The sequence below is a fragment of the Novosphingobium organovorum genome (assembly GCF_022832435.1).
GTDB classification, from domain to species: domain Bacteria; phylum Pseudomonadota; class Alphaproteobacteria; order Sphingomonadales; family Sphingomonadaceae; genus Novosphingobium; species Novosphingobium organovorum.
Map to the genome: position 1 here is coordinate 1 of NZ_JALHLF010000002.1, position 56,478 is coordinate 56,478.

Consider the following 56,478-nt stretch of genomic DNA (forward strand, 5'->3'; position numbering starts at 1 on the left):
CGCGCGCCAGGGCGCCTGAGCGCCCCGGCAGCCGGCGGCCGACGCCATCACCGTGGCCGGCCGGACACCATTGGCGTTGGCCGCCCGTGCCGTTTCCCGGCCGCGCGGCGATCGAGCCCGGCTTCCGGCCGAAAATCGCCCGATCCGCAGCGAGCCTTTGACAGCCCCCCGTCCCTCGTGGATGGGACGGCTGTCGCCTGCCAGCGGAAGGAATGCTAGGGGTTCGAAGCGCCTTGCGCGCGTTCCTCAGCACGCTGCCCACTGCTCCGCTCCCACCGCTCGAGAAGCCCATGCACCGTATCGACCGCATCGATTATTTCCGCATCGTCGATGCGATTCACCGGACCGGCAACCTGTCCTCGGCCGCGCGCGAACTGGGGCTGTCGCTGACCGCCATTTCCAAACGGCTGACCAGTCTGGAGGAAACGCTGGGCGTGCGCCTGATCCAGCGCACCACGCGCACGCTCCATTTCACCGAGGAAGGCGCGATTTTCCTCGAGCATTGCCGCAACGTGCTCGATGCGGTCGCCGCCGCGCAGGAGATCGGCCCTGGCCATACCCGTAGCGGCACCGTGCGCGTTACGGCCGCCGTCGCCTTCAGCCAGCGCCAGATCGCCCCGCGGCTTGCCGCGTTCCTCCAAGAGCATCCCAATATCGCGGTCCAGATCCTGCCCAACAACCGGCCGATCGATCTTGTCGAACAGCAGATCGACGTCGCCTTTCGCCAGGCCCCGCTCGACAACAGCGCCTACATCACCCGCACGATCGCGCCCGACGACGAATTCCTGTGCGCCGCCCCCGCCTATCTCGCGCGCCACGGCACTCCGCTCACCCCCGACGACCTGCAGCACCACCAGTTCCTCTCGGTCGGCGATCCGGCCCCGCACGCGCTCGTGCTGACTTCGGGACGGCACGAGGTGAACGCGCGGGTCCACAGCACGGTGGGCAGCACCGATGGCGAAATCCCGCATCTGGCCGCGCTTGACGGCTGCGGTATCGCGCTCAAGTCGAGCTGGGACGTGATCGACGATTTGCGCGCGGGACGGCTGGTGCGCGTCCTGCCCGACTGGTGGGGGCGTGCGCGAACCTTGCGCGTGGTCTATCCCGTGCGCGGCTACCAGCCTACCCGCGTGGGCGCCTTCATCGAATTCATGGAACGCGAACTGCGCGCGGCCGCGCACAGGAACCGCGATCTCAACCTGTTTCGCGTCCGCGACTGACACGCTGGCCCAGTTCAGGCGAACACGGTGCCAGCAGGCGCCGTACAAGCGGGCGCGGCGCCTTCGAACGGACAGGCCCGATCCGCGGGTCGGGTAGGAGAGAGCATGCGGATCGGGCCCGTCCTCCCGCCTCGACGTTCGCACGGGCCCGACCTTGCGGCCTTGCCCTGCACACGTCCGGTGCGACCCGACGGGACATCATACCAGGAGGCCGTGATGCTGGCGCATTACGCCTCCTGAAGTGCCCGCGCGATCAGCCCCGGCGCGGGAACCAGCGTTCGGCCACCGCGCCCGGATCGTAGCGCAGCGGCGAACGGAACGTCATGAACTCGACCCAGGTGCCCCAGGGGGTCTGTCCGAACCAGTTCTGATTACCTTCGCCCACTTCGTTGAAACCCAGGTCGAAAGCGCCCTTGCCCAGCATCATGCCGCCCGCCTTTTCGAAGCGCGCACCGGCCTCGGCGATGTCATCGACGATCACGCTGAAGTGGACGAGGCCCATGTCGTTGATCCCCGCGGCCTCGCGCCGGCCGTAGCCTTCCAGCTCGAAGATCTCGATGTTGGGGCCGTTGGCGAACCGGATCTGGCTCGCGGCCAGCATCTTGGTGCCCGGCTTGAGCGCGTTGATGTGGCCGACCTGCGCCGCCGTGGCGGGCGGATCGCTCTTCTTTATGTGGGTGTAGAGCAGCGTCGCATCGAAGGCTTCGGTGAGAAAACGCAGCGCTTCGTCATGATCGGGCACGGTCATCGCGACATGTTCGATCCCGTAGAAATTCGAAAGCCCCGTCTGCGGCGCACGGCCGGTCACCGCCTCCCCCAGCGGGTACCCGTCGAGCGCCTCGGGCAAGTCCATCACGAGCACCAGACAGGGCGCCTTCGCGGCGTCTCCCCCCTCGCCATGGCTCGGCTTGGGCGCGATCGGCGAGGCCACACTGTACAACCGGCGCTTTCCATCGATGAACAACCCGGCAGGCCGGGAGAGACGCGCATCACGCACCAGATCGCGGCGGCTGCCATCGGCGAACAGCACCGCAACGCCGTGGTCCTGGGGATCGCACAGGTAGAGGTTGCCCTGCGTGTCCATCGCCGAACCGCCGATCCCCGGCGCGCTGGCGATCGGCTCGATCAGGCTGACGAGCCTGGCATCGTCGAACCGTGGGTTGGCCAAAGCGGCGGTCGCGATACGGCGCACCGCGCCATCGGGCGCGAGGACGTAAAGCCAAAGTCCATCCGCGCTAAGCTCGATCCGGGCGCCCTTCACGAGCGCATCGCCCTGGCCCGAAAGGCGCCGGATGGTCCGGTTGGCAACAAGATCGTGGACGATGATCGCGCCCAGGCCCGCATCGGTCACGTAGAGCATCTGGTCGTGGATGCGCAGATCGCCCAGGCGTGCGCCCGACGGCAGGATGTCCGCCGCAAAGCGCAGGACGCTCAGAAGGCTTCCGGTGCGCGGATCGAACCGGATGAGCTTCTGCGCGCCGGCTTGGGGCTCCCGACCGTCGGCCGTGCCCTGATCGACCACCCACAAGGTCCCATCGTCGAAGACGTGGAGCGCGTTGACCATGACGAAAGCATCGACACCGCTCGCCCCCGGCGTCCACGCGTTCCACGCGCCACCGGGGAACGGCGCCAGCGTGCCATCCTCTTCCACCCGTACGACCGAAGGCGTCGCGGCATCTTGGGAGAGACGCGGCAGGCCCAGGAACAGCGTCCCTGCCGGATTCACCGCAATTGCATTGACAGGCGATGGCGAACGTGTGGCGATGCGAAAATCGGCCGCCTGCCCTGCCGCCGGCGCGCGGCCGGGACCGGAGGGCGTCTGCGCAGCGAGCGAGGCGTTCATGGGGAGGACCGATGCGGAAAAAGTGAGGCCAGCCAGCGCGGTGCGCCGGGTCAGAGAAGGAAGTTCAACCATGAGCGTATAATCGCAGGTTTCGTCGCCGTGATCCTTGCCCTTTTGGCAACAATGTATGGCGCAAGTTTCGTGAGCCAAGTCAATGCAAGGTGCCTTAGGAGCCCAGCGCATGAATCGTAAGAACGAGAAATCGGCGCTCGGACGCCGAAAATTCCTGGCGCTTGCCCCGACCGGAGCGGTGGCGGCCGCAGCCGGAGCCGCGCTCCTCGACAGCGAAACGCGCCATGACACCCGCCTGTCGCAGGACGCCCTTCCGCCCCTGGTCGCCGACAGCTACCTGACCGATGCGGAAAAGGCGCTCGTGAGCGCGGTGTTCGACCGGCTGATCCCGGCCGACGACGCCGCGCTCGGCGCCAGCGATGCGGGCTGCGTGGCCTTTCTCGACCGCCAGCTCGCGGGCCCCTGGGGCCTGGCGGCGACGCGCTACCGGGCTGGCCCCTTCAAGCCGGGCACGCCCGAACAAGGCGACCAGTCCCCGTTCACCCCGCGCGAACGCTACCGCAGCGGGCTCAAGGCGCTCGAGACGCGCTGCACGAAGAGCGAAGGCAAGGGCTTCGCGCAGATCGCCCCCGAACGGCAGGACGCTTTCCTCCAGGACATGGAAGCGGGCCGCCACGGCCCCGATGGCAAGGCCTTTTTCGAAATGATGCTTCAGAACGTGCGCGAAGGCTATTTCGCCGACCCGCTCTACGGCGGCAACAAGGGCATGACCGGCTGGAAGCTGGTCGGCTTCCCCGGTGCGCGCTACGATTACCGCGCCGAGATCGATCGTCCCGGCGCGGACCTTGGCCTCGCGCCGATCAGCCTCATGGATCGCGGCTGATGAGCGGGACCAAGACACGCGAAAAAGCCGACGTCGTGATCGTCGGCCTGGGCTGGTCGGGCTCGCTGATCGCCGAGGAGCTGACCCGCGCCGGGCTTAACGTGGTGGCGCTCGAACGCGGCAAGTGGCGCGATACCGCAACCGACTTTCCCCCGGCCATCGACATGGACGAACTGCGCTGGGCCACCCGGCGCGGCATGATGCAGCCCCAGGCCGTGGAAACCGTCACCTTCCGCAACAACTCCGAGCAGGAAGCCCTGCCCGTGCGCGAATGGAACTGCTTCCAGTTCGGCTGGAACGTGGGCGGCGCGGGCACGCACTGGGCGGGCATGACCTGGCGTTTCAATCCGTGGGACTTCGAAGTCGGCAGCAAGGTGCGCCAGCGCTACGGCCAGGCCGAGACGACGCCGGGCCTCCAGTTGCAGGACTGGGGCATCACTTACGACGAGCTTGAACCCTATTACGACCGCTTCGAGAAGATTGCGGGCACTTCGGGGACCGCGGGCCATCTCAACGGCTCCATCAAGCCCCACGGCAACCCCTTCGAAGGCAGCCGCTCGTCCGAATACCCCACGCCCGCGCTCAAGGACACGCGCTGGATGGGCATGTTCCGCGAGACGACGACCGCGATGGGCTATCACCCCTTCACGATCCCTGCGGGCAACATCTCGTCCGAATGGACCAATCCGCTGGGCGTGCGCATGGGCCCTTGCACCTACTGCGGGTACTGCGAGATGTTCGGGTGCGGCAACTGGTCGAAGTCGAGCCCGCAAGCCTGCGTGCTCCCGGCACTGACCGGCCGCGACAATTTCACGATCCTTGCCGAAGCCGAAGTGCTCCACGCCACGCTGGCCGAGGACGGCAAGACCGCCAAGGGCGTGGTCTTCATCGACGCCAACGGCCAGCGCTGGGAACAGCCGGCCGACATCGTGATCTTCACCGCCTACCAGATCGACAACATCCGCCTGCTGCTGCTCTCCAAGATCGGCAAGCCCTACGACCACAAGACCGGCACCGGCGTCGTCGGACGCGGCTATGCCTACCAGACGATTTCGGGCGCCAACCTGTTCTTCGACGACGAGCGCTTCAACCCGTTCATCGGCGCAGGCGCGCTGGGCGTGCAGATCGACGATTACAACGCCGACAACTTCGACCATGCGGGCCTGGGCTTTGTCGGCGGGGCGGGCATCATGGCCTTTTCCACCAACGGACGCCCGATCGGCATGGCCGACAGCGTGCCGCAGGGCACCCCGCGCTGGGGCGCGAAGTGGAAACAGGCCTACGCCAAGAGCTACCAGACTTCGGCGACGATCTTCAACCAGGGCACCAGCTTCGCGCATCGCGACGTGTTCGCGGACCTCGATCCGACCTACACCGATCGCCACGGCCAGCCGCTGCTGCGCGTGACGTTCGACTACAACGAGAACGATCGCCGCATGGCCAAGTACACCATGGATAAGGCGGTCGAGATCGGCAAGAAGGCGGGCGCGAGCCGGATCGAGCCGTTCAATTCGGCCGAAGGCGCCAACACTCCTTACGACCAGCGCTCCACCCACACCACCGGCGGCGCGGTAATCGGCGCCGATCCGGCGACCAGCGCGCTCAACCGCTACGGGCAGACCTGGGACGTGCACAACGTCTTCGTGGTGGGCGCCTCGAGCTTCCCCAACAACGGCGGCTACAACCCCACGGCGACGGTGGGTGCGCTCGCCCTCTATTGTGCCCGCGGCATCATCGAGAAGTACCTCGACACGCGCGGCCCGCTGGTGGAGGCCTGACCCATGAAGCGCAGCACCAAGATCGGCGTAGGCGCCGTTGCCCTGGCCGCCATCGCCGTGGTTGGCGCGCTGACCGTGCGCGCCAACGATGCGAGCGCGGACGATGCCGCCGACAACACCGTCAAGACGGCCGACGCCGCGCCGCTTGATCCCGCCGCCGTCGCGCGCGGGCACCAGCTTGCCGTCGCGGGCGACTGCGCGGCGTGCCACACCGCACCGGGCGGCAAGCCCTATGCGGGCGGCCACGAACTGCAGACCCCGTTCGGCACCATCGTCTCCACCAACATAACTCCCGATCGCGACACCGGCATCGGCAACTGGACCGAGCGCGACTTCTTCAAGGCGGTGCGCCACGGCCAGGCGCCCGAGCACATGCTCTATCCGGCGATGCCCTATACCGCCTATGTCCAGATCACCGATCGGGACATGCACGACCTGTGGGCCTATTTCCGCTCGATCGCACCGGCCAAGGCCAGCGGCAAGGAAACCAGCCTGCCCTTCCCGTTCAACATCCGCCTTGCGGTGTCGGGCTGGAACCTGCTGTTCTTCGACAACCGCCCCTTCGTGCAGGACAACACCAAGTCGGCGCAGTGGAACCAGGGCCATTACCTGACCGACGTGCTGGGCCACTGCGGCACCTGCCACACCGGCAAGAACGTCCTCGGCGGTGACAAGAGCGGCACTTATCTTGCGGGCGGCACGCTGCAGAACTGGCACGCGCCCGACCTGACCGCCAGCCCCGCGACCGGCCTTGCCGCGTGGAGCCAGGAGGACATCGTCACGTACCTGCGCACCGGCTCGAACCGCCATGCGGTCGCGGCGGGACCGATGGCCGAAGCGGTCGAGGAATCGACCCAGCGCATGACCGATGCCGAACGCCAGGCCATCGCGGGCTATCTCAAGTCGCTTCCCGCCCACACCACCGCCACGCAGCAGCCGCTTGCCGCAAGCGATCCGGCGATGGTGCGCGGCAAGGTGATCTTCGAAGCCTCGTGCAGCGCCTGCCACACCGCGACCGGTCAGGGCATCGCCGGCATGGCCACCCATCTTGCCGACAATTCGGCCGTGCGCTCCGACGATCCGGCCAGCCTGATCCACGTCGTCCTCGACGGCGCGCGCGCCGCGCGCACGCAGGCCAACCCCACCGGAGCCGGGATGCCCTCCTACGCCTGGAAGCTCGACGATGCGGACGTCGCCGCCGTGCTGACTTACGTGCGCAACTCCTGGGGCAACGCGGCCAGGCCGATCACCTCTGGCGACGTCGCCGACGCGCGCAGGAGCCTTGGAGCGCGCAAGGCGCTGTGACAGGGTTGCGGCCACACCCCCGATCCGCTCCGCCGGGGCGCGCCGCAACGAAGGCTTCCTGATGGTATCCAGTCCCACATCCCCCGCGACCGATCCGAAAGCCAGTGTGGCGCTTTCGCTGCTGGTCGCGGGGACGTTCTTCATGGAAAATCTCGACGCGACGGTCATCACCCCGGCGGTGCCGATGATGGCCCGTAGCTTCGCGCGCGCGCCGGTCGACCTGAACCTGGGCATCAGCGCCTATATGCTGACGCTCGCCATCTTCATTCCCGCCAGCGGCTGGATCGCCGAGCGCTTCGGTGCGCGGCGGATCTTCGCGCTGGCCATAGCCGCGTTCTCGCTCGCCTCGCTGGCCTGCGCGCTGGCCCCCAACCTGCCCGCCTTCGTCGCCGCGCGCATCGCGCAAGGGATCGGCGGGGCGATGATGGTCCCGGTCGGACGCCTTGTCGTGCTGCGCGCCACGCCCAAGGACGATCTGGTCCGCGCCATCGCCACGCTGACCTGGCCCGCGCTGATCGCGCCGGTACTCGGGCCGCCGGTGGGCGGATGGATCGCCGAACACGCCGACTGGCGCTGGATCTTCCTGCTCAATCTGCCGCTCGGACTGGTCGCGCTCCTGCTCTCGCTCCGGCTGGTGCCCGAAAGCCGCGGCAAGGATGGCTGCGAACCGTTCGACTGGACCGGTTTCGCGCTGTGCGGGGCGGGCCTGCTGGCGGTGATGATGGCCGTCGAAGCGCTGGGCCGCGGGACGAGCGACATCTGGCCCCTGGCCGGGGCAACGCTTGTCGGAGGGGGGCTGATCGCGCTCGCCTGGCGGCACATGCAGCGCGTTCGCGCACCGATGCTCGGCCTGGGTGCCCTCGCCCATCCCACCTTTGCGGTGACGATCTGGGGGGGCACGCTGTTTCGTATCGGGGTAAGCGCCGTGCCCTTCCTGGTTCCGCTCATGCTGCAGATCGCACTGGGCTGGAGCGCCTCGCGCGCCGGGCTGATGCTGATGGCGGTGTTCGCCGGAAACCTGACGATGAAGCCGCTGACCACCGGGGTCATGAACCATCTGGGCTTTCGCACGGTGCTGCTTGGCAACGGACTGCTCAACGCGGCGAGTATCGCGGCCCTGGCACTCATCGCGCAGACGAGCCCCACATGGCTGATCGCCGCGATCCTGTTCGTCAGCGGTATGACCCGCTCGATGCAGTTCACCGCGCTCAACACGATCGCCTTTGCCGATGTCGAACAGGAAGGCATGAACGATGCCAACACCCTGTTCTCGACCGTCATGCAACTGGGTATCGGGCTGGGTATCGCGGTGGGCGCGCTCGCCTGGCGGGCGGGACAGGCGCTGTTTGACGCCCCGCCCGTCGCCGCGTTCCATGCCGCCTTCGTGATCGTCGCGCTCGTCTCGCTGGCCGGGCTGCTCGATGCCCTGCGGCTTGCCCCGGCGGCGGGCGAGCGTGTTCTCAAACGCACGTAAGAGCGCTCGATCAGAGGGCATCGGATCGAGCGCGCTGGACGTTCGTTCCTTGCGCCGCCCCCAAGAGTTTAGCCCCGGCCCGCACCCTGGGCGGCGTGGACAAATTCGAACGCCCGGTTTCGCCCGTTTGCGGACGGTGTGGTGAACCCACCCCTTCCGGCCAGGTCCCTTCGGCCCCAAGCCTACCGGCCCTTCCGCCAGATCCATCCACGCGCTATTCGCCGAACTTGAAGCGCAGGCCAAAGCCGAAGTAGCGCCCCTCGTCGCGCACATCGACCGGGTAATAGGCCCCGTAGGCGTACTGGTTGTAGTTGCGGAACGGGTGCGCGAGGATATTGCTCACGTCCGCAGTGACCGTGAACCGGCTGTTCAGATCGTAGCTGACCGAGACGTCCAGCCGGTCGCGCGCGCGGGTGCTTACCCCGGTAAACTGGCCGTTGTCCGCATCCTGGCGATAATAGTTCACCCAGTCCGAGCGCCGATTGTACGAAAGCCGCGAGGTGACACCGTACTTCTCGAAAAAAATCGCCGCGTTGTAGGTCCACTTCGACACGTTCGGAATGGTCACGAAGGGACCGTCGTAGGTGAAGCTTGCGGCATCCGCATCGTAGACCGGCAGGCGGTTCTTGCCGTCGAGGTAGGTCATGTTGCCCTGCACGCCCAGCCCGTCGAAAGGTGCGGGCAGGAAATCGAAGAAGGTCTGCGCGTTGAGCTCGAAACCCTTGATTCGCCCCTGTCCGGCGTTCAGCGGCTGGCTGATCTCGAGCAGGCCGTAGGCCGGGTCCTCGATGCGACGGGTGTAGTTGTTGATGAAGCCGAAGAGCTTGCGATAGAACACCGCCGCACTGACAAAGCCTGTCTTGGAAAAGTAATATTCAAGGCTGACGTCGTAGTTCGTCGAGGTGAGCGGCTTGAGATCGGGATTGCCTCCCGAACCGTAGGCGTTGGGCTCGGCCGGCAGCGAGGGATCGACCGGCGCGGTCGGATCGAGCCGGTTCTGGGTGATGAACAGCGCCGGGTTGAGCGCCGAGAAGTCCGGCCGCGTGCGCGTCTTGGTGTAGCCCAGCCGCAGCTGCAATTCGGGCGTCAGCTTGATGCGCATGCTCGCGTTGGGCAGAAAATCCATGTAGTTCTGCTTGGTCGAACGCGGCGTCTTGACGACGGTGCAGTCATCGTCATCCGCATTGGGAACGCAGATGTTCGACGTCCCGGAATAGCGCCCCGCGGTGTTCACCGCGCGCAGCCCGATCACCCCGTCCACGTCGACCAGCCCCAGGTGGAAGCGGTACTTGCCCTGGAGATAGGCCGCGTAGCTCGCCTCGGTCGCATCGAAGCGATTGGCCGGGTCGAGCGTGACCTGCTCGGTCGAGAACGCCTCCATCGCGTCGAGGTAGCCCTGGTCGTCCGGATTGGCCGCGACGAGCTGTTGCAAGGCCTCATAGGTATATTGCCGCAGGGCCGCGTGGGCGTTGACGATATTGCCCCGCGCGGGCGCGAGATACTGCGTGAAACCTTGCGCGCCCCCTCGAAACGGATCGGCGGTCAGCGACAGCGCGCCGCTCGGCAGGTCGGTCAGCGGTACCTCCAGCGGCACCGTCCAGCCATACCGCGAACCCTGCGTCAGCGCGGCATCGCGATCGGTCAGGCGAAAGCCCGTCTCCAGCTTGGGCAGGAAATCCCAGCCGGTGTCGAGATCGATGTCGGTGCGCCACTGGATACCCGAACCACTCGCCTTGTAGAGACGCTCGTAGTAGCCGCGCCAGTAGTAGTGGCTCGGGTCCTGGATATCGTAATCGACCAGGCTGAACGCGGCCCCGCCGTCCTTGTCGAAGTCGACCTGAACCGTGGGCGCTTCATCGAGGATGGAATCGAGGCTCCAGTTGCGTGCGGTGTAGCGGCTCGTGGTCCAGGCGAAATCGGTCGAGATCGTCGCCCGCCCGGTTTCCCACTTCGCACCGACGGCGAGCTGGTAGGTGTTGGTCGAATCCTTGCCCGTCGAGCGGTAGATCTCGGGCGGATAGCCCCCGCTCTTGGTAAAGCTCTTTACCTGGTTTGTCCCCTCGAGGAGAACCACGTCATCGTACTGCGGTATGGTGTCGCCATAGCCGCGCAGGTCGATGTTGAAATTGTCCGCATAGCCCTGACCGCGGTAGCCCTGGAAGATGCCGTCGACGTACATCTCGAACGTGCTCGTCGGCGCCCATTGCACCGAGAAATTGCCCGAGGGACGGCGCCGGGTGCCGCCCGCGTTGTACAACCCCACGCTGTAGGGGAACACGAATTCGCCCAACCCGTCGGGAGTCACCTGCGATTCCGGGCTGACCGTGGTGATCGACTGGTTGTTGTAGCGCACGCCGTTGTAATAGGTCGATTGCGCGAAGGTCGCGTTGAGCAGGATGCCGATCTCGCCGTCGCCCAGTTGCCAGCGATCGGAAAAGAGGATGTTGCCCGAAGGGTCGAACTTGCGGCTCTGGTCGTTGTAGGTGCCACGAAGCCCGCCGGCCAGCACCATGCGCTTGAAATCGAACGGGCGGCGCGTGCGCACGTTGACGAGCCCGGCAAGCCCCGGCTCGATGATGTCGGCGGTACCCGACTTGTAGACCTCGATCCCGGCGAGCGCCTGCGCCGGGAAATCCTGAAGCTGGACACGGCGCAGTTCGGCGGTGAAGATCTCGCGCCCGTTGTACGAAGTTGCAATGTCGGGCAAGCCACGAATGAGCACCCCGTTGGCCTCGTCGCCGTACCGCGTGACCTGGACCCCGGCGATGCGCGCGATGCTTTCGGCGGCGGTGTCATCGGGCAACTTGCCGATGTCCTGCGCGACGATGGCATCGACGATCGCATCGGAATCGCGCTTGATCGCCTGCGAGGTTTCCAGGCTTTTGCGCAGACCCGAAACGACGATCAGGTTCTCGATTTCCTCCGGGGTCAGGTCTTGCGAGGCGGTGTCCTTCGTCTCCGAAGGCGCGGAGCTTTCATCCGTGGCCCGTGCCTTCGCGTCGCCATCCTGATCCTGTGCGAAGGCCGGGGCCGCCAGCCCTGCCAACGCGATCGGTGCCGCCGCGAGCATCAACGAAAATCGCTGCATGTCGCTCTCCCAATGTTACAGACTTTTGCTTATTTGTCGTACTTAATATGCTTAGAATTTCCCAGCAACAAGCAAATTTTTACATTACATTGAACTTTATTGGCAAATTATAGAGGTATGGTCTATTTTATGTCAGACATTTAATCGAGAATTCCACACACTCCCCGCCTTAGCGTCGCGGGTCCTGCTTGCGCCCGGATGCCCGCCGCTCTCACGCGGGAGGTCCGGCGCGGATCAGGGATGGGTCGGGTGCGTTTCACCGTCGAGCCAGGTCGCCTCACGCAGCACGCGCAGCCGATCCCCCTCGTCGCGCATCTCGTAAAGCTTGCCCCGCGCGTTGTGAAACGGGCGGTGAAGCACCATCATCAGCTGCCCGTCAAAGCGCTCGAACAGCATTCCGTGGCCACTGTCCGCGCGCACCAGCGGTTCAAGTTGCCGCCAGGGCCCTTCGAGCTTGCCCGAGGCCGACTGCGCCAGCGCCTGGACGTAGCCTTGCGCGTCGTAACTCGACCACAGCATCAGCAACGCCCCGGTCCGGGTGCGAAAGAGTTCCGGCCCGTCGGTCACGAAATTGGCAACCTCGTCCGCCCGCGCAGGGCGCTTCACCCACGGCGCATCGGAGGCTCGGAACAGCGTGATCGCGTCCCCCGCACGCCGCAGCGTGTCGTCCAGCGGCACCGCTTCGATCGTCCCGTCGCCCACCTGCACCCATTCGTGCGCGTAGACGAGCCAGGGGCGGCCATCGGGCGCACGATAGAGCGTGCCGTCAAGCGTCATGCGCGCAGGATCGGCGAGCGGTGCGCCATCGTTCTCGAGCGCGAAGGGACCATCGAGCGATTCCGCGCTTGCCAGCAGCGTGGCCCGCCGGACCGGATGGCGCCCATCATGCGCGGGCAGCGGCGCCGCGTCGTTGTAGAAGGTTGCAAAAAGATACCATCGCCCCTTCCAGCGGTGGACTTCGGGCGCCCAGGCACCATCGTTCGCCCAGCTGTCTTCAGGCAGCGTGAAGACCACCCTGGGACGGGCCCAGTGGGCCAGATCCGGGCTGGTGTAGGCCATGATGCCCAGACGCGAATCCCCCGTCATCGCGGGCAAGTTGGTCGTGTAGAGATGGTACAGGCCCGCCGCCCTGTCCGCGACGATCCACGGATCGTGGAGCGGCATTGCGGGCAAGCGCAAGGGATAGCCCGCCAGAGCCCCGGCGCGCTGAACCGAACCTGGCATGCCAGCGCATCCCGCGCTCAGCGCAAGGCCGAACCCGAGAGACAGCGCAGCGACGCCCCTCGCCAGACGGCGCGCCGCGATCACCATGCGCACGCGTCCTTTACGGGCCTGCGCGTCAGGATCAGCGTCACCACCGAACGCGGCGCCGCCTCCAGGCCCGCCACGCACGCAGCCCCATGCGTGGCATCGGTCAGCACGCGTTGCGCGTGCCAGCCGCTGGGCACGACGATCCGGCGCAGCGCCGGCCCGGCGTTGACGTGAACCAGGACCAGCCGCTGCTGATCGGGCGAAAGCGCACCGACCGTATCGGGATCGTCGACCCGCACCAGCGCATACCCCGGCGCGATGTAGCGGCTGACCTGCGCCATGACCCAGTACTTGCGGGTCAGATGGAGGACGTGGGCAGCGTCATCACCGGCGCTCAGGTCGGCCTTGATGAGCCCCCAGTTCGATCCTTTCGCACCGCCGCGCGCGCTCACGGTCTCGACCGCCTGCCAGAACACCCAGGCCGACGGTTCGAGCCGACGCAGGTCGCCCACGACATGCTCGGCAAAGGCCAGCGGCGAGGCCATTCCATCGAAGGATTCCGGATCGCCCGGCACATCCGCGCCGACCCGCAAGTAAGGCGCAATGCCCGGCGCGTTGCCGCCGCCGATATTGTAGCGCGCGATCGAAAAGGCCAGTCCATCGTGCCCGAACAGCCGATCGGCCAGCGCCTCGCGCTCAGCTCGCGGCCAGCCACCCGTAACATGCGCGAACCAGGCCAGCGCCGTCCCCCAGCCTTCGAATACGGGGCCCGGATACACCAGATCGGGGGTCAGCGTATGTGTTAGCGCACCATCGCGAGCAGCCCGCCGTCCACAAGCGCGGGGGCCAAGCCTGTGCCTTACGCCAATTCCGGTCATTCCCGTGACCTCCCTCACCCTCGCAGCCGCGCCGGTTTCCCCGGTCAAAAATGGTCTGCACGATGCCGTTCTGCGCATGTCCGGCGAACGGGCTACCCATCCGCATTCCCGGCTGTGAATCTATTTGTACGACAATAACGGAGAGTTGCCGGACGTCAAGACAACGCACAAAAACACAACAATAGCGAAGCTTGGTGACTGTAAATCAGGCATAATCTTATTCAGAAAAAAATTATTCTTCGTATTTTTTCGCACCCACGATCACCCGCTTCTCGGATGGATCCGGCTGCAAGGTTGCCAGAGCGACCTCGGTGTCACGCCGCGCGTGTTCGATCAGGACCACCGCCGCTTCACGCGCAGCCGGACCATCGGCGTTGGCGATCGCCTCGAACAACGCCCGATGCTCCTCGAGCGAATCGCGCGGATTGCCGAACCGACGCACCTTGAAATGCGTCGTCCAATGCACTGCGGCGCAGATCGAAGCCGAAAGATTGGCGATCAGTTCGTTGCCCGTCGCGTCCAGAATGGCGGCGTGAAACCGCTCGTCGGCCTGCTGCCCCTCAGCCACACGGAGCGTAAATTCTGCCATTTTTTCCAAGGCATAACCCATTTCCGAAAGGTGGCGCGCGGTGCGCATCTGCGCGGCCATCTCAGCCGCTGCAGGCTCGACCACCATGCGCAGGGCAAACAGGTCGCGTACGAATTTCTCGCTCGGCTCGCTCTCGAACATCCACTCCAGAAGGTCGGGGTCGAGCATCGACCAATGGCGTCGCTCGCGCACGCGGGTGCCGATCTTGGGGCGGCTTTCGACAAGCCCCTTGGCCGCCAGCATGCGCACGGCTTCGCGCACGACGCTGCGCGAAACCCCCATTTGCTCGGCAATTTCAAATTCGCCGGGCAACTGCGCGCCAGGAACGTATCCCCCCGTGACAATCGCGACACCAAGCGCCCGAGACACTTTGTAGTTGGCCGGTTCACGGCGTTTTTGCGCGTCCTGCACCTGCGCGGCTCCTGAATTTCATGTCCATGATCTGGGCGTCTATGTAGATGCCAGCAAGAATGGCGCAATAAAAGTTGCAAAATTGCCCGGTTGATTTCCGAGATCGGACAAATATTGTCAGACAAGTAAATCGCAAGAGCGATTCAGATCAGGGAGAGGACCATGGGTTGGCAGACCTTGGGCACAATGGGCATGACCCTTTGCGGTGCATCGCTATTCGGATTGACCGCCCAGGCCTTGGCGCAGCGAGACCCTCGCGTGGAACCGGTGCAAGTCGATGCCGCGCGTCCCGATTGGGAAAACCCGGCGGTGATCGAACGCGGACGGCTGCCCGCGCACGCCACCAGCTTTCCGTTCGAAAGCCGGGACCTTGCGCTCAAGGACGATAAAGCGGCATCGAGCCGCTACCTGAGCCTGGATGGAACATGGAAATTCCAGCTCTCGAGCGACGCCGACAAGCGGCCACGCGATTTTGCAGCGCCCTCTTACGATGTCTCCGGCTGGGCCGACATTCCGGTCCCGGCCGACTGGCAGGCGCACGGTTTCGATCAGGCGCGCTACAACAACATCACCTACCCCTTCCCCGCCGACCGGCCGCTGATCCCGCACGCGACCAACCCGGTCGGCTCGTACCGGCGCGCGGTCACGCTCCCGGCGGGCTGGGCGGGCCAGAAGGTGATCCTGCATATCGGGGCAGCGGGTTCGGCCTATTATGTCTGGGTAAACGGCAAGCCGGTCGGGTATGCGCAGGATTCCAAGCTGCCCAGCGAATTCGACGTGACCGCACAGCTCCACGCCGGCCCGAACACCATTGCCATCCAGGTCCTGCGCTGGTCGGACGGCAGCTACCTCGAAGATCAGGATTTCTGGCGGGTTTCGGGCATCGAGCGGTCGGTCTATCTCTTCGCCGCACCCCCGACGCGGGTGGAAGACATCTTCGTGCACGCCGGGCTCGACAGCGCCTATCGCGACGGACAGCTGGCCACCGACCTCGCGATCAGCGCGGGATCGGCCGTGACCGCGCGCATGACGCTGCTCGACGAGGGCACACCGCTGGTGCACCGCGAGCAGGCGCTGGCGGCGGCCGCGGCCCCGCGCCGCATCACCCTTTCGGCCCAGGTTCCCGGCGTGCGCGCCTGGAGCGCCGAAGCGCCCCATCTCTATACGCTGCTGGTCGAACTGCTCGACCGCCAGGGCCAGGTGATCGAGGCCAGCGCGCGCGCCATCGGCTTTCGCACGGTGGAGATCCGCAACGGCCTCGTCAGCGTCAACGGCAAGCCGGTCACGATCCGCGGCGTCAACCGCCACGAGCATGACCCGCAGACCTTTCACGTCATCTCGCACCAATCGATGGAGCGCGACATCCGGCTGATGAAGCGCAACAACATCAACGCCATCCGCACCTCGCACTACCCCAACGATCCCTACCTCTACACGCTGGCGGACCGCTACGGGCTCTACGTCATGGACGAGGCCAACATCGAAAGCCACGCGTACATGGACTACGCGAACCGCCACCCCGAACAGCGCGCGCGCTACCAGCTCGGTTTCGATCCTGCCTGGGAGAAGGCCCACGTCAGCCGGGTGGTCAACATGGTCGAGCGCGACAAGAACCACCCCTCGATCCTGTTCTGGTCGCTGGGCAACGAGGCCGGGATCGGCCCCAATTTCGAAGCGGCCGCCAAGGCCGCGCGCGCGCGCGATCCCGGTCGCCTCATCAGCTATCTGGGCTGGGGCACCTGGGACGGCATCGCCGATCATCGTCCCAACTGGTACGCGGACATCTACGCGCCGATGTACGATCCGGCGGTCAAGATGGAAGACTATGCCACCAACTGGAATTTCAAACAGCCCATGATCCAGTGCGAATACGCGCACATGATGGGCAATTCGGGCGGCGACCTGGAGGAATACTGGGCCACCATCCACGCCCACCCGGACAAGCTGCAAGGCGGTTTCGTGTGGGACTGGGTCGACCAGTCGATGGTTCGCTATACCAAGGACGGGCGGCGCTATTGGGGCGACGGCAGCGAATATGGCCCCAATCCCGGTGGCGACATCGAATTCGGCGACGGCCTGCTGCAATCCGATCGCACGCCCAATCCCGCGCTCTACGAAGTGCGCAAGGTCTATGCGCCGATCGACTTCACCGCCTTCGATGCCGCAAGCGGCACACTGACGATCACCAACCGGCATGATTTCGTGGATCTTTCGGGCTTCACATTCGAATGGGCGCTCGACGAGGATGGCGTGCGCGTTGCCGGAGGCACGCTGGCTCCGCAGGACATCGCCGCGCGCCATTCCGGCACCGTCACCGTGCCCTACGCCGCGCATCCCCGCCAGGCGGGCCATGAATACATCGTCACCGTGACGGCGCGGGCCAAGGAGGGTGCGGTGCCGCTGGTCGCCGGCGGCACGGCGATCGGATGGCAGCAGTTCATCGTCCAGCCCGCAGCGGGTCTGGTGCCGGGACGCCTCCCCGTTTCAGCCGCCAACGCCCCCGCCGCCGCCGGAGCGGCGCGCGTGACGATCGATCGGGGCAAGCAGCGCATCGTGCTCTCCACGGGCTCAACCAGCCTCGTGGTGGAGCGGGCGAGCGGGCTTGTCGCGCACCTGACGGACAACGGGCGCACGGTCGTCTCGGGCGGCGCGCCCAATTTCTGGCGCGCGGTAACCGACAACGACATCGGCATCGGCACCGACCGGGAACTGGCGGTCTGGAAGACGCTGAGCGAGCAACGTCGCGTGACCCAGATCGCCGTGAGCCGGACCGGAGCGGGCGCCACGATCCGCGTGGTCTACCAGCTTGGCACCGGGCAGGCGCGCTTCACCACCACCTACACGCTCAACGCGGACGGGACGCTCGACGTTGCGGGCACGCTCGATCCGCTCGACAGCCGCCTGCCCGCGCCGTTCCGGGTCGGCTTCGCGTTCGATCTTCCGGCCGACTATGATGCGGTCGAATGGTACGGGCGCGGCCCGCACGAAAGCTATGTCGATCGCAAGAGTTCGGCCGCCATCGCGCTGTGGCGCGGGGCCCTGGCCGATCAGTATCACGACTATATCCGCCCGCAGGAGACCGGCAACAAGGTCGACGTGCGCTGGATGGAAGTGAGCGGGAGCGCCCGTGGCCTGCGCGTCGAGGGCAACCGGCCCCTGATGATGAACGCGCTCGCCTTCCCTTATTCCGACTTGTTTCGCCAGGCCCCCGGCACCCGCAAGTCGACCGATATCGTGCCCCGCGACCACGGCACCCTGCTGGTCGACGGCGCGCAGTGGGGCGTGGGTGGCGACACCCAGTGGAGCCAGTTCGGCAAGCCGCTGGCGCCCTACCAGGACACCAAGGGAGAGCGCCGCGTGGCGTTCCGCCTCAGCCCCTTCGAGGGCGCGGGCACCACGCCGCAACGGGCCCGCAGCGCCCGTGAAACGGAGGAAAATTGATGCGACATCTCAAGCACAGGCTTTTGGCGCTGGCGTTGGCGGCGCCCGTGCTCACCCCGACCGTGACCTGGGCCGAGCCCCGGGCCTTGCCCCAGGGCATGGCCCGGACCCAGGTCACGGTCCACGCGGACACTCCGGCGCCGATCTTCGACAAACGCCTGTTCGGCCAGTTCGCCGAACATCTGGGCACAGGGATCGAGGACGGCATCTGGGTCGGCAAGGACAGCGCGATCCCCAACACCGAGGGCTACCGCACCGATGTGCTCGAGGCGCTCAAGGCGCTCAAGGTGCCCGTCGTGCGCTGGCCGGGCGGCTGCTTTGCCGACGAATACCACTGGCGCGAGGCGATCGGAAATCCGGCCAGCCGCAAGGTCAAGATCAACACCCACTGGGGCTATGTCGCCGAGAACAATGCCTTTGGCACCCACGAGTTTCTGAATTTCGCCGAACGGCTCGGCGCGCAGCCTTATGTCTCGGGCAACATCGGCAGCGCGCCGCCTTACGAGATGGCCGAGTGGGTCGAGTACATGACCAGCCCGATCGGCTCGAGCCTGGCCAAGGAGCGCGCCGCCAATGGGCGCGACAAGCCTTGGAAGCTGGCCATGTTCGGGCTGGGCAACGAACTGTGGGGGTGCGGTGGCAACATGCTGCCCGAATACGCCGCCAACCTGACCCGGCGTTACGCAACCTTCGTCAAGGTTCCTGCGGGCGAGCATGTCATGAAGATCGCCAGCGGCGCCAACGACGCCGACTACAACTGGACCGAAGTCATGATGAAGATGGCCGCGGGCAGTTTCGACGGGATCGGCGTGCACTACTACACCATCCCCTACGACTGGAGCCACAAGGGCGCGGCCATCGGCTTCGACGAGGACCAGTGGGCGCGCACGCTGGCCAAGACGCTGCACATGGACGAGCTGGTGACGCGGCACGCGGCAATCATGGACAAGTACGATCCCAAGAAGCGCGTGGCGCTGCTGGTCGATGAATGGGGCACCTGGTACGATCAGGATCCGGGCACGCACCCCGGCTTCCTGCGCCAGCAGAACAGCCTGCGCGACGCGATGGTCGCCAGTCTCAACTTCGACATCTTCGCCCGCCACACCGACCGCCTGCGCGGCGCCAATATCGCGCAGATGGTCAACGTGCTCCAGGCCATGCTGCTGACCGACGGCCCCAGGATGGTCAAGACGCCGACTTATTACGCCTTCGACCTCTATAAAGGCTTCATGGACGGGGCGGTTCTCCCGGTCGACATCCGCACGCACGACTACACCAAGAACGAATGGTCGCTCAAGGCGATCAGCTCGAGCGCGGTCAAGGGCACCGACGGCGTGATGCGCATCGCCCTGACCAACGTCGATCCCGACACGGCCGAGCCGGTCGTCGTCACGCTCGACGGCGCGCACGCGAAGAGCGTGACGGGGCGGATCCTGACCGCATCGACGATCGATGCGCACAACACCTTCGACGCACCTTCCGCGGTCGTTCCGGCCGCGTTCAAGGGCGCGAAGATCACCGCAGACACGATCACCCTCACGATGCCCGCCAAGTCGATCGTGATGCTCGAACTGCGCTGACCCCATACCCGCACCGCCCCCCTTCCCCAAGCTCGGGAGGGAGCGGGGGCGCGGATGGCGGGTCTGCGAGCGCGAGCACCGGAGCCTCATCGACCCGATGCTGCTTGCCTGGATGGCCGACGCCGCGCCAACGCACGGTTTCGTGCGCAGCCTGTTCCAGCTCCACCTCGTCATCGCGCCCTCGGCGGCGCAGATCGCCGCGCGCAGCCGCACCGAACGCCACGTCTCCGCGCTGGGCCACGCGCTCGAAACGATGGCCGAAAGGACGCTGGAGACACCCGAAGGGCAGCGCGCGGGCGAGGATTTCCACAAGGTGCTGATCGAGGCGACCGGTAACGAGCTGCTGGTCAGCCTCGCGGCCGCGATCGGCGCGGCGGGGGGCTGGCCCCGCTTCCTGCGCCACCGCCCGCCCGGCGACGTCAACGACCCGATCGCACGCCATCGCGCGCTGTTCGAGGCCATCCTGAACCGCGACGGCCTTGCCGCGTTTGCCGCGACCCGCTCGCTCGTGCGCGAGACCGAACGCGCGGCGCTTGCCTTGCTGGGGATCGACAGCACCTGAACCCGCGCGCCCGCGCCCCAGCCCGAGCAATCCCGTGTCCGCTCCTCCTTTCGGGAACGGACACGGCAAGGCCGGGAAAGAGGCGGACCACCGCCCCTCCTCCGGCCCTTACCCTTTCGGAAGCGTCCGGCTCAGGCGGTCGCTTCCACCGGCGCGGGCGCATCGCCCGCGGGTGCGACGCGCTCGTCGAAAGCCGCTTCGAAGATGCCGATGATCCCGGCCAGATCGGTCTGCACCGGGTTGGTGAAGCCGCACACGTCCTTGAGCGCGTTCTGGGCAAGCGTGGTGAAGTCCTCGCGCTTGACCCCCAGTTCGCGCAGCGAGCGCGGAATACCCACGATGTCGGCCAGCTTCATGATCGCCGAGATCACGTCGAGCCCGGCAAGATCCGCGTTGGCGGCGCCCAGCAGCGCGCCCACTTCACCAAGGCGTCCGGCCGCAACCTGCATGTTGAAGGCTTCGACATGCGGCAGCAGCAGCGCGTTGCACACGCCATGCGGCAGATTGTAGAAGCCGCCCAGCTGGTGCGCCATCGCGTGGACATAGCCCAGTGAGGCGTTGTTGAACGCCATCCCGGCAAGGAACTGGGCATAGGCCATCATTTCACGCGCCTGCTTGTTGCCCGGCTCGCGCACGGCAACGGGCAGGTACTCGCCGATAAGCGAGATCGCCTTGACCGCGCTGGCATCGGTGAGCGGGGTCGCCGCGGTCGAGACATAGGCTTCCACCGCGTGGGTCAGCGCGTCCATGCCGGTTGCCGCGGTCAGCGAGGCGGGCATACCTTCCATCAGGTCCGAATCGTTGACCGACAGGAACGGCGTGACGTGCCGGTCGACGATCGCCATCTTCACGTGGCGCTCCTGGTCGGTGATGATCGTGAAGCGCGTCATCTCCGAGGCGGTGCCCGCGGTGGTGTTGATCGCCAGCAGCGGAAGCTGCGGCTTGGGCGACTTGTCGAGCCCTTCGTAGTCGGCGATTTCCCCGCCGTTGACGGCGACCAGGGCGATGCCCTTGGCGCAGTCGTGCGACGAACCACCGCCCAGCGAAATCACCAGATCGGCCTTGCAGGCGTGGAGCTTTTCAAGCCCCGCGTTGACGTCGGCCACGGTGGGGTTGGGGTGCACGCCGTCGAACAGCGCACTTTCGATGCCCTGTTCGGCAAGCTTGGCCGCCACCGTGTCGGCCAGCCCGAGCTTGGCCAGCATGGCATCGGTCACGATCAGCGCCTGCTTGAAGCCGAGCCGGGGCAGCTGGGCCATCGCCTGGTCCAGCGCGCCGGGGCCGAGGATATTGTGCGCGGGCATGAAGAATTCGGATACGGTCATGGTGAGCTATTCCTTGGATTGGGGGGAAAGGAAGGCGCGGGTGTCGGGAGAGAGCGCGCCTTCGGTAACCTTAGAAAAAGCCCAGCTTCTTGGGGCTGTAGCTGACCAGCATGTTCTTTGTCTGCTGGTAGTGATCGAGCATCATCCGGTGCGTCTCGCGCCCGATGCCCGACTGCTTGTAGCCACCGAACGCGGCGTGCGCGGGATAGGCGTGGTAGCAGTTGGTCCACACGCGCCCGGCCTGGATCGCCCGGCCGAAGCGATAGCAGGTGTTGGCGTCACGGCTCCACACGCCCGCGCCCAGCCCGAAGAGCGTATCGTTGGCGATCGAGAGCGCCTCGTCGGCGTCCTTGAAGGTCGTCACGGCAAGCACGGGGCCGAAGACCTCCTCCTGGAACAGGCGCATCTTGTTGTGGCCATGGAACACCGTAGGCTGGACGTAGTAGCCGCCCGAAAGTTCGCCACCCAGATCGGTGGCCGCACCGCCCGTCAGCAGCTCGGCGCCTTCCTGCTTGCCGATGTCGACATAGGAGAGGATCTTGTCGCGCTGTTCGGCCGAAGCCTGCGCACCGATCATCGTGGCCATGTCGAGCGGGTTGCCCTGGACGATCGCTTTGACGCGGGCGATCGCGCGCTCCATGAAGCGCTCGTAGATGCTCTCGTGGATCAGCGCACGGCTCGGGCAGGTGCAGACCTCGCCCTGGTTGAGCGCGAACATCACCATGCCTTCGATCGCCTTGTCGAAAAAGTCGTCATCCTCGCGCGCGACGTCCTCGAAGAAGATGTTGGGCGACTTGCCACCCAGCTCGAGCGTCACCGGGATGAGGTTCTGGCTGGCGTACTGCATGATCAGGCGGCCGGTCGAGGTCTCGCCGGTGAACGCGATCTTGGCGATGCGCGGCGAGGAGGCCAGCGGCTTGCCCGCTTCGAGGCCGAACCCGTTGACGATGTTGAGCACGCCGGGCGGCAGCAGATCGCCGACGATGTCGATCCACACCATGATCGAGGCCGGGGTCTGTTCGGCGGGCTTGAGCACGATGCAGTTACCCGCCGCGAGCGCGGGCGCCATCTTCCAGGCGGCCATCAGCAGCGGGAAGTTCCACGGGATGATCTGGCCCACGACGCCGAGCGGTTCGTGGAAGTGGTAGGCGACCATGTCGGCATCGATCTCGCCGATCGAGCCTTCCTGCGCGCGGATCACACCTGCGAAGTAGCGGAAGTGGTCGATGGCGAGCGGAATGTCGGCGGCCATCGTTTCGCGCAGCGGCTTGCCGTTGTCCCAGGTCTCGGCGATGGCGAGCTTTTCGAGGTTTTCTTCCATCCGGTCCGCGATGCGCAGCAGGATGCGCGAACGTTCGGCCGGGGAAGTGTGGCCCCAGGCGTCCTTGGCGGCGTGCGCGGCATCGAGCGCGGCCTCGACATCCTCGGGCTGCGAGCGCGCGATCTCCCCCACCACACGGCCGTTGATCGGGGACAGGTTCTCGAAGTAGCGGCCTGCCTTGGGGGCGACCCAGCGGCCACCGATGAAGTTGTCGTAGCGTTTGGCGAACGGCGCCTCGAGTTCGGACTTCGGGCGACTTTGAACGATGGCATCCATGGCCAATGATCCTCTTCCTGGGGAGTGCAAAAGCGCCATCGCGAGGTGGCGCTTGCCCTCCTACTGGGAGTGCCATGCGCGCAGGAAAAGGCAGGCCCGGAAGATCGCCCCGCCAAAGTGTCTCGATAACGAGACAGATGTTTCGAAAAATCGGTTAGCTGCTCAGAGCTTTAGCCCGGCGCGGGCCATGCGCCGGTAGAACGTCGCCCGGCCGATCCCAAGCAGGCGCGCGGCCTTGCTGGCGTTGCCCTGCGCGCGGGCGAGCGCCTGGCGCAGGACCGTGCGATCGGCCTCGTCGAAGGAGGGCGCCGAGGTCCGGCCCAGCAGCGGGTCAAGCGCGAGCGGAGTTGCCAGCGCCTCGTGCCCGAGCCCCAGTTGCAGGCGGGCACCCCGGCTTGCCCCCACCACCAGATCGTCGCGATCGACCGCCAGCAGCGCGGTTCCCCCCGCCGCCTCATCGGACAGGAACACGATCCGGCTGTCGCGGTAATGGCGGCAGAACAGATCGCGCTCGATCTTGCGCGCGGCATCGCGCACCAGCGCGCCGATCATCTCGGACATCGCCGCGCCCTGATCCTCGCGGTAGGTCGAGGCATCGAGCGCCGCGACGAGACAACCGTGGGCGTCGTGCACGGGCGCATCCATGCAGCTGATCGCGACGTTGCGGCTGGCAAAATGCTGGTCGCGATGGATGATGATCGGCCGGTCCTCGACGAGACAGGTGCCGATGCCGTTGGTGCCCTCCTCGGCTTCGCTCCACCGCGCGCCTTCGACCAGCCCGGCGCGCTCGAACGCCTCGGCGTCGGCCGCGCTTGCCCGTCGTTCGAGCACCACGCCGCTGGCGTCGGTCAGGATCACCGACGATCCCGAAACGCCCACCGCACGAAACAGGCTGTCGAGCACCGGCATGGCGACGTCGAGCATGACTTCATGCTGCGCGCGCAGCGAGGCGAGCGTTTCGCCATCGACCCGCTCGCGCTGGTCGCGCCGTTCGGGATCGAGCCCGTGGCTCAGCACCGAACGGCACCACGAGGCGACGATCGGCGACACGCCCGCCCCGCGGGGCGAGCGAACCGCCTCCAGCACCGCTTCCGCGTGATGCGCCATTGCCTTGCTCATCCAGTCACTCCCAAGCGCAGACGCTCTGCAGGGCAAGTTGCAGGTGGCCTTCCGGCACACCGCTGGCACAGGCCTCGACCCATCCGGTACGCGCCGTCGCAAGCAACTCCCTTCGGGCAGGCCAATCCGGTCGGGGTTACGCAGGCGCACGCGAACCGTTCTCTCGTCCGTGATCGCGATTTTAGGCGCGCGGCGCAGGGCGACGCAAGCCCCCAACGTCCGAACCGTCCAATGGATCACCGCCCCACGACGCCATGACACGGACGCTGGACCCGAGCGCACAGGTATGACATGAATTCATACCATCATGATCGACCTTCAACCCCTGGCCATCCTGCGCGAAATCGACCGGACGGGCAATCTCACCCAGGCGGCCGAACAGCTGTGCCTGACCCAGTCGGCGGTCAGCCACGCCATCCGCCGCTTCGAAGAACGCCACGGGGTCAAGCTGTGGCAGCGCGAGGGGCACAAGCTGCGCTTCACCCTTGCGGGCGAATATCTGCTGGCGCTCGCGCTGCGGGTCCTGCCTCAGCTCGAACACGGGGCCTCGGTGCTGGAAGACTATGCCCGCGGGCGGCGCGGCGCGATCCGGGTGGGGATGGAGTGCCACCCTTGCCAGGACTGGCTGATGCGCGTGGTCGACCCGTTCCTGGCCCAGTGGCCCGATGTTGAACTGGACGTGACGACCGCGTTCCAGTTCGGCGGTCTGGCCGCGCTTCTGGGGCATGAGATCGACCTTCTGGTGACCCCCGACCCGGTCGAGCGGCCTGGCCTCGAATATCGGCCGGTGTTCGACTACGAACTGGTTCTGGCGGTCGCGCAAACCCATCCCCTGGCGCAGAAATCACGGGTCGCCCCGGCCGATCTGGCAAGCGAGGTCCTGATCACCTACCCCGTCTCGCGCGAGCGGCTGGACATCTACACCCGCTTCCTCGTCCCCGCCCACGCCCTGCCGCGCCGCCATCGCACCGTGGAGACGACCGACCTCATGCTGCGCCTCGTCGCATCGGGTCGGGCCGTCAGCGCGACCCCCAACTGGCTGCTGCGCGGGGCCAAGGGGGTCAAGGGCGTGCGCATCGGCGAGGGCATCTTCAAGTCCATTCACCTGGGCCATCGCACCGGCGACATTCCCGGCTATCTCGAAGGCTTCGTACACCTCGCACAAACCGTCGAGGTCTGAGCACCCCTGCGACGAGGCGCCTGCGCTCCCAATCATGACCAGGCATCATGGTTTCGCCAAATATTGTCATTTGAGTTCATGTTTGTTTTGCGGGATTGGGGGCCTCCAGACGGCACGGCCCCATCGGCGCTGGCCTGACCGCCCCGGCCAGCCGTGCCCGGCACACGCCGCGGCGCCTCCACGAACGCACCATCGGACATCCGCTCATGACGACCAGAGACATCACCTTCGCGATCAAGCGCACCCGGTTCGACGAAAACTACGCGCCGGCCAAGGGCACGCGCCTCACCACCAATTTCGCCAACCTGGCGCGCGGCGAATGGCGCCAGGAGAACCTGCGCAACGCGCTGCGCATGATCGACAACCGCTTCAATGACCTCGCCCACTGGGACAATCCCGAAAGCGACCGCTACACTGTCGCGCTTGACATCGTCTCGGCCGAAATGCGCATCACGGGCGCGGAGCAGACGTTTCCGGCGATCGAACTGCTCCATACGACGATCCACGATCGCCAGACCGGCAGGCGGATCGACGGCCTCGTCGGCAACAGCTTCTCCTCCTATGTGCGCGACTACGATTTCAGCGTCCGCCTGCCCGATCACAACAAGGACCGGACCCAGTTCGAGGTACCCGAAAACTTCGGCGAACTGCACGCCAAAGTGTTCAGGGCGCTCCTCGCCGCGCCCGACTTCGCACGGGCCTTCCCCAAGCCGCCGGTGATCTGCCTCAGCGTTTCGGAGAACAAGGTCTATCACCGCAAGGCCAACCGGCACCCGGTCCTGGGCGTCGAATACGCGCCGAACGAGACCTCGCTGACCGAACACTATTTTTGCAAGATGGGCCTGCAGGTGCGCTACTTCATGCCGCCCAAGAGCGTTGCCCCGCTGGCCTTCTATTTCTTCGGTGACCTGCTCAACGACTACACGGCGCTTGAACTCATCGGCACGATCAGCACGATGGAGGCCTTCCAGAAGATCTACCGTCCCGAGATCTACAACGCCAACTGCGTGGCCGGGCCCTGCTTCAAGCCGAGCCTGAAGCACCAGGATTTCTCGAACACCCGCGTCGTCTACGACCGCGAGGAACGCGCCCGCCTGGCGAGCGAACAGGGCCGCTTCACGGACGAGCACCTCATCACCCCCCACCGCGCCTTCCTCGAGCGCTGGGCCGCCCAGCCTGCCCTCTGATCCAAGACGAGACTTCGCTTTCATGAACACGCTCCTCCCCTCCTCGACCGCGGGCAGCCTGCCCAAGCCCTCCTGGCTGGCCGAACCCGAAAAGCTCTGGTCGCCCTGGACGATGGACGGCGAAGACCTCGCCGAGGCCAAGCGCGATGCCTTGCGCATCGCGCTGCTCGAACAGCAGGCCGCCGGGATCGACATCGTCAGCGACGGTGAGCAGACCCGCCAGCATTTCGTGACGACCTTCATCGAGCATCTCTCCGGGGTCGATTTCGAACGCCGTGAGACGGTCACCATCCGCAACCGCTACGAAGCCAGCGTGCCGAGCGTGGTGGGCACCGTTGCGCGCGAAAGGCCCGTCTTTGTCGAGGACGCGCGCTTCCTACGCCAGCAGACCAGCGCCCCGATCAAGTGGGCCCTGCCCGGCCCGATGACGATGATCGACACCCTCTATGACGCCCACTACAAGAGCCGCGAAAAGCTCGCCTTCGAATTCGCGGCAATCCTCAACCAGGAAGCCAGGGAGCTCGAAGCCGCCGGCGTCGACATCATCCAGTTCGACGAGCCCGCCTTCAACGTGTTCTTCGACGAGGTCAACGACTGGGGCATCGCCGCGCTCGAACGCGCGATCGAAGGGCTGCGCTGCGAAACCGCGGTCCACATCTGCTACGGCTACGGCATCAAGGCGAATACCGACTGGAAGAAGACGCTCGGCCCGCAATGGCGCCAGTACGAGCAGACCTTCCCCCGGCTTCAGGCCTCGAACATCGCGATCATTTCGCTCGAATGCCACAATTCGTACGTGCCGATGGACCTGATCGAACTGATCCGCGGCAAGAAGGTCATGGTCGGCGCGATCGACGTGGCCAGCAACACGATCGAGACCCCCGAGGAGGTCGCGGCGACCTTGCGCAAGGCGCTCGAATTCGTCGATGCCGACAAGCTCTACCCCAGCACGAACTGCGGGATGGCGCCGCTCTCGCGCCGTGTCGCGAGGGGCAAGCTCAACGCGCTTGGCGCAGGGGCCCAAATCGTGCGCCGCGAACTCGCCGGAGCGTAACGCGCCGCGCATCCGCCTTGCGATCCGCCGCCGCCCGGCACGGCGGATCGCTGCGCGAGCCTCCCCTCTTTTGCAAAACGGAGCCCCATGCCCGACACCGCCACGCGTGAGCCCTGCGCGCCCGCGACGATTAGCCCCCGCCGCCTGCGCGATTGTTGCGGCCGCTTCACCACCGGCGTCACCGTCGTCACCACCCGCACGGCGCTGGGCGACCACGGCATGACGGTCAGCGCCTTCATGTCGGTCTCGCTCGATCCGCCGCTGATCGCCGTCGCGCTCGACAGCCGATCGCGGATGCTCGCCAGGGTGGGAGTTTCGGGCCGCTTTGCCGTCAGCGTGCTGGCGCAATCCATGCACGAACACGCGCTGCATTTCGCCGGACGCCCGAACGAGGCCTTGCAGGACCTCTTCGAGGAGCGTCACGGCCTTCCCGTGCTGCGCGCAGCGAGCGCGATCATGCTCGCCGACGTCGCGCAGCGGATCGAGGCTGGCGACCACGTCCTGCTCCTTGGCAAGGTCACCCATCTGGAAAGCGATCCGGCCGCGGCGCCCCTCGTCTACCACGCGGGCCAGTTCCACAGACTGGCCGGCTAGGTCCCTTCGGCCCCAAGCCTCCCCCTCCCGCTTGCGGGAGGGGGAGGCTTGGCAGAGCCTCGCGAACCTGGTCGCAGCGGGGTAGGCGCAGGCCAGCCCGAGGAATACGGGTACGGCTCGCGATCATCGCGTTCTGCCAAAAAACAGTCCACCGAGCGCGCAGGCAAGCATGGCAAGACCGGCCGCAAGGAAGGCATCGCTGTAGGAAAGAAGCAGCGCCTGCTTGTGTATCTGCCCGTCGATGAGCGAAAGTGCCGTCGGCCGCAAGAGTTCGCTCGCCTTGCCGGAAAGTGGCTCGTACCGGTCAAGCGGATGGCCTGCGAGAGTCCCGGCGGTGTCGACGATCCGTTCGCGAAAGGCCTGCGACCAACGAAGTCGATACGCAGGGGAATGCGCTAGCCGATCTTGGTAAAGTTGCCCGTGGCGTTGTCGGGCGGCAGCAGTGCGAAGTCGGGCGGCAGCAGTGCGAACTGCGCGCCCGAGGCAGGGGCAAGACTGTCGAGGCGGCCTTTGAAGGCCGCGCCGTCGAGCGCGTCGACCGTAACCGTGACCGGCTGCCCGCTGTGAAGCCGCCCCGGCGCAGGCTGCGCTGCCCGATGGTGCCCGCAATCGGGGCACGGATCACGGTATGCTCAAGGTCGAGCCGGGCCGCCCCCAGCGCCGCACGGGCCTGAACGAGCGCGCCGCGCGCCTTGTTGAGTTGGGCCAACGCACTGCTCTATCTGGCTTCGGCCGGGTGTGCCTGGCGCCTGCTGCCCAAGCGCTTTCCGCCGGTCTCGACGGTTCGGCGCTATTTCTACGCCTGGCGTAACGCGGGAGTGTTCGAGGTGATGAACACGCTGCTGGTCATGAACCTGCGAGAGATCGAGGGGCGCGAAGCTTCTCCCAGTGCGGGCATCATCGATAGCCAGAGCGTGAAAACGACCGAGAGCGGCGGTCCGAGTGGGTATGACGCGGGCAAGAAAGTCAAAGGTCGAAAGCGTCATATCCCGACCGACACCTCCGGCTTTCTGATCTCCATCCTCGTGCACACCGCCGATATTCAGGATCGTGATGGCGCCGTGCTCAACAGGATTTGCCAGCGCTTCCCCTGGCTGCGCCATATCTTTGCCGATGGCGGCTACGCCGGTGACAATCTCACGAGAGCGCTCGCCGGTGAGGGGCATTGGGTAATCGAGATCATCAAGCGATCCTTCGATCAAGCCAAGGTCTTCGAAGTCCTCCCGCGCCGCTGGGCCGTCGAGCGCACGTTCGCCTGGCTGGGACGGTGTCGCCGCCTCGCAAAGGACTGGGAAGCGACCATCGCCTCTTCAACCGCCTGGGCTATGATCGCTTCTATCCGCATGCTCATCCGCAGAACCACAAGGTATTGCTATGCCTGAGGAACTTTTGAATCGGGCTCTTAGAGCCCTCTCTGATTGGGGCCTCGTGGGTCAAGCTGCTTCCTNTGCAAGATACTGTTATACTTGATGAACTTTTGAACCAGGCTCTAAGAACGCCGTGCAGGCGACGGAGAATGGCGTGCATCAAGGCCGGTGTGACGGGTGTGACGTTCCACGATCTTCGCGGCACCGCCGTCACGCGCCTAGCGATCGCGGGTGCCGCCGTACCGGAAATCGCGACCATCACCGGCCACAAATTGAAGGAGGTCGGGAGCATCCTGGATGCCCACTACATGAGCCGCGATCGAGCCCTAGGCCAGGCCGCCATTCGCAAGCTCGAAGAGAACCATTCTCCTAAATAAGCCCCCAAACGCGCCTCGCGCGTCCAGTTCAACATCGGAAAAATGCAATAAAAAACCCCGGAAAAACCGTGGCTTATAGGTGGTAGCGGAGGAGGGACTCGAACCCCCGACACGCGGATTATGATTCCGCTGCTCTAACCAGCTGAGCTACTCCGCCATACCAGTTCCGAACGCTAGGTCCGGGCCAATGTGGCGCCCCGTTGTCCGGGGCAGGTGCGTGCCTTTAGGGGGGGGAATCGCGTTGGTCAACATCGAAAAAACAAATCAGCCACGAAAAGTGAAAAGCCGGATCGGGTGCCACAGACCTTCCTCCCAGGCGTAGAGGCCGAGCCCGCGAAACCGGAAGCGGCGGGCGGGCAGTTTCGGGCCGATTTCGGCTTGAAGTGCACGTGCTTCATGCCGGCTGACCTTGTTCTGGATCGTCACGTGGAGGCGCAGTGGCTGCATGTCCTGGCGCGTCAAAAGCCCATGCAGCCGTTCGGCAAACGCGGCGTGGAGCCTCTCCAAGGCCGGGGACTTGATTCGGATCGCCGTCCCCTGCTCCAGCGTCATCAAGCCATCGATCGATGCCGGAGGCGGCGGCTGGCGCGAAAAGTCCGCCAAATACTGAACCACTTCATCCTCGACCGAGGGCGGCAGAGCATAGAACAGCGTCACATGGGCGCGCAGGTGATTGCGCTCGGCCGGATAGTGGGCTTGGCGCAGGGCGTTGGCCCAAGCGAGCACATCGCCCGGCAGTTCAGCGGCGACCACGAGCGGCGCTCCGGAGGGCCGAGCAGCCCCCAGGATCTTGCCGGCCCGGTTCACCGCGCCCCGCCGCCCCATCGGCGCAGGACCCGGCGCAGGACAGCGTGCGGCGCGATCAGATCTCGCCTCGCTTGCGGCGGATCGCGAACCACTTCTTCACGTTCTCGTTATGCTCGGCCAGTGTCGACGCAAAGACGTGCCCCCCCGTCCCATCGGCCACCATGTAGAGCGCATCGGTCTTGGCCGGGTGCAGCACCGCCGCGATCGAGGCCTTGCCCGGATTGCAGATCGGATGCTTGGGCAGCCCCAACATGGTGTAGGTGTTGTAGTCGTTGATTGCCTGGATTTCGGACTGACGGATGCGTCGGCCCAGGGGCTTGCCCTTGGTTATCGGGTAGATGATCGTCGGATCGGCCTGGAGCAGCATGCCCTGCTTCAGCCGATTGGAGTAGAGCCCGGCGACGATTCGACGCTCACTGCCCTTACCCGTTTCCTTTTCGACGATCGAAGCAAGCACGAGGGCTTCCTCAGGTGTCTTGACCGCAAGGTCAGGATCACGCTTGGCCCAAAGCTCCTTGAGTTCGCGGCTCATCCCCGCCTGCATCCGGCGCACGACATCCTCGCGCGTTTCGCCCTTTTCGATCGCATAAGTATCGGGAAGGATCGAGCCTTCCTCGGGCACCGCAAGATCACCGGTGAGCGCGGCCTGCGCCTCGAGCCGGTCGTAGACCATGATCGAGGGCATCCCCTCAGGAATGGTCACGACACGGCGGATGACATCGTCGCTGGTTATGATCGACAGCACGCGCGAGGCGCTGGCGTGCGCGGGGATGGCGAATTCCCCCGCCTTGATCGAACGCCCGCCACCGAACAGCCGCGCCCGGAAGGCAAAGCCGTCGCTCGAAGCGACGATGCCCTGCTCTTCCAGGCCGTTAGCCACGGTCGAAAGGCTGTCACCGGTGTGCACGATGAACGAGCCGTCCTTCGCGAGCGGACCGGAGCCATACCAGCCGCCCACGAAACTCCACAGCACGATCCCGCTGGCCAGAACGAGGGCCGCCAGCAGGGCGTACGTGCGTCGCGACATCATGATGCCGAACCTTTCGAAATGCCGGTCAGTCGATCTTCTTCATGATCAGGCTGGCGTTGGTGCCACCAAAACCGAAGGAGTTGTTGAGTACGGCGCGCACTTCGCGCTTGCGCGCGGTGTGCGCAACGAGGTCGACGCCTTCGCAGCCCTCGGACGGGCTGTCGAGGTTGAGCGTGGGGGGCACGATCTGATCGCGCATCGCCAGGATGCAGAAGATCGATTCCACCGCGCCCGCGCCGCCCAGAAGGTGGCCGATCGCCGACTTGGTCGAGCTCATCGAGACCGAGTCCATCGCGTCACCGAACAGACGGCGCACCGCGCCCAGTTCGATCGTGTCGGCCATGGTCGAAGTGCCATGCGCGTTGATGTAGTCGATGTCGGCCGGCGTCATGCCCGCCTTCTTGAGCGCAGCGGCCATCGAACGGTAGGCGCCATCCATTTCCGGATCGGGAGCGGTCACGTGATAGGCATCGCCCGACAGGCCATAACCCACGACTTCGGCGTAAATCTTCGCGCCGCGCGCCTTGGCGTGCTCGTATTCCTCGAGCACGAGGACGCCCGCGCCCTCGCCCATAACGAAGCCGTCGCGGTCCTTGTCGTAAGGACGGCTGGCCTGCTCGGGCCGGTCGTTGAAGCTGCAGTTGAGCGCACGCGCCTGCGCGAAGCCGGCGATGCCGATCGGGCAGATGGTCGATTCGGCGCCGCCTGCGAGCATGATGTCCGCATCATCGTCGCGGATCATGCGCGCGGCGTCACCGATCGAGTGCGCGCCGGTCGAACACGCGGTGACGACCGCGTGATTGGGCCCCTTGAGGCCGTACTTGATCGAGACCTGGCCCGAGATGAGGTTGATCAGGCGTCCGTGCACGAAGTGCGGCGAGACTCGGCCCGGACCACGGTTGGCCAGCACCAGCGATTCGCTCTCGATACCCGGCAGGCCGCCGATGCCCGAACCGATCGAGCAACCCGCGCGCAGCTTGGTGGCTTCGTCCAGATCGGTCAGCCCGGCGTCTTCGAGCGCCTGGCCCGCGGCATCGATGCCGAAGACGATGAAGGGGTCAACCTGGCGCTGGATCTTGGGGTCCACGCGCTTGTTGGCATCGAATCCGTACTCGTGATCGGCGGGCTTGACCTCGCAGGCGATCTTGCACTTCTGATCCGACGCATCGAACTTGGTGATGGGTCCAGCGCCACTCTTGCTGGCGAGGATGTTCTTCCAGGTCGTTTCCACATCAGCCCCGAGCGGGGTGACGAGGCCAAGTCCGGTGACGACGACACGACGCATTCTTATGCTCTCCGAAACGGCAACAGGCCCGCCCCCTTAGAGGTCGAGCCTGTCGATTTCAATCCAGTTGCCCGCATTTCGGCCAAGCGCGCCGCGAAGGCGCGCCTGCCCTGGGCGCGGGCGGGGCCAGATCAGCCCTTGTTCTCGTCGATGTACTTGATCGCATCCGAGACGGTGCTGATCTTCTCAGCGGCATCATCGGGGATCTCGACGCCGAATTCTTCCTCGAAGGCCATGACCAGCTCGACGATGTCGAGCGAGTCTGCGCCCAGATCGTCGATGAAGCTGGCATCTTCGGTGACCTTGTCGGCTTCGACGCCAAGGTGCTCGACGACGATCTTCTTAACCCGATCGGCGGTATCGCTCATGTGTATAGACCCCTTCAAAAAGCGGAGGATTAATTTTCGCCTGAGGCCCTACTCAGAAGGCCCGGCGCTGGCAAGTGTTGCCGAAAAGTTCGCGAAACGCGCTTTGTCGCACGCGGCGGGGCTTTTCAAGGCAAATCGCAAGCCAAAGCCTGAAACCGGGCATTTTTTGCGCCGGAAAAACGCTGTGGAACCATTTGCCGCGAACCCTGCTCCCGGCCTCGCAAGGAGGCCGGGACAGCGGATCAGCCCGCGCTCTTCTGCGCTTCGACCACACGCATGTGCAGTTCGCGCAGCTGGCGCGGTTCGGCAGGCGTGGGCGCGCCCATCAGCAGATCCTCGGCGCGCTGGTTCATCGGGAACAGCGAGATTTCGCGCAGGTTCTGCGCCCCGCACAGCAGCATCACGATGCGATCAACGCCCGCAGCCATACCGCCGTGCGGCGGCGCGCCGTACTGGAACGCACGGTAGAGGCCGCCGAAGCGTTCCTCGACGTCCGCCTTGGTGAGGCCCACCTTCTCGAACGCGGCGACCATCAGTTCCGGGCTCTGGTTACGGATCGAGCCCGAGGCGATCTCGAATCCGTTGCAGACCAGATCGTACTGATAGGCCTTGATCGTGAGCGGGTCCTGGTTTTCGAGCGCGTCCATCCCGCCCTGCGGCATCGAGAACGGGTTGTGCGCGAAATCGACCTTCTTGTTGTCCTCGTCCCACTCGTAGAACGGGAAGTCGACGATCCAGCACAGCTCGTAACGGTCCTTGTCGATGAGGTCGAGCTGCTCGGCCACGCGGGTGCGGGCAAGGCCGGCAAGCTTGGCCGCCTGCTCGGGCTTGCCGGCGGCGAAGAACACGCCGTCGTTGGGACCAAGGCCGAGCGCCTCGATAAGCGCCGCGGTCTTTTCCTCACCGTGGTTCTTGGCGATCGGGCCGCCCGGAGCGCCATCCTTGATGTTGATGTAGCCAAGCCCGGAGAAGCCCTCGCCGCGCGCCCAGTTGTTCATGTCGTCAAAGAACTTGCGGCTGCCTGCGCCCGCGCCCGGAGCCGGGATCGCACGGATCACGCCGCCACCAGCCACGATCCCGGCAAAGATGCCGAAGCCCGATTCGACAAAGTGGTCGGTCACGTCCTTGATGAGGATCGGGTTGCGCAGGTCAGGCTTGTCCGAACCGTAGTCGAGCATCGACTGGGCGTAGGGAATGCGGCGGAATTCACCCGAGGGGGTAACCGGCTTGTCGCCTGCGAAGTCCGCAAAGATGCCCTGCATGACCGGCTCCATCGTCTCCCATATCTCTTCCTGGGTGACGAAGCTCATCTCGAGGTCGAGCTGGTAGAATTCGCCCGGCAGGCGATCGGCGCGCGGGTCCTCGTCGCGAAAGCACGGCGCGATCTGGAAGTAGCGGTCGAACCCGGCGACCATGAGCAGCTGCTTGTACTGCTGCGGAGCCTGGGGCAGCGCGTAGAACTTGCCCGCGTGGATGCGGCTGGGAACCAGGAAATCGCGCGCGCCTTCGGGCGAGGACGCGGTCAGGATAGGCGTCGAATATTCGGTGAAACCAACGCCTTCCATGGCCTTGCGCATGGCCGAGATGATCTTCGTGCGCTTGACGATGTTGGCGTGCAGCGTCTCGCGGCGCAAGTCGAGGAAGCGGTACTTGAGGCGGATGTCCTCGGGGTATTCCTGCTCGCCGGCGACCGGCATGGGCAGTTCCTCGGCCTTGCCCAGCACCGTCACCGAGCGCGCATAGACCTCGATCTCGCCGGTCGCGAGGTTGGCGTTGACGGTCTCGGGCGTGCGCGCCTTGACCGTGCCCTCGATGGTCACGACCGATTCCTGGCGCAGCGAATCGAGCACGGCCAGCGCCGGGCTGTCGCTGTCGGTCACGACCTGGGTCATGCCGTAGTGATCGCGCAGGTCGACGAACAGGACGCCGCCATGGTCGCGCTTGCGGTGGACCCAGCCCGACAGGCGCACCGTCTGGCCGACGTCGGCCGCCGACAGGGCGCCGCAGGTGTGGGAACGATAGGGATGAGTCATGTCGCTGGGCTTCTTCTTCGCGAAAATTCGTGTTCTGCGCGCGTCCCCTAGTCGAGTGGCGCGCCGATTTCCAGACATCGAATGAACCGCCCCCTTCCCCCTCCCCGCAGGCACCCCCGCCAGGACCCCGCGTAACCCCACGTAAACCATTGCCGTTTAATCCCCGTTCACGCGGGTCGGATGGAGGTGAAAATGTTGGCAGAAGTCACGATCGACGGTGTCGAAGCGGAAGGCTTGCGCGCCGCGATCGAGGACATGGTCCGTCGCGAACACGCGGACGAGGCCGCAGGGGCCTTACGCGAAAAGCTGGCCCCGCTGTGCGCCGCGAACGCGCCCCTGCCCGCCGCGTTCCTCCAGGTCGCCGCCCCGGACGTCGATTTCGTCGGCTGGAACCTGCTCGCCGATGCGGTCTGGAAACTCGACCAATGCGGCGAGCCGGTCGCCGCGATCGGCTTCGAGATGAGCCCCGAAGAACGCGACGAGGCGGGCGAACCGCGCCTGGCCACGCGCTTCTTCTTCGACACCGCCTGGCCGTTTTCCGAAAGCAGCCACACCGAACTGCTCGAAGCCTATGACGAATTCGGCACCGCCTGGGACAACGAGCACGCCGACACCGACGAGACGCTGGTCGCGCTCGACGGGCTGGCCGGGATGGCCGGCGCGCTCGACGCGCTGCGCAACCAGGCGCAGCGGCACAGCGACATCGTGGTCGCCCAGGCCGAATTTCTCGGCACGCTCTATCTTGCCGTCCTGTTTCACATCGCGGTGCGCGACAGGGCACTGCGCGAGGGATTGGGGCGCCCGATGGCGTTCCTGGCCGGAACGCGCGGCGTCGTGCTGGCGCTGAACGCGCCCGCCCTGGCCGCAGGCGCCGCGCAAACATCGCGCAAGACCGCGCAGACGGCTTCGGCCCCTGCGATTCCCAGCGCCTTCGAACCGGCCGAGGCGCCCGAACTCCCCTTAAGCCAGTTCGAAAGCGGCCCTGAAGGAGGCTTCACGCCACCGGACAGCCCCGAGGAAGCCGCTCCGAACGCGCCGGGGCTCGCCGCGCTGATCGCAAGCGCGAGCGATCCCGATCCGGGCGATGATCCCGAAGGCTGGCACCTGCCGCCACCGGGCATCCACACCACCGGCACGCAGCTGCGCCGCCGCCTGGTGACCGAGGAAAGCATCGCCGAACTGGAGGAAACGGGTCGCACCAGCCTCCTTTCCAGGCTCTTTCGACGCCGATAGCGCGCGACAATTACCGTTCGAGGCACGGCTGGCGTTGATCCGCCGCCGCGTTCGGCGTAACGCCGGTGACACATGAAGATTCACACACTGATAACCGACAGCGACGAACTCGCCCAACTCTGTGACCGCCTGGCAAAGTCCGACTTTGTCACCGTGGACACCGAGTTCATGCGCGAGAACACCTATTGGCCCGAGCTGTGCCTGGTCCAGATCGCCAACACCGAGGAAGCCGCCGCGATCGATCCGCTGGCGCCCGGTATCGACCTCACCCCGCTTTACGACCTGCTCACGCTCAACCATGACGTGCTCAAGGTCTTCCACGCGGGCGGTCAGGACGTCGAAATCATCTTCAACGCGACCGGGCGCACCCCGGCGCCGATCTTCGACACCCAGATCGCGATGATGGCGGTGAGCCAGTCCGAACAGATCGGCTATTCCAACCTCGTCGAATCCTGGCTTGGTCTCACGATCGACAAGGGCGCGCGTTTCACCGACTGGTCGCGCCGCCCGCTGACCGAGCGCCAGATCGAATACGCCATCGGCGACGTCACCCATCTCTCGAAGATCTTCCCCAAGATCCTCAAGCGCCTGATCAAGACAGAGCGCGGTTCGTGGCTCGACCAGGAAATGGAAAAGCTCGCCAATCCCGAGCATTACCGCAACGACCCGACCCAGGCCTGGCGCCGCATCAAGGCCGCCGGGCGCAACCCGCTGATGCTGGGCCGCCTGCGCGCGATCGCGGAGTGGCGCGAACTCGAGGCGCAGAGCAAGAACATCCCGCGCGGGCGCATCGCGCGCGACGAAACGCTGGCTGACCTCGCCAGCCATCCGCCCAAGCAGCAGGCCGATCTCGCCAAAGTGCGCGGCCTCTCGCAAGGCTGGCGCGACAACGACATCGGCAAGCGCCTGATGGCGACCATCGCCAAGGCCCAGCCGCTGAGCGACGACGAACTGCCCCCGCGCCAGCCGCGTGGCGCGCCGCTGGGCAAGGAAGGCGCGCTGGTCGCCGACCTGCTCAAGCTGCTGCTCAAGATCCGCGCCCGCGAAATCGACGTCGCCGCCCGCCTGCTCACCCGCAGCGATGAGCTTGAGATGCTCGCCGCGGGCGTGCGCAAGAACCTGCCGATCCTGGAAGGCTGGCGCTACGAGGTGTTCGGCAAGGACGCGCTCGAGCTGGTCGAGGGACGCCTCGCCTTCGCAGTCGAGAAGGGACGCCTCAAGATGACCCGCGTGAGCGACGATTCGCAGCTGTTTGCCGGAGAAAACGCCAGCCTGGCGGACGACACCGAGGCATGACCGTCTACCAGCCGACGCTCAAGCAGCTTCAGTATCTGGTCGCCCTGCACGAACACGGGCATTTCGGCCGCGCGGCCGATGCCTGTTTCGTGTCGCAGTCGACGCTTTCAGCGGGCCTGCGCGATCTGGAGACGCTGCTCGACGTGACGCTGGTCGAACGGACCAAGCGCGCGGTACGCTTTACGCCGCTGGGCAATGCGGTGGTCGCCAAGGCGCACCGCATCCTGCGCGAAACCGAAGAACTGTCCGAACTCGTCCAGTCGAGCGGCAAGCCGCTTTCGGGCGAGGTGCGCATGAGCGTGATCCCCACGATCGCGCCGTTCCTGCTGCCCCGGATGCTGCCGCGCCTGCGCCGCGAGCGGCCTAACCTGCGGCTGTTCCTGCGCGAGGAACCCAGCCAGGCGGCGATCGAATCGCTCCACCACGGCCGGGCCGATTGCGTGCTGCTCGCCCTGCCCTACGCGACCGGCGAGGTTGAAAAGGAGACGATCGAACTCGACGCCTTCTTCGTCGCCTTCCCCGCCGACGATCCGCGCGATCCGCCGCAGGAAGTGGGGCCGGACATCATCGATGAGAACCGCCTGCTGCTGCTCGAAGACGGGCACTGCCTCAAGGACCACGCGCTGGCCGCGTGCAACCGTCCCGAACTGCGCGCCTCGGCGACGATGATCGGCACCTCGCTGCACACCCTGGTGCAGATGGTCGATAATGGCCTGGGCCTGACCATGTTGCCCGAAATGGCGCTCGACGCCGGAATTCTCAACGGCACCAACGTGGTCGCCCGGCCGCTCATCTCGGCCAACGCCAACCGCGAGATCACGCTCGTCTGGCGCAAGAATTCACCCCGCTCGGACGAATTTCGCATGCTCGCGGACGAATTGCGCGCGGGCTGACAGCGCACCTGCTCCCGGCCAGCGCACGGCCTGCACCTTTCCTGCGTCGGCCTGTTCCACGCAGAGCCTTCGCCAAGGCTCTCGCCCGCCGTCAATCCATGTGCTTGAGGCCGACGCGCAGGTAATCCCACCCGGTAATCAGCGTCAGCACCGCCGCGCCCCACAGCGTGGTCAGCCCGACCGTGTGCGGCAGGTTGATCGCGATCCCGCCAAAGGGCACGTTCCACCATGGCATGGCCCGCCCCAGGATCAGCGCACCTAGCGAAATCATCTGGAACGTGGTCTTCCACTTGGCCAGCTTGCTGACCGGGATCGACACCTGGAGCGGCCCGAGAAATTCGCGCAGGCCCGACACCGCGATCTCGCGGATGAGGATGATGAGCCCGGCGATGACATGCATGTCGCCAACGTAAGGCCCGCGCAGGATGCCCTGCGCGGTAAGCACCAGGATGACCGCCGCGACCATGATCTTGTCCGCGATGGGGTCCAGAAAAATCCCCAGTTTCGAGACAGTTCCACTCGACCGGGCGAGATAGCCGTCAAAATAGTCGGTGATCCCCATCAGGCAGTAGAGCCCGAAGGCCAGCCCATAGCCCACTTCCCACGACGGCCACCACAACAGGAAGGCCAGCAGGGGGACCGTGACGATGCGCGAAAGGGTCAGGATATTGGGTAAGGTGAGCATGCAGCGCCCCCATAGCGCCTAAACCATGACGGAATAAAGTGCGTATCGGGGGTTGTGCGCTCGGCCCACCGCTTTATGGGTTCGGCCCGAAGCGAGCGGCGAGATACCGGCACCACCATCCCATGACCCCTGCGACACAACTGATCCGTACCCGGCGATTTTTGCCCCTGTTTGTCACGCAGCTGCTCGGCGCCTTCAACGACAACCTGTTCAAGAACGCGATGGTCCTCTTCGTGGTCTACAGCGTCTACCACTCGGAAAAATCCGAGGCGCTGTTCAGCGCTCTCGCCACGATGGTCTTCATCGCGCCGTTCTTCATCTTCTCCGCGCTGGCCGGCCAGCTCGCCGACATGCGCGACAAGGCCGCGATCATCCGCACCATCAAGCTGTGCGAGATCTTCATCATGCTGGTGGGCGGGATCGGCCTCGCGCTCGCGTGGAAGGGCATCGCGATCCACACGCTGGCCATTCCCCTGCTGCTCATCGCGGTGTTCGCAATGGGCGTCCATTCGACGTTCTTCGGCCCGATCAAGTACGCCATCCTGCCCCAACACCTGCACACCGATGAAGTGCTCGGCGGTACGGGTCTGGTCGAGGCCGGCACGTACATCGCGGTGCTGGCGGGCACGATCGTCGCAGGCTGGATCAGCGTCGATGCCGCGGCGGTGGGCGTGATCGCGGTCGCCGTGATCGGCTACCTTGCCGGCCGCAGCGTTCCGCCCGCGCCCCCGATTGGCGCGATCGAGCCGCTCGACTTCCATCTCCTGCGCGCGCCCGCGCAGCTCGTGCGCTCGACCATGAGCGACCGGCGCGTCTACCTCGCGATCTGCTCGATCAGCTTCTTCTGGGCGCTGGGCACCGTGCTGTTCATCCAGTTCCCGCCGCTCGCCAAGAACATCCTGATGGCCGCCAAGGAAGTGGCCAGCCTGTTCCTGGTGATCTTCTCGGTGGGCATCGCCATCGGCTCGATGACGATCAACGCGCTGCTCAAGGGCAAGGTCTCGGCGCGCTGGTCGCCGATATCGGTGATCGCGATGGGCCTGTGCCTGTTCGCCTTCCAGATGGTGTGCGAGGCCTGGCAGCCACACGGCGGCCCGAACGACCTGATGGACGTGGCCACTTTCGTGGTCCAGCCGCTCGCCATTCCGCTCATGCTCTCGCTGCTCGGCGTGGCGATTGCGGGAGGCATGTTCGTGGTGCCGCTTTACGCCTTCCTCACCACCTTCGTCGAAAAATCCCAGACCGCGCGCACGATCGCGGCGAACAACGTGGTCAATTCAGGCGCGATGGTCGTGGGCGGTGCGGTGGCCGTGCTGCTCAACTTCCTGGGTATGCCGATCGTCAAGCAACTGCTGGTCGTCGCGGTGTTCTGCCTCGCTTCGGCGTGGCTGGGCTACCGCCTCTACCGCGCCGAATGCGCCGAAGAACAGGCCTGCGGCTGATCATCGGCCAGCACGGCGCCTTTCTTTCCCGTCACAGGATATAGGCGAAGATCGCCAGGAAACACAGGCAGTAGGCCGAAAGGAACCGCTGCCAGTCGCCCGCGCTCATCTTCCACGCCCGTGCGGCGCGCGCGTTCGCCTGCGCTTCGTCCGCATTCTCGACGCCAAGCACGCCCGGCGCGAAGACATGCACCGGCAACGAGCGTCGAAACGGATGACCGGCCCCTTCGTGTCCCAGGGCAAGCGCACGGCGTCTGATGGTTCTCATGGACCATCTCTTAACTATTTATTTACCATAGTTCCAGAGCACCTTCACCAGCTTCCCATTTCGGGACGAGGGGACGCCGGAGAACCAAGCTTACCCGCTGAAAATACGTACTTTTCCGTAGAACCACACCCAAAGCAAGAAGGGCCGCCCTGGCGGGCAGCCCTTCGTTGACCGGGCGCTTGCGCGCCGCTGGCGTCGTGGTTCAGATCCGGTCGCCGAGAGCGCCCTTCACCTTGCCAAGACCCTGCTGCGCTTCACCCTTGAGCTCCTGCGCCTTGCCTTCGGCCTGCTGCGCGGGGTCCTTGCGCGCCTTGCCGATCGCCTGCTTGGCGTTGCCGGCGATTTCGTTGCCGAGGCCCTTGACGGTATCCTTCAGTTCACCCATCACGTATCTCCTTGTCTACAAAGCGAAATATCGCTCGTTATACAGTTGGATCAACGCACTGGGCGGGCCTCCGGTTCCCCGCCATGCCACTTGCACCGCCCCACTGCGACGAACCGCGCCCGACATGCGATCAGCCGCCGGCAAGCTCCAGCACATGCGCCCATTCCTCTTGCGTCACGACCGAAACCGACAGCCGTGAAAGCTTGACCAGTTCCATCCCGGCCAGGGCCGCATCGGCCTTGATCGTTTTGAGCGTGACGGGACGCCGGAGCTTGCGCAAGGGCGTGACCTTGACCGCGGCCCACTTGCCCTCGGGATCGGTCGGATCGGTGAGACCAGACGCGCTAACTTGCGCGATGCCCACGATCTCGCGCCCTTCGTTCGAGTGGTAGAAGAACGCCTCGTCGCCCACCGCCATCGCGCGCAGGTTGTTGGCCGCGCGGTGGTTGCGCACCCCGTCCCAGGTCCCTTCGCCCTGCTTGATCAGATCGTTCCACCCGTAGGCATCGGGTTCGGATTTCAGGAGCCAGTAGCGCTTTGCCATGCGATGCCTTTCCGTTTCGACTATGGGGCACAAACCCTTTACAGGGGGCGCATAGACGATTCACAACGGAAATACACAGCCATGGACCTCGCCAACATCCCCGTGCTGAGCCTGTCGGCCGACCGCGCCGACCTGCCCGCGCGCCTGGGAGAAACCTTCCGCACTTACGGCTTCGCGATGATCCGCGACCACGGCATCGACCAGGCGCTGATCGATCGGGCCTGGGACCTGACCAAGCGGTTCTTCGCCCTGCCCGACGAAACCAAGCGCGCCTACTTCCTGGCCGGCAAGGGCGGCGCGCGTGGCTATACGCCGTTCCGCACCGAAGTCGCCAAGGGCGCGACCGAAAAGGACCTCAAGGAGTTCTGGCACGTCGGGCGCGATCTGCCCGAAGGCTCGCCGCTCGCCGCAACGATGCCCCCCAACGTCTGGCCGGGCGAGATCGAAGGCTTCGAGGAGACCTTCAAGCAGCTCTACGCGCGCTTCGATGCCGTGGGCGCCGAAATCCTTTCGGCCATCGCCGTCCACCTCGGGCTCGACGCGCGCTGGTTCGATCCGGCAATCGACGACGGCAACTCGGTGCTGCGCCTGCTTCACTATCCGCCGGTGGGCGAAGGCGCAGGCGGGGCCATCCGCGCCGGGGCGCACGAGGACATCAACCTCATCACCCTGCTGCTGGGCGCCGAGGAAGCGGGCCTCGAACTGCTCGACAAGAACGGCGAGTGGCTCTCGGTCGCCCCGCCGCCGGGCGCGATGGTCATCAACATCGGCGACATGCTTCAGCGCCTGACCAACCACGTCCTGCCCTCCACCACGCACCGCGTGCGCAACCCTTCGGGCGAACGCGCCCGCTACAGCCGCTATTCGATGCCGTTCTTCCTGCACTTGCGCAGCGACTTTCGCTTCGCCACCCTGCCCCAGTGCATCGATGCGCAGCATCCCGATCGCTACCCCGTCAGCATCACCGCCGACGACTATCTTCAGGAGCGTCTGCGCGAGATCGGGTTAAAATCCTGAAGGCGTGGCAAAACCCCTGAAACAGCGCCATTTCTCAGGCGCACCGGTGCGCTTGCTTAACCAAAATTTCAGGGGATAGCCCTAAGCCAGTCTTCTCGAACAGGGTTAGGGGGCTGGCTTTGGACGCCAAAGTCACATCAACGACACAATCCAATTCAAAGCCGGGAAATGCAAAGCTGGCGAATTGCGAAGCGACCGGGCAGCGTCCGGTCGATGTCGTCGCGCTGGGCATCGTTACCGCGGCGATTTTGCTGTTCGTCGCCACCGGCAGCGCCGTGGCGCCGCAGATCGTGCGCTCGTTCATGGGGCGCGGTCCCGGCCCCGACCACTTCATCCTGAACGCGTTTCTTCTCAACATAGCGATCATCATCTTTGGCTGGAGCCGCTATCGCCAGCTCAACGCCGAGCTGGAACAGAGCAACCGCGATCAGGCCGAGGCGCGCCGCCTTGCCGAAACCGACCCGCTGACCGGCTTCCTCAACCGACGCAGCTTCCATGCCCGCGCCGATCAGATGCTGGCCGAGGCACCGGCGCAGGGCCGCGCGGTGACGGTGATGATGATCGACCTCGACAACTTCAAGCAGGTCAACGACTTCAACGGCCACGCCGCCGGTGACCAGCTCCTGCGCCAGTGCGCCGCGCGAATTCGCGAAGTGGTGCCGGCCGGCAGCGCCATCGGGCGCATCGGCGGCGACGAATTCGTCATCGCAATCAGCTTCCTGCCCGGCCAGACCGCGCATCTCACCCGGCTCGCCGAAGTCCTCCTCAAGCAGATCGCCCGCACGCTGCGCATCGGCGAAACGACGGTCGAGATTACCGCCTCGGTCGGCCTTGCCGCCTCGCTCCCGCAGGCCGAGAACGCGCCCGCGCCAACCGCCCGTGCCCTGCTCGAATACGCCGATGTCGCGATGTACCACGCCAAGCATCAGGGCCGGAATGCCTTTGCCTGGTTCGAGCCGCAGATGGCCGAGGAACTGCACCTGCGCACCGAGCTTGAGGACAAGATCCGCAAGGGCGTAAAGGCAGGCGAATTCATCCCCTACTACGAACGCCAGATCGAACTGGCGAGTGGCCGACTGACTGGCTTCGAGATGCTCGCGCGGTGGCAATCGCCCGAACTGGGTATCGTCTCGCCCGACATCTTCATCCCCATTGCCGAGGATATCGGCGCCATCGCCGAGCTGTCCGAAAACGTCATCCGCCAGGCGCTCGAGGATGCCAAGGGCTGGCCGCGCGAACTGACCCTCGCGGTCAACATCTCGCCCTTGCAGCTGCGCGATCCGTGGTTCGCGCAAAAGCTGCTCAAGCTTCTGCTCGAAGCCAATTTTCCGCCCGACCGGCTCGAGATCGAGATCACCGAAAGCTGCCTCCACCACAACGTGGGCCAGGTCCGCTCGCTGCTCACCAGCCTCAAGAACCAGGGCATCAAGGTCAGCCTCGACGATTTCGGCACCGGCTACAGCTCGCTCGCGCAGCTGCGCAGCCTGCCGTTCGACCGCATGAAGATCGACCGCAGTTTCGTCGAACGGGTCCACGACGATCAGGACAGCGCGGCCATCGTGCGCGCCATCGCGATGCTGGGCGAAGGGCTGCATCTGCCGATCACCGCCGAGGGCATCGCCAACGCGGACATCCTGGGCGAACTGCTCAAGGTCGGCGACCTCAAGGGCCAGGGCTATTATTACGGCAAGCCGCGCCCGGCTGGCGAACTCGCCGAATGGCTCGCCGAAACGGTCGCGCAGGCCGCGCCATGCCAGGGCGTGTCCGGACGTCTTGCTCCGGCGGGCGCGCCGTCGCTCGAAAGGCCGCTCGCAGAGCGGACCAAAAGCGACCACGAAGGCGACCACGAGGGCGGCGACGAAAGTGCCTCCACCCGCAAATCGCATCACGGGTAAAGCGCCAGCACGCCGCGCCTCCGGTCCGCGTTTGGACTGGACCAAACCGCCCGCAATCCCTAGATCGCAGCCATGCGGATCGAATTCATCAAGATGCATGGCCTGGGCAACGACTTCGTGGTGCTCGACGCGCGTGAAAAGCCCCTGCCCCTTATCGACGCGGCGGTGGCAAGCGCGCTGGCCAACCGGCACACCGGCATCGGCTGCGACCAGCTGATCGTGCTCGAACCCTCCTCGGCGGCCGACTTTCGCATGCGCATCTTCAACCCGGACGGCAGCGAGGTCGAGGCATGCGGCAACGCCACGCGCGCGGTCGGCCTGCTGCACGGCAAGCCCGCGCGGATCGAGACGCTGGGCGGCATCCTCGAAGCGCGTCCCGCCGACGCAGGCATTTCGGTCGAGATGGGCCAGCCGCGCTTTGCCTGGGAGGCCATTCCGCTGGCCTATGCGATGGACACCCATTCCATGCCGCTGGCCTGGGAGGAGCTGGTCAACCCGATCGCGGTCAACGTGGGCAATCCCCACGCGATCTTCTTCGTCGCCGATCCTTACGCCATCGACATGGACCGGCTCGGCCCGCTGATCGAGAACGACCCCGTCTTTCCCGAGCGCGTCAACGTCAACGTCGCCGCCGTCACCGCGCGCGATGCGATCACCCTGCGCGTGTGGGAGCGCGGCGCCGGGCTCACCCGCGCCTGCGGCACGGGCGCCTGCGCCACCGCCATCGGCGCGATGAAGCGCGGCCTCGTTGATCGCACGGTGACCGTCACCCTGCCCGGCGGCCCGCTCACTATCGCGTGGCGCGAGGACGACGTGATCGTCATGAGCGGCCCGGCGACCGAGAGCTTTCGTGGCAGCTTCGCGGCCGACGCCTTTGGCCTGACCCAAGCCGCTGCGGGCGAGGTCACCGCTTGAGCGTCGAAGTCCACTCGCTGGGGTGTCGGCTGAACATTTCCGAAAGCGAGGACATGCGCCGGCTTCTTGCCGAGGCCGATGATCTGGTCGTGATCAATTCCTGCGCCGTCACCGCCGAAGCGGTGCGCCAGACGCGCCAGGCCATTCGCCGCGCCCGTCGCGCACGCCCGGATGCACGCATCCTCGTCACCGGCTGCGCGGCCGAAGTCGAACGCGCAGCGCTCGGCGCCATGCCCGAAGTCGACGGCCTCGTCGCCAACACCGCCAAGCTCGACCCGCGCGCCTGGAACGTGCCCGCGCCCCGCCCCCTGACCCGCGTGCGCGGCTACACCCGCGGCTTCGTGCAGGTGCAGAACGGATGCGATCACGCCTGCACCTTCTGCGTCATCCCGCAAGGACGCGGCCCCAGCCGCTCGCGCACGATCGACGAGGCGCTCACCGACGTTGCCGTCCATCTCGAGGCGGGCGTGCACGAAGTGGTGCTGACCGGGGTCGATCTCACCTCCTGGGGGCACGATCTCGACGGCCAGCCGGGGCTTGGCCAGTTGTGCGAGGCGATCCTTGCCCGCTTTCCCGACCTTGCGCGCCTGCGCCTCTCCTCGATCGACGGGGCGGAGGTCGATGCGCGCCTGTTCGAACTGCTCGCCGCCGAGCCGCGCGTGATGCCCCATGTCCATCTCTCGCTCCAGCACGGCCACGACCTTATCCTCAAGCGCATGAAGCGCCGCCACAGCCGCGCCGATGCGCTCGCGCTGGTCGGTGGCCTGCGCGCGCGTCGCCCGGAAATTGCCATCGGCGCCGATCTCATCGCCGGCTTTCCGACCGAGGACGAGGAGGCCCACGCGGCCAACCTCTCGATCGTGGCCGAGCTCGGCATCGTCCACGGCCATGTCTTCCCCTTTTCCGCGCGCCCCGGCACTCCGGCCGCGCGTATGCCCCAGCTCGATCCCGCCACGGTCAAGACCCGTGCGCGCGCCTTGCGCGATGCGGTGTCGAAAGAGCGCTCCCGCTGGCTTGCGAGCCAGGTCGGCCAGCCGCTATGGGTGCTCGCCGAAAAGGACGGTACGGGCCATGCGCCGAATTTCGCGCGGGTCCGTCTGCCCGAAGGGACCGTGCCGGGCACGCTCGCGTGTCTCACGCCCGTCACTGTGATCGAAGGAATACTGCAAGCATGAGCGATACCACCGGGCCTGACGCGCCGGTTCCCGCAACGCAGGACAGCGACTGGTCGAACCGCCTGTTCGGCGGCTTTCGCAAGACCTCCGAACGCCTGACCGGCAACCTCGCCGGGATCGTCGGCGGCGGCCGCCTGACCGACGCGCAGCTCGACGATCTCGAGGACGCGCTCATCATGTCCGACCTCGGCCCGCGCGCCGCCGCGCGCATCCGCGAGCGCCTTGCCACCGAACGATTCGAGCGCGATGCGGACGAGCGCGCGATCATGGAAGTCGTCGCGCGCGAAATCGCCGACATCCTGCGCCCGGTCGCCAAGCCGCTCGACATCGTCGCCTTCCCGCGCCCGCAGGTGATCCTCACCATCGGCGTCAACGGCTCGGGCAAGACCACCACCATCGCCAAGCTGGCGCACCTGTTCCAGGAACAGGACTACGCGGTCATGCTGGCGGCGGGCGATACCTTCCGCGCCGCCGCGATCGGCCAGCTGGCGGTCTGGGCCGACCGGCTCGACGTGCCCATCGTCAAGGGCCCCGAAGGCGGCGATCCGGCCTCGGTGGTGTTCGACGCGGTCAAAGAAGCGACACAGGACGGCACCGACGTGCTCATCGTCGACACCGCCGGGCGCCTGCAGAACAAGCGCGAGCTGATGGACGAGCTGGCCAAGGTGCGCCGCGTGCTCGGCCGCCTCAACCCCGAGGCGCCGCACGACGTGGTGCTCGTGCTCGACGCCACCAACGGCCAGAACGCGCTCTCGCAGATCGAGACCTTCAAGGAAGTCGCCGGGGTCACCGGCCTTATCATGACCAAGCTCGACGGGACCGCGCGCGGTGGCGTGCTGGTCGCCGCGGCCGAACAGTACGGTCTTCCCATCCACGCCATCGGCGTTGGCGAGACGATCGACGATCTCAGACCCTTCAACCCGGACCTGCTGGCCCGGGTCATCGCAGGAATCGCGTAAATGCCCACCGATCCGGCCAAGAGCGCCGATGCCCTCCAGCCCACCCCGGCCGCCAAGCCCGCATCCAGCTGGGTCAATCTCGTGGTCGATTTCGGCCCGCTGCTGGTGTTCTTCTTCGCCTACTACCACTTTTCGCCCGCCAAGGGCAGCGACACGCTCGGCACCGTATCGGCCGCGATCAAGGGCACCGTCGCCTTCATGGTGGCGACGATCATCGCGCTCGCGCTGTCCAAGTGGCGGCTGGGCAAGATCTCGCCGATGCTCTGGCTGACCACCGTCCTGATCCTGGGTTTCGGAACGCTGACGGTGGTGTTTCGCGACGCCATCTGGATCCAGCTCAAGCCGACCGCGGTCTACCTGATGTTCTCGGTCCTGCTGTTCGCGGGGCTGTTCAAGGGCAAGGCCATGCTCAAGTACCTCCTCCAGTCGGCCTTCGAAGGGCTCGACGAGGAAGGCTGGATCAAGCTGTCGCGCAACTGGGCCTGGTTTTTCCTGGCGCTGGCCGTCGCGAACACCGCGCTGGTCTACACCGTTAGCTTCGACGCCTGGCTCAAGGCCAAAGTCTGGGGCTTCACCCTGGCCTCGTTCCTGTTCACCTTCTCCCAGCTGCCCATGGTGCTCAAGCACGGCATGGGCGATACCGGCGAGGCGAGCGAGGAACTGCTCGAGAACCCGCCGCACGATTGACAACCCGTGGGTGCGGTTCACGCCGCATGGCACGAAAAGGCCCGGAGGACCAAGCGTCCACCGGGCCTTTTCGTTCTTGGTCAGGCGGCCAGCGCCCGCGCCAGGGCGAACTGCGCCACGGCAAAGACCGTATGGTTGACGAGCGAGAGCGCGATGCGGCGCGGCTGATCGGGTGCCTTGCGCGCGAACACGCCGCCGCCAAGGCAGGGCGTGAGCACCACAAGACCGGCCAGCGTACTGAACACGAAGCCAACCAGCACCACCGGCAGCACCCGCGGCGCGTTCAGGAACCCAGCGCCCCAGACCAGCGGATAGAGCGCCGCATAACCGAGCCCGACGAGATAGTGGAACGCCCAGCCAAGCGCCTTTTCCGCGCGCGTGGGGGCAGACAGGTCGGTGCCACGATAGATGACGTTCCCCGAGCCAAGGCCCATGAGCCAGCGCCCGACGATACCCCAGTTCGCTCCCGCAACGCCCAAGGCATGGCGCAAGGCCAGCGCCCAGAGGTCGAGCACCACCGTCGCGCCGATGCCGACCACCAGCGCGAACACCGCGATCCGCTCGATCAGCACGCAGCGTTTGCCCTTTGTCGCATCAGGTGTCGGGTGCCACCATCAGGACCAGCCCTACCGGTCATGTGGGGCGACAGTGTAGCCCGCATCGGGCGCGATCCACTGCACGGGTCGTGGCGGCACATTGCCGTCAAACCCTTCCATGGTATCGATCTTGACGAGACGACCGGCCTTGTCGTGCCCCAGCGTCTCACACACCCTGCGTCCGTCGAGCTGGGCAAAGATGGTCTGGGCCAAATGCGCGAGCGCGGCAGCGTTGGGTTCCGGTTCGAGGGCGACACCCTCGACCCTCAACGTGCCTTGCAGCAGGTCCTCCCGGCGTATCTGACCACACAGCTGGTTTGCACCTTCAAGCGTCATCGCCGAGCGCGTTTCGAGGGTAATGGCTTTGGCCGCCGGGATCAGCACTTCTCCAGTATCAGTAAAGCGGCCCGGCCCTGCTGGCGCCTGGCGGTCGATCGTCGTACAGGTACGCGAGGCGACATCGGGATTGGTGCAGAGCACCTTGCCCTTAGCCACCTGCCCGGCGATATCGAGATCATCCGCCACCGCCGTGACTGGCGATGGCGCGAGCAGGAGCGCGGCAAGGATGGCCAGCACGCTCAGATCTCGAGCTGGCTGCCGAGTTCGACCACGCGGTTGGTCGGCAGGCGGAAGAACACCATCGCGCTTGCCGCGTTGCGCAGCATCCAGGCGAAAAGCTTTTCGCGCCAGATCGCCATGCCCGGCTTTTCCGAGGCCACCAGCGTCTGGCGCGAGAGGAAGAAGCTCGTCTTCATCATCTCGAACGGCTGACCGCACATCTGGTTGTGCGCAAGCGCGGCGGGAATGTCGGTCTCTTCCATGAAGCCGTAGCGCAGCGTCATGCGGTAGAAGCCCTGGCCCAGTTCCTGAACCGAGTAGCGATCGCTCGATTCGACATAGGGCACATCCTGAACTTCGACCGTGAGCACCACGACGCGTTCGTGCAGGACCTTGTTGTGCTTGATGTTGTGGAGCAGCGCCGAGGGCACGCCCACGTTGCTCGACGCCATGAAGATCGCCGTGCCGGGCACGCGGGCGGCGCTGCCGTGCGCGCTCTTGGCAAAGACGTTGAGCGGCAGGGCCGCCTCGGTCATGCGGTCGCGCATCAGGCGGCGGCCCTTGTTCCAGGTCGTCAGCAGCGTGAAGGCTACCCCGCCGATCATCAGCGGGAACCAGCCACCGTCGGGGATCTTGGTCGCGTTGGCGGCGAAATAGGTGCCGTCGACGACGAAGAAGACCACCGCGACGGGCACCGCGATCCACAGCTTCCAGCGCCACAGCACGATCAGCAGCACGGTCATCAGGCAAGTGTCGATCAGCATCGCACCGGTCACCGCGATACCGTAGGCCGAAGCAAGGTTCGAAGAGTTCTGGAACACCAGCACCAGCACGATGACGCCGATCATCAGCGCCCAGTTGACGAAGGGAATGTAGATCTGGCCGACCTCATGCTCGCTGGTGTGGCGGGTCGAAAGGCGCGGAATGAAGCCCAGCTGCATGGCCTGGTGGGTAATCGAGAAGGCGCCCGAGATAACCGCCTGGCTCGCGATGAAGGCGGCGCAGCTGACCAGGATGACGAGCGGCAGGCGCAGCGATTCGGGCGCGAGGTTGAAGAACGGGTTCTCCATCGCCAGCGCGGCCTGCGAATCGTCGAGCCCCAGGATCATCGCGGCCTGGCCGAAGTAGTTGACCAGGAGGCACGGCATCACGAAACCGAACCAGGAAAGGCGCATCGGCCCGCGCCCGAAGTGCCCCATGTCCGAATAGAGCGCCTCCGCGCCGGTCACCGCCAGCACGACCGAGCCGAGCGCGAGGAACGCCAGCACCTTGTCGGTCAGGAAGAACTGGATCGCGTACCACGGGTTGAGGGCGACGAGCACGCCCGGCATCTGCACCAGATGGTACAGGCCCAGCACCGCCAGAACGACGAAATAGATGACCATGACTGGCGCGAACAGCGCACCGACCTTGGCCGTGCCGCTCTTTTGCAGGACGAACAGGCCGACCAGCAGGATCAGCGCGATGGGCATGACGAAGGGCGCGAGGTTGGACTGCACGACCGTCAGGCCCTCAACCGCGGAAAGCACCGAGACCGCGGGCGTAATCATCGAATCGCCGTAGAACAGCGCGGTCGCGAAAACGCCGAGCATGACGATCAGCCCGCCGTAGCCCGAGCGGCGAATCGCCCCCGAGATCAGCGCGACAAGCGCCAGGCTACCGCCCTGCCCCTTGTTGTCCGCGCGCATGAGAATGCCGACATACTGGACCGCGACGACCAGCGTCATCGACCAGAAGATCAGGCTGACCACGCCCAGGATATGCAGTTCGTCGATCGCCAGCGGGTGCGGGCCGACGAAGGTTTCACGAAACGCGTAGATCGGGCTTGTGCCGATGTCGCCAAAGACGACGCCGACCGCGCCGAACGCGAGCTTCGTTATGTTCCCGGAGGAATGGCCGTGGGAGGACTTGCCCCCGTCTTCGGATAGACCTGTGCCGGCCGGTTCATTTACCGGCAATGCGCCTGTCGTATCCTGTGATGCATCACTCATTCGTGCGCCCCGTCATGGACTCGAGACCCCGTCTCGCACCTGCGGCAAGGTTGAAGGCCGTTAGCAGCAAGGTGGTTGCCTAGCAACGTTCCTCAGTCATTGGTAGTCGAGGATGCATCGGCGGCCGCGCCTTGCGGCGCGCTTTGCTCAGGCGTGGCAAGGTCTTTCTGGCGCTTTTGCAAGGCTTTCAAGAAGGCGTCGAGGCGCTCCAGCTCGGCCGCCAGCGCCGGGCGCCACGGCGCATCGGCGGGAGCGGACTGGAGCAGTGCCACCCATATCGCGCGCGCCTGCGCGTAATCGCCCGACTGCGCCATCGCCAGCCCGAGGAAGAACGGCGGACCTGGCGACTTGGGATCGGCCTTCGCGGCCTTCTGGAACGCGAACGTCGCGGCCGGGGTCAGCGATCCTTCGGAATGCGCGACCAGCGTGTTGGCGAGCGCCAGCCAGGCGTCCGAATTCTTGGGTTCATCCTCCACCGCCCCGAGCAGGACGCGCGCGGCATCGCCGGTCTGCCCGTTGCGCGCGAAGGCATCGCCGATCACCACGTAGCGATTCGTCGGCGGTATCGTCGAATTGGTGATCTTCTGGCGCGCGGCGACGAGGAAGGCCGCTTCCTGCGAGGTCGTGTCGGACACCTTGCTCGGACTTGCCGGAAGTGATGGGCGGCCCTGCAGCACATAGCCCGCAAGGCCCAGCAGCAGCGCGGCGGCCACCGCCTCGCGCCCCCCTGCGGGCACCTTGAACACGAACAGGGCGAGACCAAGCGCGACCAGCGCCAGGGCGATTACCAATACCCAGGTCATGCCCGGTCCCCTTCCTCGCGCCGCGAATCACCCTCTTCGCCGTCCGTCGCGCCATCCATCGCCCCGCGCGCGCGCAGCACGAAACGACGGCGCAGCAGGAGGAAGGCGATCAGCAGGAACACCAGCGGAACCGCATAGAGCGGCCAGGTCAGCTCGGTCAGCTGCGGTTTGTAGCTCACATAATCGCCATAGCGCTCGATCAGCCAGGCGCGGATCTGTTCGGGCTTTTCGCCCCGCGCGATCCGCTCTCGGACAAGGCTGCGCATCGAGCCCGCGATCGGTGCATCCGAATCGGCGATCGACTGGCCCTGGCACTGCAGGCAGCGCAGCGTCGCCATGAGATCGGACGCTTCGCGCTCCTTGGCCGGATCGTCGAGCTGGCGGTAGGCATAAGGCGCGGTGGACTGTTCGCCCTGCGCGAACGTCACCGCCGCTGGCGCACCGAGCCCCAGCGCAAAGGCCATAGCCGCAAGGCGAAAGGCGCGGCGATACGGCATCACAGCGCGGCCTCTTGCAGCTTCTGGAGGATCATCGCCAGCTGGTCAGCGCGAATTTCGCCGACATGCTGGTAGCGGATGATCCCCTTGCCATCGACGACATACGTCTCCGGCACGCCCGAGGAGCCGAGCGCAAGCTGCACCTGGCCATCGTCGTCGGCGCCGATCCCCGCGTAAGGATCGCCGTTTTCGGAAAGGAAGGTGCGCAGGTTGTCGGCCGAATCGCGCACCGAGATGCCCTCGATCACGACGCCCGCCTTGGCCAGCTCGCCCAGCTGGGGCGATTCGACGCGGCACGGAATGCACCAGCTGGCAAAGATGTTGACCAGATGCACCTTGCCATCGCGCAGCGTCGCGCTGCTCAGCCCCTTGCGGCCCGCTTGCGCTGGCGGAAGATCGAAGCTGGGCATCGGCTTGCCGATGAGCCGGCTGCGCACGGTGTGGTCGGCCGGCTTGAACAGCCCGATCGCAACCAGCCCGACAAAGGCAAGGAAGATCGCCAGCGGCAACCAGATCGCCCAGCGCGGCCCCTTGGCGCGGGCAGGTTCTGCAGGGGACGCGGTCATGAACGGCTCTCCTCAAGCTCGCGCTGGCCTTCGCGGCGATCGGCAATGCGATCGCTGGCAACACCGCGCCGCACATCGTTCGCAACGCGCCCCAGCAAGGCCAGCAGGCCGCCAAGCGCGATCAGCACGCCGCCGATCCAGATCAGCGGGACAAACGGCTTCCACCAAAGGCGCAGCTGCCAGCGGCCGTCGTCGGCCTCACCGCCGAGCACGGCGTAGAGCTGGCCGTTCCAGCGCGTCAGCAAGGCGGATTCGGCGGTGTTCTGCGGCGGCGCCCAGAAAGTGCGCGACTGCGGCGTAAGCTGCGTCGGCGCGCCATCGGTCCCGTAGATCACCGCCAGATCGGCCTCGAGCGCGGTCCAGTTGGGGCCAGCGATCGGCTCGATCCCGGCCAGCCTGACCTTCCACGGGCCGACCTGGGTGGTATCCCCCACCTCGACGGCGACCAGCTTCTCTACGGAAAAGGCGCTTTCGCTGCTCATGCCGATGAGGGCGACCGCGATCCCGAAGTGAGCAAAGACCATGCCCCAGACCGCCAGTGGCAGGCGGCGCAGGTTGCGCCCGCGCAAGGGCAGCACGCTCGCCCAGGCAAGCCCCACGCCCATCGCCAGCCCGAGGAAGGGCAGCAGCGCCACCTTGGCGAAGACGACAAGGCCAATCCCCATCGCCACGACCAGCATGGCCGGGATCACCAGCGCCTTGCCCACCCGCGCGAAGGTATCGCGGCGCCAGCGCAGCATCGGCCCGACCGCGAGCACCAGCAGCATGGGCAGCGCAAACAGCGCGCTCATCGGGTTGAAGTACGGCGGGCCGACCGAGACCTGAGCCCCCATCGCCTCGGCGAGAAGCGGGTAGAGCGTGCCGAACAGCACGATGCCCAGGATCGCGCAGAGCAGCACGTTGTTGATCACCAGCGCGCCCTCGCGGCTGATCGGGGCAAAACGTTCGCCCTCGCTCACCGTGCCGGCACGCAGCGCAAAAAGCACCAGCGCGCTGCCGATGTTGATTGCCAGAAGCGCGAGAATGAAGCTGCCCCGCTCAGGGTCGACCGCGAAGGCGTGCACGCTGGTCAGAATGCCCGAGCGCACGAGGAACGTGCCGACCATCGACATCGAGAAGGCAACCACCCCCAGCATCACGGTCCAGATCCGCAAGGCATCGCGCGAGGCGAGCACGCTGACCGAATGGAGCAGCGCGGTCGCGGCGAGCCAGGGCATCAGCGAAGCGTTTTCAACCGGGTCCCAGAACCACCAGCCGCCCCAGCCCAGCTCGTAGTACGCCCAGTACGAGCCCGCCGTGATGCCCAGCGTCAGAAAGATCCACGCGCCCAGCACCCAGGGCCGCATCGCGCGCGCAAAGGCCGGACCGACCTCGCGCGTGACGAGCGCGCCAATGGCGAAGCTGAACGCGATCGAAAGCCCGACATAGCCCAGGTAGAGCGTCGGCGGATGGAACGCGAGGCCAAGGTCCTGCAGCAGCGGGTTGAGCCCCTGCCCTTCGGCAGGCGCGGGCGAAAGCCGCTCGAACGGGTTCGAGGCGATGAGCAGGAACGCGTAGAACCCCAGCGAAACGAAGGCCTGCCCGGCGAGCGTGGCAAGCATCGTGCGTTCGGGCAGGCGCCGCTCGATCAGTGCGACGAAACCGCCCGCCAGCCCCATCACCGTGACCCACAGCAGCATCGAGCCTTCGTGGTTGCCCCAGGCCCCGGCGATCTTGAAGATCAGCGGCTTCATCGAATGCGAATTGAGCGCGACCAGCTTCACCGACAGGTCGGTGACCGCAAAGACGTAGATCAGGCAGGCGAAGGCGACGAGGACAAGCAGCCCCTGCACCACCGCCACCGGACGCACCACGCCCGCCAGGGCGCCGCCCCGTTCGGTCTGCGCCAGGGCGCCGCCCAGCAATTGCAGGGTCGCAAGCGCCGCCGCGAGCCAGAGCGCGGCCAGTCCCAGTTCAGCGATCATTTCGTTTCGGCCACCACCTGACGCGCCTGTTCCCCGGTCATGTCCTTCATTTCGCGCGGAACGTACTTTTCATCGTGCTTGGCCAGCAGATTGTCGGCCTCGAACGTGCCGTCGGGGCGCATGTGCCCTTCGGCGACGACCCCCGACCCCTCGACGAAGAGCGAGGGCACGATACCCTTGAACACCACGGGCACCGTGGCCTTGCCATCGCCGACCACGAAAGCGATCGTCACACCGTCGGGCATCGTCTTGATCGAGCCTTTCTCGACCATGCCGCCAAGGCGCACCCCGCGCGAGGGCGCGGGCGGATTGGCGGTAATCTCGGCCGGGACATAGAAATAGCTCGCCTGGTTGCGCAGCGCCCAGGCGGCCAGCAACGCGGCCCCCACGAGCACCACCAGCGCGATGACCAGCAGCACGAGCCGCTGATGCTTTGCCTTGATTGCCATGCCCTTACCGCTTCCTTGCCGC

At 65.9% G+C, this 56,478-nt stretch carries 50 protein-coding genes, 1 tRNA gene and 1 pseudogene (1 of these 52 only partly in view); 25 read left to right on the forward strand and 27 right to left on the reverse strand.

The features are described 5' to 3' along the window. Positions 1-290: 290 nt before the first annotated feature. Complete coding sequence (locus MTR62_RS00865; RefSeq protein ID WP_244016388.1) at positions 291-1,220, forward strand: LysR family transcriptional regulator; 930 nt, start codon at positions 291-293, stop codon at positions 1,218-1,220. Between the two features lie 253 nt (positions 1,221-1,473). Here MTR62_RS00865 and MTR62_RS00870 read toward each other — a convergent pair whose 3' ends face one another. Beyond that, positions 1,474-3,135, reverse strand: a complete 1,662-nt coding sequence (locus MTR62_RS00870) for an L-dopachrome tautomerase-related protein (RefSeq protein ID WP_244016389.1) — start codon at positions 3,133-3,135, stop codon at positions 1,474-1,476. A 109-nt stretch (positions 3,136-3,244) separates the two neighbouring features. On the opposite strand from MTR62_RS00870, the gene MTR62_RS00875 reads away from it, so the two are divergent. The 4 genes from MTR62_RS00875 to MTR62_RS00890 all read left to right on the forward strand — a co-directional run bounded on the left by MTR62_RS00875 (position 3,245) and on the right by MTR62_RS00890 (position 8,515). Further along, a complete protein-coding gene (locus MTR62_RS00875) occupies positions 3,245-3,958 on the forward strand; it encodes a gluconate 2-dehydrogenase subunit 3 family protein (RefSeq protein WP_244016390.1) in 714 nt (237 codons plus the stop codon). Next, a complete protein-coding gene (locus tag MTR62_RS00880; RefSeq protein WP_244016391.1) occupies positions 3,958-5,736 on the forward strand; it encodes a GMC family oxidoreductase in 1,779 nt (592 codons plus the stop codon). Before MTR62_RS00875 ends, MTR62_RS00880 begins: the two co-directional genes overlap by 1 nt. 3 nt (positions 5,737-5,739) lie before the next feature. Beyond that, complete coding sequence (locus tag MTR62_RS00885; protein ID WP_244016392.1) at positions 5,740-7,041, forward strand: c-type cytochrome; 1,302 nt, start codon at positions 5,740-5,742, stop codon at positions 7,039-7,041. A 61-nt stretch (positions 7,042-7,102) separates the two neighbouring features. Beyond that, complete coding sequence (locus MTR62_RS00890) at positions 7,103-8,515, forward strand: MFS transporter (protein ID WP_244016393.1); 1,413 nt, start codon at positions 7,103-7,105, stop codon at positions 8,513-8,515. Positions 8,516-8,729: 214 nt separating this feature from the next. On the opposite strand, the gene MTR62_RS00895 is transcribed toward MTR62_RS00890, so the two are convergent. The 4 genes from MTR62_RS00895 to MTR62_RS21400 form a co-directional block, all read right to left on the reverse strand. After that, positions 8,730-11,603, reverse strand: coding sequence for a TonB-dependent receptor (locus MTR62_RS00895; RefSeq protein ID WP_244016394.1), 2,874 nt, complete (start codon positions 11,601-11,603; stop codon positions 8,730-8,732). Between the two features lie 234 nt (positions 11,604-11,837). Further along, positions 11,838-12,827 (reverse strand): glycoside hydrolase family 43 protein, encoded by a 990-nt coding sequence (locus tag MTR62_RS00900; protein WP_244016395.1) that lies wholly within the window; start codon positions 12,825-12,827, stop codon positions 11,838-11,840. Between the two features lie 80 nt (positions 12,828-12,907). Continuing rightward, positions 12,908-13,633, reverse strand: a complete 726-nt coding sequence (locus MTR62_RS00905; protein WP_244016396.1) for a glycoside hydrolase — start codon at positions 13,631-13,633, stop codon at positions 12,908-12,910. A gap of 331 nt (positions 13,634-13,964) precedes the next feature. Next, positions 13,965-14,732, reverse strand: a complete 768-nt coding sequence (locus tag MTR62_RS21400; protein WP_244016397.1) for a FadR/GntR family transcriptional regulator — start codon at positions 14,730-14,732, stop codon at positions 13,965-13,967. A 192-nt stretch (positions 14,733-14,924) separates the two neighbouring features. Between MTR62_RS21400 and MTR62_RS00915 the strand changes: the two genes are divergently transcribed. The 3 genes from MTR62_RS00915 to MTR62_RS00925 all read left to right on the forward strand — a co-directional run bounded on the left by MTR62_RS00915 (position 14,925) and on the right by MTR62_RS00925 (position 20,315). Further along, entirely contained in the window at positions 14,925-18,173 is a 3,249-nt protein-coding gene (locus MTR62_RS00915; protein ID WP_244016500.1) for a glycoside hydrolase family 2 TIM barrel-domain containing protein, read from the forward strand. Beyond that, the gene (locus MTR62_RS00920; RefSeq protein ID WP_407672556.1) at positions 18,173-19,753 is read left to right on the forward strand and encodes an alpha-N-arabinofuranosidase; all 1,581 of its coding nucleotides are present in this window, start codon (positions 18,173-18,175) and stop codon (positions 19,751-19,753) included. Before MTR62_RS00915 ends, MTR62_RS00920 begins: the two co-directional genes overlap by 1 nt. Positions 19,754-19,850: 97 nt before the next feature. Continuing rightward, entirely contained in the window at positions 19,851-20,315 is a 465-nt protein-coding gene (locus MTR62_RS00925; RefSeq protein ID WP_244016398.1) for a FadR/GntR family transcriptional regulator, read from the forward strand. A 131-nt stretch (positions 20,316-20,446) separates the two neighbouring features. Here MTR62_RS00925 and MTR62_RS00930 read toward each other — a convergent pair whose 3' ends face one another. The 3 genes from MTR62_RS00930 to MTR62_RS00940 form a co-directional block, all read right to left on the reverse strand. Further along, positions 20,447-21,640, reverse strand: a complete 1,194-nt coding sequence (locus MTR62_RS00930) for an iron-containing alcohol dehydrogenase (RefSeq protein ID WP_244016399.1) — start codon at positions 21,638-21,640, stop codon at positions 20,447-20,449. Between the two features lie 70 nt (positions 21,641-21,710). Continuing rightward, entirely contained in the window at positions 21,711-23,237 is a 1,527-nt protein-coding gene (adh, locus tag MTR62_RS00935; RefSeq protein WP_244016400.1) for an aldehyde dehydrogenase, read from the reverse strand. Between the two features lie 162 nt (positions 23,238-23,399). Beyond that, positions 23,400-24,356, reverse strand: a complete 957-nt coding sequence (locus MTR62_RS00940) for a GAF domain-containing protein (protein ID WP_244016401.1) — start codon at positions 24,354-24,356, stop codon at positions 23,400-23,402. Between the two features lie 307 nt (positions 24,357-24,663). On the opposite strand from MTR62_RS00940, the gene MTR62_RS00945 reads away from it, so the two are divergent. The 7 genes and pseudogenes from MTR62_RS00945 to MTR62_RS00975 all read left to right on the forward strand — a co-directional run bounded on the left by MTR62_RS00945 (position 24,664) and on the right by MTR62_RS00975 (position 30,115). Continuing rightward, entirely contained in the window at positions 24,664-25,536 is an 873-nt protein-coding gene (locus tag MTR62_RS00945; RefSeq protein ID WP_244016402.1) for a LysR family transcriptional regulator, read from the forward strand. A gap of 206 nt (positions 25,537-25,742) precedes the next feature. Beyond that, on the forward strand, positions 25,743-26,723 hold the full coding sequence (locus MTR62_RS00950) for a DUF1852 domain-containing protein (protein ID WP_244016403.1): 981 nt from the start codon (positions 25,743-25,745) through the stop codon (positions 26,721-26,723). A 22-nt stretch (positions 26,724-26,745) separates the two neighbouring features. After that, positions 26,746-27,777, forward strand: coding sequence for a methionine synthase (locus MTR62_RS00955; RefSeq protein WP_244016404.1), 1,032 nt, complete (start codon positions 26,746-26,748; stop codon positions 27,775-27,777). A gap of 87 nt (positions 27,778-27,864) precedes the next feature. Then, positions 27,865-28,371 carry a flavin reductase family protein gene (locus MTR62_RS00960; RefSeq protein ID WP_244016405.1) on the forward strand — a complete coding sequence of 169 codons (507 nt, stop codon included), beginning with the start codon at positions 27,865-27,867 and terminating at the stop codon, positions 28,369-28,371. Between the two features lie 48 nt (positions 28,372-28,419). Continuing rightward, positions 28,420-28,770, forward strand: coding sequence for a hypothetical protein (locus MTR62_RS00965; RefSeq protein WP_244016406.1), 351 nt, complete (start codon positions 28,420-28,422; stop codon positions 28,768-28,770). A gap of 308 nt (positions 28,771-29,078) precedes the next feature. After that, a pseudogene (locus tag MTR62_RS00970) lies at positions 29,079-29,753 on the forward strand (IS5 family transposase); the annotation flags it as partial. Between the two features lie 134 nt (positions 29,754-29,887). Then, the gene (locus MTR62_RS00975; protein WP_244016407.1) at positions 29,888-30,115 is read left to right on the forward strand and encodes a site-specific integrase; all 228 of its coding nucleotides are present in this window, start codon (positions 29,888-29,890) and stop codon (positions 30,113-30,115) included. An 80-nt stretch (positions 30,116-30,195) separates the two neighbouring features. Here MTR62_RS00975 and MTR62_RS00980 read toward each other — a convergent pair. From MTR62_RS00980 to aspS, 6 genes are all read right to left on the reverse strand, one after another. Further along, positions 30,196-30,272, reverse strand: a tRNA-Met gene (locus MTR62_RS00980). 107 nt (positions 30,273-30,379) lie between these two features. Beyond that, entirely contained in the window at positions 30,380-30,922 is a 543-nt protein-coding gene (locus tag MTR62_RS00985) for a 2'-5' RNA ligase family protein (protein ID WP_244016408.1), read from the reverse strand. 55 nt (positions 30,923-30,977) lie between these two features. Further along, positions 30,978-31,952 carry an endolytic transglycosylase MltG gene (mltG, locus tag MTR62_RS00990; protein WP_244016409.1) on the reverse strand — a complete coding sequence of 325 codons (975 nt, stop codon included), beginning with the start codon at positions 31,950-31,952 and terminating at the stop codon, positions 30,978-30,980. 25 nt (positions 31,953-31,977) lie between these two features. Further along, positions 31,978-33,237 (reverse strand): beta-ketoacyl-ACP synthase II, encoded by a 1,260-nt coding sequence (gene fabF, locus MTR62_RS00995; protein ID WP_244016410.1) that lies wholly within the window; start codon positions 33,235-33,237, stop codon positions 31,978-31,980. 131 nt (positions 33,238-33,368) lie between these two features. Further along, positions 33,369-33,605 carry an acyl carrier protein gene (locus tag MTR62_RS01000; RefSeq protein WP_028657713.1) on the reverse strand — a complete coding sequence of 79 codons (237 nt, stop codon included), beginning with the start codon at positions 33,603-33,605 and terminating at the stop codon, positions 33,369-33,371. Between the two features lie 242 nt (positions 33,606-33,847). Further along, positions 33,848-35,638 carry an aspartate--tRNA ligase gene (gene aspS, locus MTR62_RS01005; protein WP_244016411.1) on the reverse strand — a complete coding sequence of 597 codons (1,791 nt, stop codon included), beginning with the start codon at positions 35,636-35,638 and terminating at the stop codon, positions 33,848-33,850. Positions 35,639-35,830: 192 nt separating this feature from the next. Between aspS and MTR62_RS01010 the strand changes: the two genes are divergently transcribed. From MTR62_RS01010 to MTR62_RS01020, 3 genes are all read left to right on the forward strand, one after another. Continuing rightward, entirely contained in the window at positions 35,831-36,871 is a 1,041-nt protein-coding gene (locus MTR62_RS01010) for a hypothetical protein (RefSeq protein ID WP_244016412.1), read from the forward strand. A 72-nt stretch (positions 36,872-36,943) separates the two neighbouring features. Then, the gene (gene rnd / locus MTR62_RS01015) at positions 36,944-38,167 is read left to right on the forward strand and encodes a ribonuclease D (RefSeq protein WP_244016413.1); all 1,224 of its coding nucleotides are present in this window, start codon (positions 36,944-36,946) and stop codon (positions 38,165-38,167) included. Then, on the forward strand, positions 38,164-39,060 hold the full coding sequence (locus MTR62_RS01020; RefSeq protein WP_244016414.1) for a hydrogen peroxide-inducible genes activator: 897 nt from the start codon (positions 38,164-38,166) through the stop codon (positions 39,058-39,060). The genes rnd and MTR62_RS01020 overlap by 4 nt, the downstream gene beginning before the upstream one ends. A gap of 91 nt (positions 39,061-39,151) precedes the next feature. Here the strand turns inward: MTR62_RS01020 and pgsA are convergent, their stop codons facing one another. Next, entirely contained in the window at positions 39,152-39,745 is a 594-nt protein-coding gene (gene pgsA, locus MTR62_RS01025; RefSeq protein ID WP_244016415.1) for a CDP-diacylglycerol--glycerol-3-phosphate 3-phosphatidyltransferase, read from the reverse strand. 122 nt (positions 39,746-39,867) lie between these two features. Between pgsA and MTR62_RS01030 the strand changes: the two genes are divergently transcribed. After that, positions 39,868-41,187, forward strand: coding sequence for an MFS transporter (locus tag MTR62_RS01030; protein WP_244016416.1), 1,320 nt, complete (start codon positions 39,868-39,870; stop codon positions 41,185-41,187). Positions 41,188-41,218: 31 nt separating this feature from the next. Here the strand turns inward: MTR62_RS01030 and MTR62_RS01035 are convergent, their stop codons facing one another. The 3 genes from MTR62_RS01035 to MTR62_RS01045 all read right to left on the reverse strand — a co-directional run bounded on the left by MTR62_RS01035 (position 41,219) and on the right by MTR62_RS01045 (position 42,384). Further along, a complete protein-coding gene (locus MTR62_RS01035) occupies positions 41,219-41,455 on the reverse strand; it encodes a hypothetical protein (protein ID WP_244016417.1) in 237 nt (78 codons plus the stop codon). Between the two features lie 202 nt (positions 41,456-41,657). Beyond that, positions 41,658-41,840 carry a CsbD family protein gene (locus tag MTR62_RS01040; RefSeq protein ID WP_244016418.1) on the reverse strand — a complete coding sequence of 61 codons (183 nt, stop codon included), beginning with the start codon at positions 41,838-41,840 and terminating at the stop codon, positions 41,658-41,660. A 130-nt stretch (positions 41,841-41,970) separates the two neighbouring features. Further along, positions 41,971-42,384: an EVE domain-containing protein gene (locus MTR62_RS01045; protein WP_244016419.1), complete on the reverse strand. Its 414-nt coding sequence runs from the start codon at positions 42,382-42,384 to the stop codon at positions 41,971-41,973. Between the two features lie 81 nt (positions 42,385-42,465). Here MTR62_RS01045 and MTR62_RS01050 point away from each other — a divergent pair, with 81 nt between their 5' ends. The 6 genes from MTR62_RS01050 to MTR62_RS01075 all read left to right on the forward strand — a co-directional run bounded on the left by MTR62_RS01050 (position 42,466) and on the right by MTR62_RS01075 (position 49,032). After that, a complete protein-coding gene (locus MTR62_RS01050) occupies positions 42,466-43,401 on the forward strand; it encodes an isopenicillin N synthase family dioxygenase (RefSeq protein ID WP_244016420.1) in 936 nt (311 codons plus the stop codon). A 119-nt stretch (positions 43,402-43,520) separates the two neighbouring features. After that, positions 43,521-45,296, forward strand: a complete 1,776-nt coding sequence (locus MTR62_RS01055) for a putative bifunctional diguanylate cyclase/phosphodiesterase (protein WP_244016421.1) — start codon at positions 43,521-43,523, stop codon at positions 45,294-45,296. A gap of 72 nt (positions 45,297-45,368) precedes the next feature. After that, the gene (gene dapF / locus MTR62_RS01060; RefSeq protein ID WP_244016422.1) at positions 45,369-46,211 is read left to right on the forward strand and encodes a diaminopimelate epimerase; all 843 of its coding nucleotides are present in this window, start codon (positions 45,369-45,371) and stop codon (positions 46,209-46,211) included. Then, complete coding sequence (locus tag MTR62_RS01065; RefSeq protein WP_244016423.1) at positions 46,208-47,386, forward strand: MiaB/RimO family radical SAM methylthiotransferase; 1,179 nt, start codon at positions 46,208-46,210, stop codon at positions 47,384-47,386. Before dapF ends, MTR62_RS01065 begins: the two co-directional genes overlap by 4 nt. Further along, the gene (ftsY, locus tag MTR62_RS01070; RefSeq protein WP_244016424.1) at positions 47,383-48,345 is read left to right on the forward strand and encodes a signal recognition particle-docking protein FtsY; all 963 of its coding nucleotides are present in this window, start codon (positions 47,383-47,385) and stop codon (positions 48,343-48,345) included. The genes MTR62_RS01065 and ftsY overlap by 4 nt, the downstream gene beginning before the upstream one ends. Then, a complete protein-coding gene (locus tag MTR62_RS01075; RefSeq protein ID WP_244016425.1) occupies positions 48,346-49,032 on the forward strand; it encodes an inner membrane-spanning protein YciB in 687 nt (228 codons plus the stop codon). It abuts the gene before it with no gap. A gap of 80 nt (positions 49,033-49,112) precedes the next feature. On the opposite strand, the gene MTR62_RS01080 is transcribed toward MTR62_RS01075, so the two are convergent. The 9 genes from MTR62_RS01080 to MTR62_RS01120 form a co-directional block, all read right to left on the reverse strand. Continuing rightward, on the reverse strand, positions 49,113-49,604 hold the full coding sequence (locus MTR62_RS01080) for a DUF2938 family protein (RefSeq protein WP_244016426.1): 492 nt from the start codon (positions 49,602-49,604) through the stop codon (positions 49,113-49,115). A 54-nt stretch (positions 49,605-49,658) separates the two neighbouring features. Continuing rightward, the gene (locus MTR62_RS01085; protein WP_244016427.1) at positions 49,659-50,204 is read right to left on the reverse strand and encodes a hypothetical protein; all 546 of its coding nucleotides are present in this window, start codon (positions 50,202-50,204) and stop codon (positions 49,659-49,661) included. A gap of 2 nt (positions 50,205-50,206) precedes the next feature. Next, positions 50,207-52,177: a potassium transporter Kup gene (locus MTR62_RS01090; RefSeq protein WP_244016428.1), complete on the reverse strand. Its 1,971-nt coding sequence runs from the start codon at positions 52,175-52,177 to the stop codon at positions 50,207-50,209. A 92-nt stretch (positions 52,178-52,269) separates the two neighbouring features. Then, on the reverse strand, positions 52,270-52,980 hold the full coding sequence (locus tag MTR62_RS01095) for a tetratricopeptide repeat protein (protein WP_244016429.1): 711 nt from the start codon (positions 52,978-52,980) through the stop codon (positions 52,270-52,272). Next, positions 52,977-53,477: a cytochrome c-type biogenesis protein gene (locus MTR62_RS01100; protein ID WP_407672560.1), complete on the reverse strand. Its 501-nt coding sequence runs from the start codon at positions 53,475-53,477 to the stop codon at positions 52,977-52,979. Before MTR62_RS01100 ends, MTR62_RS01095 begins: the two co-directional genes overlap by 4 nt. Next, a complete protein-coding gene (locus MTR62_RS01105; protein ID WP_244016430.1) occupies positions 53,477-54,043 on the reverse strand; it encodes a DsbE family thiol:disulfide interchange protein in 567 nt (188 codons plus the stop codon). The genes MTR62_RS01100 and MTR62_RS01105 overlap by 1 nt, the downstream gene beginning before the upstream one ends. Beyond that, positions 54,040-56,007, reverse strand: a complete 1,968-nt coding sequence (locus MTR62_RS01110; RefSeq protein ID WP_244016431.1) for a heme lyase CcmF/NrfE family subunit — start codon at positions 56,005-56,007, stop codon at positions 54,040-54,042. The genes MTR62_RS01105 and MTR62_RS01110 overlap by 4 nt, the downstream gene beginning before the upstream one ends. Next, a complete protein-coding gene (gene ccmE, locus MTR62_RS01115; protein ID WP_244016432.1) occupies positions 56,004-56,456 on the reverse strand; it encodes a cytochrome c maturation protein CcmE in 453 nt (150 codons plus the stop codon). The genes MTR62_RS01110 and ccmE overlap by 4 nt, the downstream gene beginning before the upstream one ends. Before the next feature lie 4 nt (positions 56,457-56,460). Beyond that, positions 56,461-56,478: the final stretch of a hypothetical protein gene (locus tag MTR62_RS01120; RefSeq protein WP_244016433.1), read on the reverse strand. 123 nt of this gene lie beyond the right edge of the window; the window shows 18 of its 141 coding nt (coding positions 124-141); its start codon lies off the right edge, out of view — the gene reads right to left on this strand; it ends in the stop codon at positions 56,461-56,463.

Excerpts from the sequence above, each read along its gene's own strand:
- MTR62_RS01100 (WP_407672560.1), bottom strand. The coding sequence starts at position 53,477 with ATGCCGTATCGCCGCGCCTTTCGCCTTGCGGCTATGGCCTTTGCGCTG.
- MTR62_RS00950 (WP_244016403.1), top strand. The coding sequence starts at position 25,743 with ATGACGACCAGAGACATCACCTTCGCGATCAAGCGCACCCGGTTCGAC.
- MTR62_RS01035 (WP_244016417.1), bottom strand. The coding sequence starts at position 41,455 with ATGAGAACCATCAGACGCCGTGCGCTTGCCCTGGGACACGAAGGGGCC.
- MTR62_RS00885 (WP_244016392.1), top strand. The coding sequence starts at position 5,740 with ATGAAGCGCAGCACCAAGATCGGCGTAGGCGCCGTTGCCCTGGCCGCC.
- fabF (WP_244016410.1), bottom strand. The coding sequence starts at position 33,237 with ATGCGTCGTGTCGTCGTCACCGGACTTGGCCTCGTCACCCCGCTCGGG.
- pgsA (WP_244016415.1), bottom strand. The coding sequence starts at position 39,745 with ATGCTCACCTTACCCAATATCCTGACCCTTTCGCGCATCGTCACGGTC.
- MTR62_RS00975 (WP_244016407.1), top strand. The coding sequence starts at position 29,888 with ATGGCGTGCATCAAGGCCGGTGTGACGGGTGTGACGTTCCACGATCTT.
- MTR62_RS01075 (WP_244016425.1), top strand. The coding sequence starts at position 48,346 with ATGCCCACCGATCCGGCCAAGAGCGCCGATGCCCTCCAGCCCACCCCG.
- dapF (WP_244016422.1), top strand. The coding sequence starts at position 45,369 with ATGCGGATCGAATTCATCAAGATGCATGGCCTGGGCAACGACTTCGTG.
- aspS (WP_244016411.1), bottom strand. The coding sequence starts at position 35,638 with ATGACTCATCCCTATCGTTCCCACACCTGCGGCGCCCTGTCGGCGGCC.
- rnd (WP_244016413.1), top strand. The coding sequence starts at position 36,944 with ATGAAGATTCACACACTGATAACCGACAGCGACGAACTCGCCCAACTC.
- MTR62_RS00870 (WP_244016389.1), bottom strand. The coding sequence starts at position 3,135 with ATGGTTGAACTTCCTTCTCTGACCCGGCGCACCGCGCTGGCTGGCCTC.
- MTR62_RS00955 (WP_244016404.1), top strand. The coding sequence starts at position 26,746 with ATGAACACGCTCCTCCCCTCCTCGACCGCGGGCAGCCTGCCCAAGCCC.
- MTR62_RS00875 (WP_244016390.1), top strand. The coding sequence starts at position 3,245 with ATGAATCGTAAGAACGAGAAATCGGCGCTCGGACGCCGAAAATTCCTG.
- MTR62_RS01010 (WP_244016412.1), top strand. The coding sequence starts at position 35,831 with ATGTTGGCAGAAGTCACGATCGACGGTGTCGAAGCGGAAGGCTTGCGC.
- MTR62_RS01105 (WP_244016430.1), bottom strand. The coding sequence starts at position 54,043 with ATGACCGCGTCCCCTGCAGAACCTGCCCGCGCCAAGGGGCCGCGCTGG.
- ccmE (WP_244016432.1), bottom strand. The coding sequence starts at position 56,456 with ATGGCAATCAAGGCAAAGCATCAGCGGCTCGTGCTGCTGGTCATCGCG.
- mltG (WP_244016409.1), bottom strand. The coding sequence starts at position 31,952 with ATGATGTCGCGACGCACGTACGCCCTGCTGGCGGCCCTCGTTCTGGCC.
- MTR62_RS00940 (WP_244016401.1), bottom strand. The coding sequence starts at position 24,356 with ATGAGCAAGGCAATGGCGCATCACGCGGAAGCGGTGCTGGAGGCGGTT.
- MTR62_RS01040 (WP_244016418.1), bottom strand. The coding sequence starts at position 41,840 with ATGGGTGAACTGAAGGATACCGTCAAGGGCCTCGGCAACGAAATCGCC.
- MTR62_RS00880 (WP_244016391.1), top strand. The coding sequence starts at position 3,958 with ATGAGCGGGACCAAGACACGCGAAAAAGCCGACGTCGTGATCGTCGGC.
- MTR62_RS01110 (WP_244016431.1), bottom strand. The coding sequence starts at position 56,007 with ATGATCGCTGAACTGGGACTGGCCGCGCTCTGGCTCGCGGCGGCGCTT.
- adh (WP_244016400.1), bottom strand. The coding sequence starts at position 23,237 with ATGGATGCCATCGTTCAAAGTCGCCCGAAGTCCGAACTCGAGGCGCCG.
- MTR62_RS01090 (WP_244016428.1), bottom strand. The coding sequence starts at position 52,177 with ATGAGTGATGCATCACAGGATACGACAGGCGCATTGCCGGTAAATGAA.
- MTR62_RS00890 (WP_244016393.1), top strand. The coding sequence starts at position 7,103 with ATGGTATCCAGTCCCACATCCCCCGCGACCGATCCGAAAGCCAGTGTG.
- MTR62_RS00895 (WP_244016394.1), bottom strand. The coding sequence starts at position 11,603 with ATGCAGCGATTTTCGTTGATGCTCGCGGCGGCACCGATCGCGTTGGCA.
- MTR62_RS01050 (WP_244016420.1), top strand. The coding sequence starts at position 42,466 with ATGGACCTCGCCAACATCCCCGTGCTGAGCCTGTCGGCCGACCGCGCC.
- MTR62_RS01045 (WP_244016419.1), bottom strand. The coding sequence starts at position 42,384 with ATGGCAAAGCGCTACTGGCTCCTGAAATCCGAACCCGATGCCTACGGG.
- MTR62_RS00900 (WP_244016395.1), bottom strand. The coding sequence starts at position 12,827 with ATGCCAGGTTCGGTTCAGCGCGCCGGGGCTCTGGCGGGCTATCCCTTG.
- MTR62_RS01030 (WP_244016416.1), top strand. The coding sequence starts at position 39,868 with ATGACCCCTGCGACACAACTGATCCGTACCCGGCGATTTTTGCCCCTG.
- MTR62_RS01095 (WP_244016429.1), bottom strand. The coding sequence starts at position 52,980 with ATGACCTGGGTATTGGTAATCGCCCTGGCGCTGGTCGCGCTTGGTCTC.
- ftsY (WP_244016424.1), top strand. The coding sequence starts at position 47,383 with ATGAGCGATACCACCGGGCCTGACGCGCCGGTTCCCGCAACGCAGGAC.
- MTR62_RS00960 (WP_244016405.1), top strand. The coding sequence starts at position 27,865 with ATGCCCGACACCGCCACGCGTGAGCCCTGCGCGCCCGCGACGATTAGC.
- MTR62_RS00865 (WP_244016388.1), top strand. The coding sequence starts at position 291 with ATGCACCGTATCGACCGCATCGATTATTTCCGCATCGTCGATGCGATT.
- MTR62_RS00925 (WP_244016398.1), top strand. The coding sequence starts at position 19,851 with ATGCTGCTTGCCTGGATGGCCGACGCCGCGCCAACGCACGGTTTCGTG.
- MTR62_RS00945 (WP_244016402.1), top strand. The coding sequence starts at position 24,664 with ATGATCGACCTTCAACCCCTGGCCATCCTGCGCGAAATCGACCGGACG.
- MTR62_RS00915 (WP_244016500.1), top strand. The coding sequence starts at position 14,925 with ATGACCCTTTGCGGTGCATCGCTATTCGGATTGACCGCCCAGGCCTTG.
- MTR62_RS01000 (WP_028657713.1), bottom strand. The coding sequence starts at position 33,605 with ATGAGCGATACCGCCGATCGGGTTAAGAAGATCGTCGTCGAGCACCTT.
- MTR62_RS01020 (WP_244016414.1), top strand. The coding sequence starts at position 38,164 with ATGACCGTCTACCAGCCGACGCTCAAGCAGCTTCAGTATCTGGTCGCC.
- MTR62_RS00930 (WP_244016399.1), bottom strand. The coding sequence starts at position 21,640 with ATGACCGTATCCGAATTCTTCATGCCCGCGCACAATATCCTCGGCCCC.
- MTR62_RS00920 (WP_407672556.1), top strand. The coding sequence starts at position 18,173 with ATGCGACATCTCAAGCACAGGCTTTTGGCGCTGGCGTTGGCGGCGCCC.